Raw genomic sequence first — 57,671 nt, forward strand, 5'->3', positions numbered from 1 at the left:
TTCGCAGTGCAGTCAGCAATGACGAGTGCAGTCAGCAACGACGACACAACGAAGCGTCAGACCGGACCTAACCACCCTGACGAGCGCAAACCAGGTGATCGATTTAGGGAGAAAAATGAGTAGCTCGATAACCTCAAGCTTCAAGGAGAAGCTGGGATTCCACGACTATGTGTTCTATGGCTTCGGCGATATGGCCATCAACTTCACGTTCGGCTCGCTGGGCATGTTCGTGGTGTACTTCTACACCGATGTCGTCGGCATTTCCGCCGCCGCGGTCGGCACGCTGATGCTGATCTCGCGTTCCTTCGATGGCATCATCGACGTCTGCGTCGGCTCGCTGGTCGACAAGACCCACACCAAGTGGGGTAAGGCCCGTCCGTGGCTGCTGTTCGGCGCCATTCCGTTCGGCATCCTGACCGTCACGCTGTTCGCGGTGCCTCACAACGCTTCCGATACCACGAAGATCATCTACATCTTCATTTCCTACAACCTCCTGATGATCGCGTTCTCGTCGATGGCCATCCCGTACGGCACCCTGAACTCGCTGGTCACTCAGGATCAGGAGCAGCGTGAGAAGCTCAACCTCTCCCGTATGTTCCTCGCCCAGATCGGTATTCTGATCATCACCAACGCCACCATGCCGCTGGTCAACGCCTTCGGCGGCGGCCAGACGGGCTGGGTGCTCGCCTACACCGTGCTGTCGATCGTCGCCTGCGCCCTGTTCTGGACCGTGTTCGGCACCCAGAAGGAGCGCGTGCAGGTCGCCAAGGGCACCAAGAAGAACAGCCGCTACCCGCTGAAGGTCGAGGTCAAGGCCTGGCTGAAGAACAAGTACTGGTTCATGGCCTTCGGCTTCCTGGCGTTCTTCCACGTCGCCTACTCGCTGACCCAGGGCTCGCTGGTCTACTACGCCAAGTACTACCTGCACCAGCCTGACGCCGTCGGCGTGCTGACCCTCGCCTACCTGCTGCCCGCCATGGTCGGCATCCTCGCCTGCACCAAGCTGTTCCCGAAGTTCGGCAAGACCAAGGTCGTCATCGTCTGCCTGGTCGTGACCATCATCGCCTACATCCTGCCGCTGTTCGGCAAGGAAAGCTACAGCTTCATCGTGTTCACCCAGATCGTGAAGGGCATCGTCTACGGCCCGATTCTGGGCTCCATCTGGGCCTTCTTCCCCGACACCATCGAGTACGGCTACTGGAAGACCAAGATCCGCGTTGAGGGTCTGCTCTACTCCGGTGGTTCGCTCGGCCAGAAGATCGGTCTGGGCATCGGAACTGCAATGGTCGGCTGGGTGCTCGCCGCTGGCGGCTACGACGGTGAGAAGGCCGTGCAGTCCGCCGGTGCCATGAACGCCATCGACATGATCTACGTCTGGCTGCCGATCATCTTCTTCGCCGTCTGCATCGTGCTGATGGCCATGTACCGCATCGACAAGATCTTCCCGAAGGTCATGTCCGATCTGGCCGAATGGAAGGTCAACGGCGCTCCGAAGCCGGATCCGGAATTCCAGAAGCTGCTGGACGAGGCCGATGCCAAGGCCGACACCAAGTGACTTCCGGTCACTGACCTGATCTGATTTCAGACATCAGATAATTCAGATACGGAAAGGCCGGGTTCCTCCCGAAAGGGCAGGGACCCGGCCTTTCCGTATGTCCGTATCCCGATGGTCGATTCCGCCGATTCCGCCGGCCGTTCCGCAGGTCGATTCCGCCGGCCGTTCCGCCGGTCAGTGTCAACCGGACGATCAATCTGGTCAGCCGATCGGCGTCCGCCTTCCGTACGTCCGGTTGACCTGATCCGGACTACTTCTGCGTGCGCTCGTAGACCCCGCCGGAGCCGGCCCCCTGCGACACGTTGACCAGCAGCCAGTCCTTCGGGCCGCTCGTCGACTCGCCACGGATTTGGAGCGCCCACTGCACACTCGTATCGAACGAGTCGAGCGAGGTCCCGGCCGGGTAGGCGATGAACTCATCGCACAGTTTCAGCCCGGATTCGCCCTCGTCGGTGACCTTGAGCGCGGAGGCGTCGCAGTCCAGCTCGATCGAACCGTCCGACTTCCGCTCGGCCGAGGAGAACCGGCCGCTGAACGGATACTGCTTGCGAGGCGCGTCGGCCACGGAATCCCCGCCGCTCAGATCGGCGGCATACGTCGTGCCGCTGAACGTGCCGTCGGATTTCAGCGTCATCAGCGAATACATGCTGCCGTCGGCCGACGGCGAGTATGAGTACTGCGATCCGGCCAGTTCGGCGAACAGCTTCGTGGATTCGGCATCGTCCTGATCATCGGAATCATCGTCGGCCCCGGATGTCGCCGAATCACCCGACTCCGACGTACCCGACGCCCCCGCCACGTTCGCGTCGGCCAGCGAATCCCAGTCGAGCGCGTAATAGTCCTCGTCGAGGTAGTACACCGTGCTGTTCGACGGCGCGGGCTTCATCTTCAGACTCGTGCCGGAGGAGTTCGGCACCCGCGGGTCGGCCGGCAGGAACGGATTGGAGTCGGCATTGCTCGTGTAGGCGATCTCGGTCTGAGACTTGTCGTACAGCGACTTGTCACGCATCACGATGAACGGGCGATCCGTGTTCACGGCCTGCTGCTTCTTGGCCTTGGCGAGCGCGGAGGCGTCGAAGTAGCCGGAATCCTCCACGGCCTTGAGATCCGCATTCACCGGCACATAGAGGAAGAAGTCGTTCATCTTGCGCGTCAGTCCGGTGGGCTTGGACAGCATCGTCGGGTCGAAAACCCGCTGCCCGTTGACGCAGGAGACGCCGCCACTGTCGCCGACGGCCGCATCACCGCAGTAGACATCACCTTCGGCGGAAGCCAGCGGGAACAGTTCGAACGCGCCGGTCTTGCCGTTGATCAGCAGGCCGTCGTCGACCATGCCAGGCGCTTCTCCGAGTGCCTGGAAATCACGCGAGGCGGTGAGCATGTCGGAGCGCACGCTGTCGTCGATGCCACTGTCTTCAGTGTCGACCAGACCACCGAGGGTCTTATGCCCGCTCGATTCGGGGAACACGCTGTACAGATATCCGTCATCCTGCGACGTGGCGAGCACGAAGCAGTCGTTGGACAGGACCGGACCGGTGGAGCCGTCGGAGCTTCCGGAACCGGCGGACGAGTCGGCACCGTCGGCGGCGCTATCGGCGGCCTTGCAGAACCGGCCGTCAAGGAACGACGGCTTGTTGACGACGAGCTTATGACCCTCCAGCGTCTGGGTGAACATCGTCTTTGTCTGGCTCGCATCGACGCCGTAGTACAGGGTCACGTTGCCATCGGCCGGTTTCGTCGATCCGAACGCGGGGTCGGCGTCGATGATCTTGCCCAGATGGGCCCTGGAGGAGAACTTCGGCTTCAGCGTGACGGTGTATCCCTTGGCCGACAGCGTCTCCCCGGCCTTGTTCTTGTCCATGCCGAAGAGGTCGTAGCCCACGCCGTCGCCTTCGACGGCCACACCCACTTCGATGGTGTTGTCGTAGTCGTCGGTCAATGCGCTGCCGTCCGACGGCAACGTGGCGACGACCGTGCCGGGCTTCTGCTTCGAAGTGTCGGTAACGATCACCTGCTTGTACTTCACCTTGGCGCCCATGGATTTGAGCGTGGCGGACACCTTGGCCGCCTGCTGGCCGACCGTCCCCTTGGGCACGCCGGGGCCCATGGATTCGGTGACGGTCACCGTCTGGGTGGGTTTGATGCTTTCGCCGTATCGCACGCCGTCGAAGCCGACGAACGTGCCGGAGGCCTTGCCGGAGTAGACCTTGGTGATCGTGGTATCGATGCCGCGGTCGTTGAGCTGTTTCGCCACGTCGGCCGCGGTGATCTTCTTGCCGGACCGCGGCGTGATCTCGTTGATCTCCTGGGCGGTCGGGATGGTCTTCCGGCCCCAGACGCCAGCACGGTAGGTGGCGAACAGTCCGCTGCCGATCACCAATGCCGCAGCCACGATCGCCGCGATGATGATCGCCAGTTTCCGGTTCGGCTTGCCGGACGTATGGGATTCCGGCTGGCCGGACTGGCCGGGCTGATCGGATCGGCCGGGTTGATCGGGCTGGCCGGACTGGCCGGGTTGGTTGGACTGGCCGGATTGATCTGACCGATCAGTACCGTTCTGATCATCCGTACCGGACTGATCATCCGGATCGGAGATGGCGGCAATCGTGTCGGATAGTGATTCATCAGACCGTGATTCATCGGATGATTCGGATTCCGACCGATGTTTCGAATCAACGTCGGCAGTGACCTCACTCGGGCCGGATTCATCTGTACCGGCCCCGACCGTATCGGACTCGACCGTATCGGACTCTCCCGTGCCAGTTCCGGCCGTACCGGATTCATCCGTGCGGTTCTCGGTCACACCGGTTTCTGACGTGCCAGTTTCGTCCACACCGTTTCCGGCCACATCAGTTTCGTCCACACCAGTACCGGCCACGTCGGTCCCGACCGCACCGGATTCTCCCGTACGATCTCCCGTACGATCATCACCGTTGTCGACATCATGCAGCGGATGTCCACACTGATCGCAGAACCGATTCGTATCGTCGTTTTCCGCGCCGCATTGCTGACAGAGCATAGCCGCCTCCCCTTTCAGGATTCTCTCTATGTTCTGTCAGCGTACGACACCCCCTTAAACAATCCGACTATCAGGTCGGAGAAATGCCATGTTCACGGTTCTTGGCAAATCCAAGCTTGAACGACCCCAAAACGGCCTCTTCAAGCTTGGATTTGCCAAAAACCAAAGAATTGCCGATCACTCAACCGCCGCGCGGAGGGCGTCGGCGCGGTCGGTGCGCTCCCAGGTGAAGTCCTTGTCGTCGCGGCCGAAGTGGCCGTAGGCGGCGGTTTTGCGGTAGATGGGGCGCTGCAGGTCCAGATCGCGGATGATCGAATACGGGCGCAGGTCGAAGACTCGGTTGACGGCCTCCACGATCTTCTCGCGGTCCACGGTCTGGGTGCCGAAGGTCTCCACGTCCACGGAGATCGGCTTGGCCTGCAGGGCGAAGTAGCCGATAGTGACCTGGGCCCGGTAGGCCAGACCGGCGGCGACGATGTTCTTCGCCACCCAGCGGGCGGCGTAGGCGGCGGACCGATCCACCTTGGACGGATCCTTGCCGGAGAACGCGCCGCCACCGTGCGCGGCGAGGCCGCCGTAGGTGTCGACGATGATCTTTCGGCCGGTCAGACCGCTATCGGCCTTGGGACCGCCGTTGTGGAACGGACCGTTGTTGATCGTCACCGTGGCGTCGTCGTGCCGCACGTCGATGGCGTCCAGCACCGGGGCGACGACGTGCTCGCGCACCGCCGATCGCACCGCTTCGAGGGAGAGCTTCGGCGAATGCTGGGTAGAGATCAGCACGTTGGTAATGGCCTGCGGACGGAAATCGTCGTCGTATTCCAGCGAGACGATGACCTTGCCGTCCGGTCGCAGCTCGGGCACGATGCCGTTCTTGCGCACGTAGGCCAGTCGTTCCGCCAGACGGCTCGCCGTGTAGATCGGCAGCGGCTGCAGCGACGGATTGTCGTTGATCGCGTAGCCGACCACGATGCCCTGATCCTGCGCCGGGGCGTTGAGGAGATCCTCCTCAGCCTTGCCGGTGTTGACGTCGTAGTTGCCGAGGTTCTCGTCGAATTCGCGGGGTCGGATGTTGTTGATGATGCCGCAGCCGTCGGGGTTGATGCCGCTTTCGGCGTCGGTGTAGCCGATGTCCCTCAGCGCCTGCCGGGTGATCTCGACGTGATCAAGCACGGTCGGCGCGGAGATCTCGCCCTCCACCACGACCAATCCGTCCTTCGCCGTGGCCTCGGCGGCCACCGCCGAACGGCCGTCGACCTGAAGATAGGCGTCGAGGAGGGAATCGGAGATGATGTCGCAGGCCTTGTCGGGATGGCCTTCGGTCACCGATTCGGAAGTGAGGACTCGTGTCATGTGAAACTCCTAGAAGTAAAGAAATTAACGGAAATACGTAAATGCTGATAGTGAATAGTGAAAAGTGGGTAGAAAACGACAGCCAGCGAAAAGTGGGTCGCGAACGACAGCCACCGGGTCGCAAACGCTAACCACCGGATCGAAAACGAAGAATGACAGAATGGCGGAAAAGGAGTCCCCGCCACGACCGCTACTTCAGTGCGACCACCGCGATGTAATTGCCCTTCTTGTAGCCTTCGATGGGATCCTCCACCGCCTGTTCCTGATAGGGCGGGTTCGCCAGCACGGTCTGGAAGAACCGGAACTCACGGAATCCGAGGCTCCTGAGCAGATCGACGTACCATTCGGTCAGATGCCAGTAGGGCTTGTATTCGTCGCGGCCGGTGCGGTAGAACGTGGTGCCTTCAAGCAGATCCTGAAAATCGTCGTCCTTGATCTCGGGATACCGCTGCGTCAGGTACAGCACCGCCCCCAGCGCGCTTTCCTTCGGCACGTCGGTGAACACCAGCTTGCCGTGGGCGCTCAGTGCCTCGTAGTTCCTCCGCCACGTATCCTTGAGCTCGTCGTCGTTGAGGAATCCGAAGCTGGAGCCGTTGTAGACGATGGTGTCGTAGGCATCGGGCTCGTAGTCCACTTCCTGCGCGCCGGCCACTTCGACCTCGAATCCCCTCTTTCTGGCGAGCGCGGCGAATCCTTCGGACGGCTCGACGCCCTTGACGATGTTGATGCCGTACTCGTCCCGCAGCTTCTCCTCGGCGATCCCCGATCCCATGCCGATGGACAGGACCCGACCGGGATCGGTGACGGTCAGCGCGGTGTGCAGCAGCCTGAACCGTGACTGCGTGATGTTCGGACTGCGTTTCGCACTGTCATCCAGCAGATTCTCATTGCCGGCGAAGTAATCCACGACCGTGGATTTGGGCATGTTGATCCCCCTTTATGCATAATGCTGATGCCATTTCGGCAAACCGTCTCGCAGACCAACAACGGCAAAAACCAAAAACCGATGAACGCCATGCGAACCACCATGACCTGGGAATGTCATACCGTGGATTTCCTCTCCGATGGCGACCCCCATCGCCATCAGCCGGAGAATTGCTATCATCATAGCTGTCCGGTCAACGCCGATACGCCGCATTCCCACGTTTGCCCACCTGATTCTGCTTATCGGCACGCATAGCCAGAACCTATAACCGTGACGTTGCCATTCCCCTCCGCGTCCCACTAGCATTGATCTGCGTATTTTCGATGGTTTCAGGGGACCATCATTGCAGGGGGATAATCATGGCAAGCATTCCGGAGGCAACACCTCGACATACCGCGGCCAGACATACCGCATCCAGACATACCGCGGCCACGGACCGGCACCGCACCGCCGGTCACGAACCCGCCAGTCAGAAACCCGACCGGTCGATCCACGACCGGTCGATCCACGACCAGCTGTGGGCCTTCAATGCCGAACGTCTTCAGGCCCATCTGATGGCCGGCAACATCACCACCGCGGACATCGTCAGGGCCAGTCTGGAACGCATCGGCGAGGTGAACCCCGGACTCAACGCCATCATCGACGTCTACGAGGACGAGGCGATCGCCGCGGCCACGGAGGTGCAGCGCAGCCGCCGTCGCCATCGTCGGCTTCGGGGCGTTCCCGTCACCATCAAAGACAACATCGAGTCCAAGGGCCATATCATGAGCGATGGCTCGGTCACACTGAAGAACAACCGCTGTACCCAGGACGCGCCGCTGGTCTCCCGACTGAGGGACGGCGGCGCCCTGATTATGGGCCGGACGAACTGCCCGCCGTTCTGCTGGCAGCTGTTCGGCAGCAACGAACTCTATGGATCCACCCTCAACCCGGTCAACCACCGGTACACTCCGGGCGGATCAAGCGCCGGCGCCGCGGCATCGGTGGCCTCCGGCATGGTGCCGATCGCCCACGGCAACGACGTCGCCGGTTCCATCCGGTACCCCGCGTACGCCAACGCCATCGTCGGGATCAAACCCACGACCGGTCTGATCCCCGGATCCGATACGCCGCAGGACCGTCCGTTCGCCTTCCAGATGTTCGCCTCGCAGGGGCTGCTGGCCCGGACCGTGACGGATGCGCGTCTGGGGTTCGACGCGATGCGCGGCTATGCCGCCGGCGACCCCGCGAGCATTGCGTGCGAGATGGAATACGATGCCCAGCCGCACCGCGTCGGCGTCTATCTCGGCGACGAGATCAGCGTGACCACGCCCAGCGTGCGCAATGCGGTACTGCATGCGGCGCGCGGATTCGAGGAGATGGGCTGGACCGTGGAGTACATCGAAACCGATGCGTTCCGACAGCTGTTCCGTCTGGAGATCCTACTGCTGTTCGGCCAGTTCCTCCACTCCGGCGCCGACGAGATCGCAGCCGGCGGCGAGATCCTGCGCAGGGGTCTGGCCGGCGCGCACGGTACCTTGGAGACCCTGTATGGGGACGGCTACCGCCTTACGCTGGACGATTACATCGCCGGTCTGGCCGAACGCGGATCGGCCATCCGCAAGCTCAGGAAGCTTCAGGACCGCTATCCGATCATCATCACGCCGGCCAGCGCCGAAACGCCGTTCCTGCTGGACGAGGACCAGACCGCGTCACGGGAGCGGGCGATCGACATGACGTTCTCGGTCTGGCCCATGTACGCCCCTCCCATCGCCGGGCTGCCGGGAATGGTGCTGCCCACCGACGTGGAGTATGACGGCATCCATCTCGGCGTCCAGCTGCTCGCCCGGGTCTATGACGAGAACACGCTGTTCAGGGCCGGCCGCGATCTGGAACGGTATTTTGCGCTGGACCACGACCCGGTGGATCCACGGTAGGAGGGAACCCTGCCGCGGCAGGAGGAAGCCCGGCCTCGGAGGCGTGAGCCGGCCGCGACAGGAGCCCGGCTCACGCCTCCGCGAACGTCGCGGCAAACGCCTGCTCGAGATCGGCGATCAGATCTCTGGGGTTTTCCAGCCCCAGAGACAGCCGGATGGTGTTCCCCGGCAGCTGGATGTTCTCGAGCGCCTTGTCGTCCAATTCGATGTGCGTGGTGCGCACGGGATTGATGATCAGCGATTTCGCATCCCCGATATTGGCCTGATAGCTGAACAGCCTGACAGCGTCGATGAAGCGCCGGATCGCCGGATCGCCGCCTTCGAGCCCGAAGCTAAGTATGGAGCCCGCCCCGCGGGGAAGGTACTTGCGCGCCAGATCCTCGTATCCACTGCCCGGCAGTGTTGGATAGTCCACCCACTCCACATGGTCGTGCGACTGCAGGAACCGCGCCACGGCTTCGGCGTTCGACACCTGCTTGTCGACCCGCTCGGTCAGGGTCTCCAATCCGTTGAGGATCAGGAACGCATCGAACGGACCGAGGGTCGCTCCCAGATATGACAGGTACACCGCCTTCGCCCGCGAGGTGAACGGCGCCTGCGGGGCGATGTCCAGAATGCTGCGCGGCACGTCATTGAGATCGCGCAGCACCCATGCCGGTTCGGAGAACTGCGGGTACCGGTCGGTTCGGTAATTGAATCTGCCGCTTTCCAGAATGGCTCCGGCGATCGCCGTGCCATGGCCACTGATGGCCTTGGTGGCCGAATACACGACGACGTCGGCGCCATAGTCGAACGGGTTGAGCAGGTACGGCGTCGCCACCGTATTGTCCACGATGAGGATGATGCCATGCCGGTGCGCGACCTCGGCGAGCGCTTCGATATCGGCGATCACGGTCTGCGGGTTCGAGATGGATTCCACGAAGATGGCTCTGGTGCGATCGCCGATGGCGCGGTCGTAGGCCTCCGGATCGTCGGCGTCGTCCACGATGTCGAACGATATGCCCAGATGGGGCAGCACATGGGTGATGGTGTCCAGACTGCCGCCGTACAGACGGTAGTTGGTCAGGATGCTGCCGCCGCGGTCGGCCGCGTTCAGCAGCGCATAGCTCACCGCCGCCATGCCCGACGAAAGCACGAGCGCCGAGGGGGTGCCGTGGAGGGCTCCCAGACGGTCCTGGAGTACGGAGACGGTGGGATTGGAGAGCCGGGAGTAGATCGGACCGTCCTGTTCGTAGCGGAACATGGCGTCCGCGGCATCCGCGCCGTCGAGCACGTAGGATGCGGTTTCGTAGATGGGGACGCTGCTGGCGTGCAGGTGCTGCGCCGGATCGTAGCCGGCGCGCACGCTCAGGGTGTCGAAATCCCACTGATTGCCGGGTGACTGATTGCCGGGGAATGTATTGCCGGATGCCTGATTATCAGGTGACTGTTCGGTGGACAATGGTTCAAGCCTTTCTGTTTGCAATGCCGTTCGTATGGGCCGCCCGTCCGGGTCAGGCGCTGCGGCGACGGGCCGCGAAATGATTGCCGAGCGTCTGGATGATCTGCACGATGACGATGAGGATCAGCACGGTGATCAGCACGGTGACGGTGTCGAACTGCTGGTAGCCGTACGTATACGCCAGATCGCCGATACCGCCGCCGCCGATGGTGCCGGCCATCGCCGTGGCGCCGATCAGACCGATGCAGGCCGTGGTCAGTGCCAGGATGATCGACCCCTTGGCCTCCGGCAGCAGGAAGTACCAGATGGTCTGGGCCGTACTCGCCCCAAGGGTCTCGGCCGCTTCGATGATGCCGTCGTCCACGTCGAGCAACGCGCTTTCGATCAGTCGGGAGATGAACGGCGCGACGAAGATCGTCAGCGGGACCAGCGCCGCCTGGGTGCCGATGGTCGTCTGTGCGATCAGTCTGGTCAGCGGTGTGATAGAGACCATCAGGATGACGAAGGGCACCGATCGGATGATGTTGATCACGACGTTGAGGATGCCGTACACCCAGCGGTTGGGATGCAGTCCCTGCGGCCGGGTGATCACCAGGATCACGGCCAGCGGTATGCCGATGAGCGCGCCGATGAACAGGGAGACCCCCACCATGATGACGGTTTCCTGAAACGCGACGATGTACTGATCCACGGTGACTGTGGAGTCGAACAGGTTGAAATTGCTAGTCATGAAGCACCTCGGCCTCCAGTTTCGGATCGTTCCGCACGAGTTCGCCGATCCTGCCCGACAACGCCGACGATCCTCCCGATCCTCCGGAAAAGCCGAGGACGATCTTGCCGACGGTGACGTTGCGCAGCGGAACCTCGTTGGCGTACAGCAGGGAGACGTTGCCGTCATACGCCTTGCGGATGTCGGCCAGCAGGGTCTTGGCGCCGTCGTCGGTGTAGGAGAACTGCACGACCGTGCCCTCGTCGCCCTGATCGATCCGGTTGCGAAGATCCTCGTTCAGGGTGTTCGGCACGACGGTGTTGACGAATTTTCTGGTCAGCGGCTGGACGGGGTGGGCGAACACCCGGCCCACCGGACCCTGTTCGATCAGCCGGCCGTGCTCGACCACCGCCACGTAGTTGCAGGCCTTGGCGATCACGCTCATCTGATGCGTGATGAGCATGATCGTGATGCCGTATTCGTGGTTGATACGTTGCAGCAGCTTGAGGATCTGCACGGTGGTCAGCGGGTCGAGGGCACTGGTGGCCTCGTCACACAGCAGGATCTTCGGGTTCGTCACCAGCGCCCTGGCGATGCCCACCCGCTGACGCTGACCGCCCGACAGCTGGGACGGGTAGACGTTGTGCTTGTCCTCAAGGCCCACCAGTTCCAGCATCTGCGACACCTTGCGGGCGATCTCGTCCTTCGGAGTATGGGACAGGACCAGCGGGATGGCGACGTTTTCGGCGATGGTCTTCGAGCTGAGCAGATTGTAGTGCTGGAAGATCATGCCGATCTGCCGGCGAAGCAGGCGCAGCTCCCTGCCTTTCAGGGACGCGGGCTCCTGCCCCAGCACGTTGACGTGGCCTTCGGTCGGCAGTTCCAGTCCGTTCACCATGCGCAGCAGCGTGCTCTTCCCGGCGCCGCTCGAGCCGATCACGCCGAAGATCTCCCCGTCGGGAACGGTGAGCGACACGTCGCTAAGCGCCTGGAACGACTGGCCTTTGCCGGTCGGATACGACTTGCCGACGTGCTCGTAGACGATGGCGCTCATGCGTTGTCCTCCGGCACGTACCAGTAGCTGCGGCTGGGATCGGTTTCGAGGAAATGCTTGAATTCCTTGGAATGGTAGGCGTTGGCGACGGCCTTGACCCACGCTTCGTCGCGGCTGGTGTCCTTGATCACGATGCGATTGAGGAACTCGGGGCGGAAGTGTTCCTTCGCCACGAGAAGCTTCTGGTCCACCTTGGCGTTGTACGCGGGCTGGCCGCAGATCACGCCCCAGTCGGCGTCGGGCAGGTTGCGCGGGACGCTGGCGCGGTCGACGAGTTTGATGTTCAGGTTGTGCGGGTTCTTGACGATGTCGTTCGGCGTGAGTTTCGCGATGTCGGTCTTGGGGTTCAGGGAGATCCAGCCGATGTCCGAAAGCAGCACCAGCGCCCTCGACAGGTTGCTGGAGTCCTGCGGCACGAGGACGAGATCGCCGGATTTCACGTTCTTCAGGGAATGCTGCTTGTCCGAATACAGGCCGGTGGAAAGCGACGGCAAAACGCCCGCATCCACCAGGTGGGCGTCCTTCGCCTTGTTGAAGGCCTGCATGTAGGCGCGATGCTGGGTGACGGTCAGGTCGACAAGACCGCGTTCCGTGGCGTCGTCGGCGGCCTGAGGATCGTTGAAGTTCTTGTACTGCACGGTGTAGCCCTCCTTTTCGAGGATCGGCTGCACGCCTTTCTTGAACAGTTCCGCATAGGGGCCGGGAGTGGCGCCGAGCGTGATCGTCTTGTCGGATTGCGAATTCGCGGAACCGCCGCAGGCCGCCAGCGATGCCACAAGCCCTACGATGGCCGCAATCGCGGCAACGCCCCGTTGCCAATGTCCCAGTCTCATTGTTGTATTCCCCCTTCGTGGCCGATTGGCCGCGTGCATGTAGACGGCGGCGTGACGGCGGCCTCCCCCAACAGAGCCGTCGTCATCCGCTTAGTTCCGGGACTATACAGCAGCGATCATGGCGTCCCCAAACCGGCCGCCATAGCTATTTCTTAGACGACACCATAACTTCGTCGCCTCCGAAACGGCCCCCATACGCAGAATCGATCACCTCGTATAGTGCCGGCTTATACGGCGATCCGGCAAATCGTTGCGGTTCTCCCGTTTGCGATCCGCCACCCCCGACCCGCAATCACGGTTTCGCATTTTTCGCACCACGGTCGCGATTGACCCCGGCCCGGGATGCGCCCTACCATGTCCGCCAACATCGTCATCCCGGCCGTTGCCGGCCACCGCCGGCCATCGCAAAGGACTCGGCAAAGAACACTCAGCAAAGGACTCACATGCCAGCACCAATCATCTCCGACCTGTTCGCCTCGCTGGACGACAAGGCGCCGTTCTCCTCCGGTTCGGACACCGCGGATTCCAAGGAACCCTCCATCGATTTCGTCGCCGGCATCCCCGACTACTCGCTGCTGCCCCGCAAGGATTTCGGTCAGGCCGCGCAGGAACTCATGGACAGCGACGATTCGTTCGAGGCGCTCCGATACTCCGCGTATGAGGGCATCCCGTCCCTGCGCCGCGCCGTCGCCAGGTGGCGGCACACGGATGTGAGCAACGTGTTCATCACCAACGGCGCCACCCAGGGCATCTTCCTGTCCATGAGCGCCCTGCTGAATCCGGGCGACACCATTCTCGTGGAAAATCCCACGTTCCCCTTCGCGCTGAAGACCTTCCGCCTGTTCGGACTACAGGTGGAGACCGTGCCGCTCACCGGCGAAGGGGTGGATCTCGATGCTCTGGAGAGCAAGCTGCAATCCGGACGGCAGGCCGGGAAGCGCTACAAGGCGCTGTACACCATTCCCGACTTCCACAATCCCGCCAGCGTCTCGCTGCCCGGCGAGCGCAAGCGGGCGTTGATCGAGCTGGCGGAACGGTACGACTTCGCCATCATCGCCGACAGCCCCTATCGGGATCTGTGGTTCGATCATCAGCCCGGCGAGTTTCCTCAGGAGCAGCGTACGGCCGAGCATGACGGCCGTCTGCTGGAGGTAGGCACGTTTTCGAAGACCCTCGGCCCGGGCTGGCGCGTGGGCTGGATCATCACCGACCGGGTGCGGGTGAAGCAACTGACCTCGTTCCGCCGGCGTCTCGACGCCCACCCCTCCGGCGTGGCGCAGTCGATCATCGCCCATCTGCTCGACCGGCCGGACGACTGGTTCGCCCGTCAGGTCGACTACGAGCGCGCGGCGTATCGGAGGAAGTCCGAACTGCTGTATTCGGCGCTGCAGGACGGCGTCGGCGATTTCGCGCGGATCATCAAGCCGGAGGGTGGGTATTTCCAGTGGCTGGTCTTCGACGAGCGGCATGATCCGGCGAATCCCGATCGCGCAAAGGCATTGGCTGCGGCGAACGTCCATCTGGTGCCGGGAGACGTGTTCTACCCTCACGATCACGGGTCCCACGCGGCCCGTCTGGCGTTCAGCCATCTGCCGGAGGCGGATCTGGTCGAGGGCACCCGGAGGCTTGCCGAGGCGTTGCGGTGACGTATCACATCGGGAAGGCGACGAATCCCAGCATAGGAACCACATCACAGCAATCACATCAGTAACCACATCACAGAAACGGAGTCATTCATGGCACGGACATTATTGTCGGCGGACGCGAAGCAGCAGTGGATCGACGAAGCCGGCGTCTACGGACTGGGCAAATCCTATTCGGCCGACGGCTATGACGGCGGCACGAGCCTGCTGCCGTATTTCTACCGCGGCACGGCCCGACGTCTCGTCGGCGAGCACGACGATCTGCTCGTCGATACCGTCGCCCGCGAACCGGAGTCGGTGATCCGGTTCAGCGAGGAATTCGAGCTGGTCTCGCTGCTGCGTCGGAACGGCGATCACTGGGAGATCAACGGCTACACGTTCGGCAACGACATCAGCGATCTCGGTCTGGTCAAGGAGAACGGTGCGCTGGTGCAGCTGTCCAAGCGCATCGATGCCTCGATCGCCCGGGACTGGTGGGCTGCCGATGCGCTGCCGTCGAGCATCCCGATCCATGTCGATCTGCTCGACGGGGAAACCGTTCAGGCCCAATATGACGCCGCCCTCGGCACCGACTACCTGAAGTTCACCGTCGACGAGCTGTTGTCGTTCGCCGATCAGTGGAAGGGTACGGAGGCCTACGACCGTCTGATCGTCTACACCGGGGCGCCGAGGGGATTCGCGTGGCATGACCGTCGGCTGGCGCTTGGCCAGACCCTGCGTCTCACCATCGACGGCGAAACCATCCTGTCCAACACCCTGACCGCCCGAAACTGACGGCCCTCTTACGGCCCTGTTCACGGTTTTTGGTCATTCCAAGCTTGAACGACCCCAAAACGGCCTCTTCAAGCTTGGATTTGCCAAAAACCAGAGAATCCATCACCCCAGTACCTTGCGGAGCCGGTCGATGGCGAATCGGGCGCCTTCGGTCTGCGATCCGTCGGTGAAGTACTGCGCGTGGGCGGATTCCGTGCCACCCTGCTGGCAGACGAGGTCCCGTGCCGCGCAGAAGTCGGCGATCCGATCGACGTACGCGGCGAGATCGTCGTCGCCGCGCGGCAGGAACGAGCCGTCGAGCGCCTTGTCGAAGGTGCCGCGGTTGTAGGAGGCCTTGCCGTTGAAACGCGGGTCGCCGTACATCACCACCGCCGCGATGTTCCTCGCGGCCCGGTCGGTCAGTTCGTCGGTATTGGCGGCGACGGACGCGCCGGTCGACGTGCCGGCGGCACCGACCAGATCACTGGATGCGAACCGATCCGCCGGTGCGACCAGCACGTCACCGGTCACGATCGCCCCCTGCGAGAATCCGAGCAATACGGTTTGCTGCGACGGGCACTGCTGCGCCTGACCGTTGAGCATGGCGACCAGTCTGGCCACGCCCGCATTCACGCTGGACACATCGAATTTCGCCGGATAGTCCAGCGACGTGATCTGCGTCTTGCCGGCAAACGCCGCGGCGATCTTCGCGGCCACCGGATTGAGCAGACCGCTGTTGGCGTCTTCCCCGGTTCCGCGGGCCATGATCACGCGGATCGTCTGTCCCGTGCAGCCGGAATCGCCCCAGTCGCGGGAGGATTTGGTCTCAGACGGTGCAGTCGACGGGGATGATGAAACCGAGGAGCCTGCCGATCCCGATCGGCCTTCGGATTCCGCGGAATCGTTCGGAGATCCGCACGCCCCCAGAGACACGATCATCGCCGCGACCGTCATGGCGGCACATACCGCCGCTGCCACTCGTCTCATCGGAGCCCCCTACGTTTCCGTCTGGTCAGTCTGGCCGATCGTTGACCGGTCCGGCCGATTCGACCAGTCTGGCCGATCGTTGACCAGCCTGTCCGATCGTCGGATCCGATCAATCGTTCAGATACCGTTCGCGCAGCAGATCGGCGATCGCGGGCGTTCCGGCCAGCACGGCGGTTTCCATCCTGTGACCGAGATCGTTGCCCTGCCAGTCGCTTACCGTGCCACCCGCCTCGGTGACGAGCAGACGGCCGGCCGCGTAATCCCAAAGCTTGATGCTGCCTTCGAAGTAGCCGTCGGCCCGACCGCACGCCACATACGCCAAGTCGAGCGCCGCGGAACCGGTGCGGCGGATGTCGGCGGAGTCGACGAACACCCGGCGCATGATGTCGAAGTTCCGTTCGGCCAGTTCGTGGTGATACGGCGACGTGCCCACGTTGATCAGCGACCGGCTCATGTCGGCCTCGTCGGTCACATGGATCGGCTTGCCGTTGAGGAACGCGCCCCTGCCGGCTTCGGCGGTGAACATCTCCTCGCTCCACGGCTGGTAGAGCACCGCCTTCAGGGTTTCGCCGCCGCGCAGGAGGCCGAGGGAGATCGCGCTGTGATGATAGTCGTGGATCAGGTTGGTGGTGCCGTCGATCGGGTCGAGCACCCAGTAGAGCCCGTCGAAGTCGACGTCCTGCTCGCCGTTCTCCTCGCCGAGGAACTGGATGTCCGGGTAGCGGTCGGCCAGTCGGGACTTGACGAACGACTGCACGTTGGTATCCACTTCGGTGACGAAATCGGCCACGCCCTTCACCGTGATATGCGTGCGCGCCTCGCCGCCGGCCTTGCCCATGACGAACCGGGTCGCGGCCGCGCGGACGATGGTCACCAGATCCGCGATGTTCACCGACGTCAGCGGATCGTCGGGGTCGGTGGGGGCGGCGGGTATGCCGGTCATCGTCGCGGCTGAGCTGACCAGCGGGGCCATCGTCGTGGTGACCAATCCGGTCGTGGTCGCGGTGGCCAGACCGGCCAGCGTGGTGGCGGCCGGAGGGATCACGGCGGGCTGCGCCGGGCGGGCGGCCGCGGTGGATGCGACCAGAGCCGCCAAGGTGCTGGATCCGTTCGGATCGACGTGCGGCGCAGCGTGCGGACCATTGTGCGAGTTACTGTGCGAACCGTTGTGCGAGTCGCTGTACGGACCGTTGTTCGGATCCCGATGCGGATCGGCGTGCGAGCCGTTACGGAGATCGTTGTGTCGGTCGTTGCTCAGAGCACTATCGAAATCACCCATGCGCCCCATTCTCCCATCACCTCTGACCTACCGGCGCCCTTGTGACGACTCCTCACCTTCTGGTAAGCCCTATTTCACCGATCGCCTATCGGGTCTGGTACCGGTTTCGTCACTCGGCGCGCCCGGTCACACCTTGAACGCACCCAGTCACACCCAACAATTGGCTTACGGATCAAACTGCTCACCCCCATAGGCTGATCTCATTGAGCCTCGCTTCGGCTGTGCCTTTTCCGTGCCCTATTTGCGGTCCGAAGTGCCCCCGCAACAAAAAAGACCGCTGGCATTCCAACGGTCCTGAACCATATTCTGGAGCGGATGACGGGAGTCGAACCCGCCTCTACAGCTTGGGAAGCTGTCGTTCTACCGATGAACTACATCCGCATGTGTGCGACATTGAGACTCTCAGTCGAAGCACCGCCTCGAACCACTGCGCCCGTGCGTCACACACAGATCATCACTGTAGCACGATGACGGCATTTTTGGGCGATGAACCGTCGCCGGTCACCTCATCAGTCAGCGTTCCGCTGCCAGCTTCCCCCTCAAGGGGAAGCCCGCGCAGGCACGGTCACAAGCCACCCTACCCTGTCTTCTCCTTAGGCCGAGCCGTCAAGCAAACGGCAGCGCCGCAACCCTACCGCAGACCCCTACCGCAGCGCCACGCGGCCACCGGGTGCGACGCCGGCTTCCTGCAGCTCGCGGCTCATCTGCATGAGTCGGGCGATGCGCTCGGAGGTCGGCGGATGCGTGGAGAACAGGCGGGTCACGCCTTCGGCGCTGAACGGGTTGGCGATCATCAGCGCGGAGACGTTCTGCGTGCCCGGGGTCTGCTGCATCGGCGCCATCTGCACGCCGGCCTCGATCTTGTTCAGCGCGGAGGCGAGCGCCAGCGGGTCGCCGGTGAGGCGACTGCCGTCCTCGTCGGCGTCGAATTCTCGGGTGCGCGAAATGGCCATCTGGATCAGGGAGGCGCCGATCGGCGCGAGGATCATGCTCAGCAGCATGCCGATCGAGCCCAGTGCGCCGCGGTTGTCTTCGTCGTCACGGCCGCCGCCGAACCACATCAGCGAGTAGCCGAGATACGTGATCACCGTGCTCATGGCCGAGGCGATCGCCCCGGTGAGGATGTCGCGGTTGTAGACGTGCATGAGCTCGTGGCCGAGCACACCGCGGATCTCACGCTCGTTGAGCAGCTGCAGAATGCCTTCCGTGCAGCATACGGCGGCGTGGCGCTCGTTGCGTCCGGTGGCGAAGGCGTTGGGGCTCATGGTGGGTGCGATGTAGATGCGCGGCATGGGCTTGCCGGCGCGAGCGGAAAGTTCACGGACGATGCGGTAGAGCGCGGGTGCCTGCTGCTCGGTCACATGCTGGGCGCGCATGGATGCGATGGCGAGCTTGTCGGAGAACCAGTACGACACGAATGTGGTGCCCAACCCGATGAGAATATAGATGCCGAGCGTCTGGCTGCTACCCCCGGTAAGCCACCAGATCAGCATGATGATCGCCCACATCAGGGCGAACAACAGCGTGGTCTTCAGCCCATTGAAGTGGCCGCGCACATGAATTTCCCGTTCCATAACGCTCAACGTATCTGCCATATCTGGAGATTTGCTGGATATTCGCGGAAACACGCCGAGGGCAATATCCGGCATGAGACGCGAAAGTCCGCACGAGGACGATCACCCCCGTACGGACTTCTCACACCGACCGGATCGTCCGGCCAATCAGATCAACCGATCAGACCGGCCGATCAGACCACCCGACCGGCTCCGATCCGCATCACTCGCCGTGGGCGAGCGCACGCATCTGCTCGGGCTCTACGACCTTCACATGTTCACGACCGCGCTTGGCGCCCTCGGCGCGCTCGTAGGCGTCGACTCGCTTCCAGCCGGCGAAATCGATCGGCTTGATGCCCTTCTCGGTCAGCAGACGGTCGATCGATTCGGGATCGGCGTCGGGGGCGAGCAGACCGTGCTCCGGGGTGGCGGCGAAGTCCTCGAGCATATTGTTCACGATGAACAGCGCGTCGGACTTGGTCGAGCCGATCAGACCGACCGGACCGCGCTTGGCCCAGCCGGTGGAGTACAGACGCGGACGGACCTCGCCGCCCTCCACGGCGGTGAGGATGCGGCCGTCCTTGTTGGCGAGGGTGGTGCGCTTCTCGTCGTACGCGATGCCGGGCGCGGAGGCCGGCTTGTAGCCGATCGCGTGGTACACGGCCTCGACCGGGTAGTCCTCGAATTCGCCGGTACGGTGCATCTTGCCGTCGGCGCCGGTTTCGGTGCGCTCGACGCGGATCGCGGTCACCTTGCCGTCCTCGCCGAGGATCTCGGTGGGGGCGGAGTTGAAGTGGACGTAGTACTTGCGGTCGGCCGGGTTGCCCTCGTAGTCGACGTCGCCGTCGTCCTCCATGTCCTCGGCCATCTCGCGGATCGTGAACAGCTCCTCGACCATCTGTCGGGTGAGCTTGTCCTTGCCGGCCACCTCGATGGTCTCGTCGTCGAGGTCGAAATCGTCCTCGTTGATGATCAACTGCACGCCGGGCAGCTTCTCCATCTCACGCAGCTCCTGCACCGAGAACTTGGCCTGGGCCACGCCTCGGCGGATGAACAGGTGCAGCACCTTGGCCTTGTTGGCCTTGATGCCGTCGTAGACGTTGTCGGGGATGTCGGTCTTCGCGGCGAGGTCGTCGGCGTTGCGCATGAGTTCGCGGGCCACGTCCATGGCCACGTTGCCGCCGCCGATCACGGCCACGTTCTCGGCGGTCAGCGGCCAGGTACGGGCGCCGGTGGGGTAGCCGTCGTACCATTCGACGAACTTCGCGGCACCGTACACGCCGTCGAGGTCCGCGCCGGGCAGGTTCAGCGGCTTGTCCTTGACGGCGCCGGTGGCGAACAGCACGGCGTCGTAGCGTTCCAGCAGCTCGTCGAGGGTGACGTCCTTGCCGAACTCCACGTCGCAGTACAGGTGGATGTTCGGGTTGTCGAGTGTCTTCTCCAGAGCGCCGGCGATGAACTTGATCGACGGGTGGTCGGGGGCCACGCCGTAGCGGACCAGGCCGAAGGGAACGGGCAGCTTCTCGAACAGATCGATGCGGGCTTCGGCGGGCAGGCCGAGCTCCCCGGCGCGCTTGGCGAGCTGCTTGAGCAGGATGTCGGAAGAGTATACGCCTGCGGGTCCGGAGCCGATGACGGCGATGCGCAGCGGACGCAGGGATTCGTTGGAGGTATTCGTTTCAGTCACGCCTTACAGGGTAACGCATTTACCCCGTACGGAACAGAGTGATTCACGATGATCTGACAAACCTCACAGTCCCGGACTCGCCCCGCGATAGCCCGCACAACTTCGCCCCCGCCGGCGGGGGCTGTCCGTCGCAGACGGACTGGGGGTGGTCAAACACCCGCAACCGACCGTATCCCCACGACCGCCCCCAGACCAGAGGTAAACGATCGGTTAACGCAGTTGACCATTGACCGTCATATCATGTTCCCCGATCGCGCGTGCAACGATTCGCATACCACGATTGCAATGATTCGCATGCGCAAACCATCGATATACCGACATCAACCGATGCCGATATCAACCGATATAAGGACATGTCATGACTGAGAAGGAAGAGGTGACGACGGCCGAGGAGACGACCGCCGCCAAGACCCACGTCACGCGGGACAAAAGTGACGCCGGGTATGCCAAGGATCTGAAACCCCGCCACATCCAGATGATCGCCATCGGCGGCTCCATCGGCACCGGACTGTTCCTCGGCGCCGGCGGCCGTCTTTCGCAGGGCGGCGCGGGCCTGACGATCGCCTACGCGATCTGCGGCATCTTCGCGTTCCTGATGGTGCGTGCGCTCGGCGAACTGGCCATCCGCCGCCCGTCCTCCGGCGCGTTCGTCTCCTACGCCCGCGAGTTCCTCGGCGAGAAGGGCGCCTACGTGACCGGCTGGCTGTTCTTCCTCGACTGGTCTACCACCGTCATGGCCGACATCACCGCCGTGGCCGTGTACTTCCACTACTGGCAGGCGTTCCAGGTGGTGCCGCAGTGGGTGCTGGCCCTCGGTGCGCTAGCGCTGGTGTTCGTGCTCAACATGATGAGCGTGAAGATGTTCGGCGAGGCCGAGTTCTGGTTCGCCGCGATCAAAGTGTTCACCATCATCGCGTTCATGGTCATCGCCATCTGGGCCATCGTCACGGGCGCCCCGGTGGGCGACACGCACGCCGGTCTGGCGAACATCACCGAGCACGGCGGCTTCTTCCCGATGGGCATCGCCCCGGTGTTCGCGCTGACGCTGGGCGTGGTCTTCGCGTTCGGCGGCACCGAGATGGTCGGCGTCGCGGCCGGCGAAGCCAAGGAGGCCAAGCAGGTCCTGCCCAAGGCCATCAACTCGATGATCATCCGCATCTTCGTGTTCTACGTCGGCTCCGTGATCCTCATGTCGCTGGTGCTGCCGTACACCGCCTACTCGTCGAACGAATCCCCGTTCGTCACGTTCTTCTCCGGCATCGGCATCCCGCACGCCGGCGACGTGATCCAAGTGGTCGTGCTCACCGCCGCCCTGTCGTCGCTGAACGCCGGCCTGTACGCCACGGGCCGTACGCTGCGCTCGATGGCCGTGGCCGGTTCGGGCCCGAAGTTCGCCGCCCGCATGAACAAGCATCACATCCCGTACGGCGGCATCATCATTACGTCCGCCCTCGGCCTGATCGGCGTGGTGCTCAACGCCGTGCTGCCGGCCGACGCGTTCGAGATCATCATGAACCTGGCCGGCATCGGCATCGCCGGCACCTGGGCCTCGATCCTGGTCACTCACCTCGCGTTCCTCAAGAAGGTCAAGGCCGGCGAGGAGACCCGCCCGGAGTACCGGATGCCCGGCGCCCCGTATACGAACTACGTGTCGCTGCTGTTCTTCGCGATCGTCGTGATCTCGAATCTGACGAGCGCGTCCGGCCGCTGGACGCTCGCGCTGTTCGTGGTGGTGGTCATCGCGATGATCGCCGGCTGGTACTACGTGCGCGGACGGATCAACGGCAATCTCATGGACGAGATGCTCGACGCCAACGAGGACTGACGGACTACCGAAGGACTACACGGAAGGACTGAGACGATGCGCATTCATATCACCTATACCGGCGGCACGATCGGCATGGTCGATTCCCCGCACGGTCTGGTGCCCGGCGCCGACATGCGCGGCTGGCTGTATGGGCTGATCGACGGCACGCAGATCTCGGCCGATCAGGTGTCGTTCACGCAGCTTGATCCGCTGATCGACTCGTCGTGCGCCACGCCGGAGAACTGGCAGGCCATCGTCGACGATCTGCGGTCCCACCGCGACGACGCCGACGCGTTCATCATCCTGCACGGCACCGATACGATGAGCTATTCCTCGGCGGCCGTCTCGTACGCGCTGACGGATTTCGGCAAGCCCGTAGTGTTCACCGGATCGCAGTATCCGCTCGGCATGGTGGAGACCGACGCCACTGCAAACGTGACCGGCGCACTCAACGCCGTGCTGAGCGGCCGGGCGCAGGGCGTTTCGCTGTTCTTCGGTCATCATCTGATCGCCGGCAACCGGGTGAGCAAGGTGTCGTCGTGGGCCTTCGAAGGGTTCGCGGCCCCGTCGGTCGGGCTGCTCGCGCAAACGGGCGCGCCCTGGCATTGGGAGCCGTATGAGAGCCGCGGCGTCGGCTGGGCGGATCCGAAGCCGTACACGCGACATGACGTGGCCGTGATCGACATGGCCCCCGGCATCACCGCGGCACGACTGGAGGCGATGTTCACGCCGAGGCCGGAAGCCGTGCTGATCCGCGCATACGGCGTGGGCAACGTGCCGAGCGACGAGCCGGGCCTGACCGACGTGATCGCCGGGGTGCTCGGCGAGGGCATTCCCGTGGTCGTGGCGTCGCAGTGCCAGCAGGCGCGCGTGCTGCTCGGCCACTATGAGACCGGCGACGCGATCGCCCGCGCGGGTGCGATCGGCACGGGCGACATGACGCTCGAGGCCGCGTACGCGAAGATCGTGTTCCTGCTTTCGCAGGGTCTGACCGGCCATGATTTCGCCGACTGGTACATCAGGCCCATCGCCGGCGAAATCACCGCCTGACGCCGCTGCGCCTATTCCCGGTCGAGCAAGGCCGTGAGCGCCCACAGGATGCTGACCACGTCGATCGCCTCCTGCATGAACGCGCCCACGACCACCGGAATCAGGTCGAACGCCGCCGCCAGCATGCCGATCAGCGCCAGACCAAGGCCGAGGCACACCGCCTGCAGCATCACGCGCTTGGTGCGGCGGGCGATGGCGATGGCGTTCGGCACGGCGGCCAGATCGTCGTTCATGATCACCACCTGAGCGGACTGCGAGGCGGCGGTGCTGGTGCCGTCGGTGATCGCCATGCCGATGTCGGCCGCGGCGAGCACGGGGGCGTCGTTCACGCCGTCGCCGACCATCATGGTCACGGACCGCACCGTGGATTCGCCGACGAACCGCTGCAGGGCCCGGTCCCACCACGGCTGCGATTGCGGCTGTTCCGCGGCGGCGTCCCGCACGGCGGTCACCTTGTCTTCCGGAAACAGTTCGGCCCTGACGTCGTCGATGCCGACCTCGTCGGCGATGGCGTGGGCCGCGGCGGCCTTATCGCCGGTGAGCATGGAGAGTCGGTTCACGCCCAGCGAGCGCAGACGGTCCAGCGAGACCTTGGCGTTGGCGCGCGGCACGTCCTTCAGGACGATGCGCGCGACGAGACGACCGTCCACGGCCACGTAGGCGGCCATTTCGTCGGGGGCGAGATCGGCGAAGTGGTCGGCAGGGAAGAGCATGTCGCGCATGGCGTGACGGCAGGCGCGGGCGGCGAACGCACCCCGATCGGATCGATCGGATCGGCCGGATCGATTGCCGGCAGAGTGCCGATCAGATCGGATTACCTTGCGGAATCCGTCGTGGTTCTCGGTACGGGCGGTTTCAATACGGCCGGTTTCAATACGGCCGGTTTCGGACCGGGCTGTTTCGGACCGGTCGATTCCGGTATGTGCGTGCGCCACGGATCGGAATCCGCGATCTCCCTGTGCCGATCCGGCGACCGCTGATTCACCAGCCGATGGTCCGGCGGCCGGCCTTACCGATGCGGACGACAGAGCGGGGAACTGTTCGGCGACCGCACCCATGCCGATCATGCCGTCGGTGACGAAACCGAACCGTCCCACGCGCACGCTGTGCCCGTTGACCTCCCCGCTGACGCCGTTGCCGGCGTCCTCCTCGATGTGCCTGACCACCGGATACGCCCGTCCGTGACCGGAACGGCCGTTTTCCGGGCAGAGCCGCTGCCCGTCGGCATAGCGCGCATGCAACCGGTCGATCGCCTCGGTACCGGCCTTGGCGATGCCCTTGGCGAGAATATGCACCGAATAGCTTTCCACCACACCGGCGAACATGAGGATATGATCCCCGTTAAGCACGGCGGGATGGGACGGCGTATCGCCCCTCGATGATTCCTGCGGCACGGCCACCACGCCGACCGGCTTATCCACGCGCACGACCTGCGGCTTCTTGACGGTCAGCGTGCCGGTTTTGTCGAAGAAGACGTGCGAGACCCGGCCGAGATGTTCCAGCACTTCCTGCGCCTTGATGAGGATGCCGGCCTTGGCGAGCCGTCCGGTGCCGGCCATGTAGGCCACGGGCGCGGCGATGAGCAGCGGGCAAGGCGTGGCGAGCACCAGCACCTGGGCGAACCGCGTCGGCACGCCGGAGACGATCCACGCGGTGCAGGCGATGATGAACGAGACCACGGTGAACGGCACCGCCAGCAGATCGGCGGTCTTGACCACGGTGGCGCGGGAGTTCTGGGCGGATCGCACGAGTTCGAGGATCCGCTGGTACTGCGAATCCCTGGAAAGCTCGGTGGCGCGCATGGTGATCATGGTGGATCCGTTCACCGCGCCGGACATCACGCGGGCGCCGGCGAACACCTCCCGGGGTACGGGCTCGCCGTTGATATTCGAAAGATCCAGGGTGGCCGATCTGCTGAGCAGCTCGCCGTCGACGGGCACGGTCTCCCCCGGCAGCACCTGCAGGACGTCGCCGGGGCGCACCCGGTCGACCGGTACCGTGCGCAAGCGAGAGTCGGCACTGCCGTCGTGGGCACTGCCGTCGTGGCCCACGCCGGGCAGATTCACCACATGCGCGACCTGCGGGGCTGCCTCCATCAACGCGGTGAGATTGCCCTCGGCCTTGGCCTGCGCGTATTCCTCGATGGCCTCGCCGGAGCTGATCATCAGCACCACGGCCCAGCTGGCCCAGTACTCCTGCACGGCCACGGTGGAGAGGATCGCCACGACGGCGAGCACGTCCACGCCCACATGACCGTGACGGATATCGTCGATCATGCCGCGCAACGTATCGATCACGGTGTAGGTCACCAATACGATGACGATCCATTGACCTACGCTCGGGTCCACCACCCAGAACGGCTGCGTCCACGGCCGCCAGTCCCACAGTCCGGCCACGGCGAACGCGGCGACGATGGTGATGGGCAGTAGCGGAACCCGTCTGCAAAGATTGCTGATATTGCTGATGACACTGGTCATCGGACACTCCTTTACGCTGGTACGGGCCGACTTCGGTGTCACCTATGACCATGGATGGGAACCGTGGGAACCTACGTGGTCACAAGGCCGGTCGGATTTGCAATCACGCCTTGTTAACCCACTGCGCTTCGTCCACGCGAATCGCAATACACGGCGTAAAGATTCAATATTCAGTTGTGATCGATAGCCACCATAGCAGCCGCCATTCGACAATCCGAGGTCCAGATTCGACGAACACACGTGTTTTGTGGTTTTCGTCAGGCCAATCAGCCCGAATATTCGGAAAAACAGGGGAATATCTGCCTTATTGGTGCCGTGTTGCCCGAGCAAAGCCACAAAACTCGCTTGCTTGATCGTTCCGGCAACAAAAAAGGCTGCGACCCCCTCGCGAAGAGCGAGGTCGCAGCCTTATCGTCGATCAGGTGTCTCACAGTCGGGTCGGGTCTCCGTCAGGCCCGGGCCCGACCGTCGATCACCAGCCGAACAGATCGCCGTAGCCGTTGTCGGAGCCGGATCCGTTGTCGGAGTTGCCGGAACCGCTGTCGCCGTTGCCGTTCTGGCTGTTGCCGTTGCCGTTGTTGTTCTGCGAGAACGGGCTGGTGGATTCGGAGCGGTTGGAGCCGTTGACCGCGCTTTCCTCCTTGTTCATCGTCACGCTCAGCTCGATGGTCTTGCCGCTGCGGACGATGGTGAGCTTGGCGGTCTCGCCCATGGCGGTGGCGCGTACGAAGCCGAGCAGCGAGGCGTTGGAGCCCACGGCCTTGCCGTTGTAGCCGACGATCACGTCGCCGGCCTTGACGCCGGCCTTGTCGGCCGGGCCGCCGGAGACCACGCTCTGCACCGCGGAGCCGGCACGGGTCACGCCGTCGGCGGTGGCGGTGGAGGTCTTCACGGTCACGCCGAGGGCCACATGCTGCACCTTGCCGTTCTTGATGATCTCGTTGGTCACGCGCTTGACGAGGTTCGAGGGGATGGCGAAGCCGATGCCGATCGAGCCGCTGGAAGAGCTGGAGCTGCTGGACGAGCTGGACGTGGCGATCGAGGAGTTGATGCCGATGATCTGGCCGGCCGCGTTGAAGGTCGGACCGCCGGAGTTGCCGGGGTTGATCGCGGCGTCGAGCTGCACGGCGTTGGTGACGATCTCGTTGTTGTCGTCGTCCATCACGGTCACCGGGCGGTTCAGCGCGGAGACGATGCCGGTGGTGGCGGTGTTCTCGTAGCCGAGCGGGTTGCCGATGGCCATGACGTTTTCGCCGACGGCCAGTTCGTCGGAGTCGGCGAATTCGGCGACGGTCAGGTCGCTCGGCGGGTTCTGCAGCTTGATCACGGCGAGATCGGTGGTCACGTCGGTGCCCACGACCTTGGCCTCATACAGGTTGCCATTGGACAGCGTGACCATGATCTGCGAGGCGCCGGAGACGACGTGGTTGTTGGTCACGATGTCGCCGTCCTTGCTGATGATCGCGCCGGAGCCCTTGGCGATGCCGGTCTGGCCGTTCGACGTCACCTGCGTCTGGATGGCGACCACGGCGCCGGAGACGTTCTTGGCCACGGTCTGCCAGTCGGGGGCCTTGCCGGATTCCACCTGCGCGGTGCCGCTGCCCGAGGAGTTGGAGCTCAGCGAGGAGAGCGAGCTGGAGGTGGGGACCTGCACCCAGCCGGCGGTGAGGGCCGCGAATCCGATGCCGAGGCTCAGCGCCACGGCCACCACGGCCGCGATGACGGCGGTAACGACCGACGTGATGCGGGACTTGGTCGCGCCGCCGTTCGGGTCGCCGGGGTTGGCGGGGCCGTTGGGTCCGCCGAAGCCGCCGGGGTTGTTGGGAGTATTGGGATTGCCGGGAGCGCCCGGGCCGGCCGGGCTCTGGCCGTACTGCGGATTGCCGCCGTTGCCGTTGCGGTTCTGCGGGGTCTGGAACGGGTTGTACGGGGTGTTGCCCTGAGCATTGCCCTGCGCGTTGCCCTGCTGACGGCCGTTGTTGCCGTTGTTACCAGCGTTGTTGTTCGTATCGTCTCCGAAGCTGATGCCGAAGAAATCGCGGATCGGCTGGCGACGGCCGTTCTGACCGTCGGACTGTCCCGGCTGGTTCGGCTGAGCCTGATTCTGTGCGGCCTGCTCGCGCTTGGTCTCCTCGGGGATCGGCCCGTATGCGCCATACAGCGGTGCGGGACGGTACGGGGAATCGGGGTTAGTCGGCTGAGAAGGCTGACCGGGGTTGCCGGCGGCACCGGTCTGGGGTGCGTTCGGAACCTGAGATCCGGTATTGCCGGTCGGTCGCGGAGTCTGATTGAGGAACGGGTTCAGCGGCAGCGACGGTCCGGGCTGCTGGGCGGAGGAGGGGGCCGACTGGGCCGGAGCCGAGGCCTGCGGCTGGCCCGGCTGAGTCGCTGCGTTGGCCGCAGCGTTGGCCGCGGGGGCGGTCGGCAGCGCCTGCGTGGGCTGGGCGTCCTGCTGGGCCACCGGACGGATCGCCTCGGTAGGCTGCTCGCTCAGCGGCCGCTGCACTGCGGTACGTTCGGTATCGGGATTGACGTTGGTGTTGTTGACGTTGGTGTTGCCTGCGTTGCCGGCATTGGCCGTCGATTCGGTCTCCCCCTGTGATTCGGACCGGCCCGGCTGCCACTGTCCGCCGTTACGCGGATCCCATGCATTGGGATTGCTGCTGTTCTCAGCCATTACTGCTCCTTCATCGTTCGCGGGGCCTGCGGTTCGGTTGCGTTCCCCATCATCCCACGCGCGCGAAACACCCGGCGTTACCGCGCGGGGATTTCGCTGCTGTTCTATTCGGCTACCTAAGAGTAAAGACTGCACCTCTGGAAGTTTCCTGAACGTTCGTTGAAAGATAAGAACGAATCTTCTTCCGGCTTGCTCAAATCTTGCCAGCGCCGATCCCCGGGGTTCGCATAAAGTGGTGATCATGACTGACGTATCGAACACCCCGACTTCCTCCACGGCCCCGGCCGCACTGGTATCCGCGGGCTCACCGGAGGCCGCCGCACTGGTCGCCCACCCCCGCGGCGCACAGCCCGACCAGCCCGGAGACCGTTCCGCCTTCGGCTTCGAAGTGGTGCGACGGCTCGATCCCACCGCGGACGGCCTGGGCCGCGACGGCGTCCGCCACGGTCGCGCCGGCATTCTGCACACCCCCCACGGCGACATCCAGACCCCCGCCTTCGTGCCCGTGGCCACCCAGGCCACCATGAAGGCCATGCTGCCCGAGCAGCTGGTCGATCTCGGCGCCCAGTGCACGCTGGCCAACGCGTTCCACCTGTTCGAACGTCCGGGTGAGGACATTCTCGACGAGGCCGGCGGACTCGCCAAGTTCATGAACTGGAACGGCCCCACGTTCACCGATTCCGGCGGATTCCAGGTCATGTCGCTCGGCGTCGGCTTCAAGAAGACGCTGGCCATGGACGTCACCGGGCTCAAATCCGACGACATCATCGCCAAGGGCAAGGAGCGTCTCGCCTTCGTGGATGAGGATGGCGTGACGTTCAAATCCCCCCTCAACGGCGACATCCACCGGTTCTCGGCCGAGATCTCGATGGGCATCCAGCACAAGCTCGGCGCGGACATCATGTTCTCCTTCGACGAGCTGACCACGCTGATGAACACGCGGTCGTATCAGGAGGAGTCGGTGGAGCGCACGTACCGCTGGGCCAAGCGCTGCGTGGCCGAGCATCAGCGGCTGACCGCCGAACGCACGGGCAAGCCGTATCAGGCGTTGTTCGGCGTGGTGCAGGGCGCGAACTACGAGGATCTGCGACGCCATGCCGCCCAGCAGATCGCCTCGCTGGACTTCGACGGCGTGGGCATCGGCGGCGCGATCGAGAAGCGCCTGCTCGGCAACACCTGCGCGTGGATCTGCGACGAAATGCCGGAGCTCCGGCCGCGACACGTGCTGGGCATCGCCGCGGTTGACGACATCTTCGCCGGCGTGGAGAACGGTGGCGACACGTTCGACTGCGTGGCCCCAGCGCGTACCGCCCGCAACGGCGCGATCTACACGCGGGACGGCCGCTGGAACGTGCTGCGCACCGCGCTCAAGCACGATTTCCGCCCGCTCGAGGAGGGTTGCGACTGCTACACCTGCACGCATTATTCGCGCGCCTACCTGCATCATCTGCTCAAGTCGCGGGAGATGAGCGGATGCACGCTGGCCACGATCCACAACGAACGGTTCTTCGTGAAGCTGCTCGACGACATCCGCGCCTCGATCGTCGGCGGCTACTTCGACGAGTTCCGCGACGAAACCCTAACCCGCTTCTACGCCAACGGCTCACGTGGCTGAGCCCGTAAAGAAAACGCCAGAGGCGTTTTTAGGGCTCAGGTGAGCCGACAGGCGAACCAGAAAAACGCTGTCCCCGCAAGGGGGCACTCCACACTTGCCGGATCTCACTGCAATTCCGCCCTTACACGCCTAGCCCTACCATGGCAGTAGCATATGCCGCATTTGGGGAAGAAGGAGAAGTCCGATATGGATCTGCTCGAAGCGATGGAGAACCGCCACGCCATTCGCATGTACACCGACGAGCCGGTCGACGCCGAAACGCTGGCCGCGCTGCAGGCCGAAATCGATGCCTGCAATGCCGAAAGCGGCCTGCATTTCCAGATGGCCCACGATCTGGATGACGCGTTCCTCGGCCTGAAGACGCATTATGGCCGATTCAAGGGCGTGCACAATGCGATCGCCCTGATCGGCGCGCCCGTGCCGCCGTCCGAGGACGCGACGGCCGGCTGGGTCAAGGAAGGAACCGCCGACGAAGCGGCCACCGACCCCGGCGAGATCGCGCTGCAGGAGAAGGTCGGCTATTACGGGGAGCGTCTGGCGCTGAAGATCGTGCAGTTGGGTCTGCAGACCTCATGGTCGGTGCTCGATAACGCCGATGCTGCGCCCGATGCCTGGTGGCAGCTTGGCCCCGACGAGAAGATCGTGTGGGTGCTGGCGTTCGGTCATGGAGCGCGTCCCGGCGGCAAGCATCGCACCAAGCCGATCGAGGAGCTCAGCCGTACTCCCGAAGGTACGGAGATGCCGGATTGGTTCCGCCGGGGCATGGAGGCGGCCATGCTTGCGCCGACGTCGCTGAGCCAGCAGCCGTTCCTGTTCACGTTGCATGAGGACGGCATGGTGAGCGCGGCGGCGACCGAGGGCCTGTTCGCTCACGTCGGCCTCGGCTGCGCGAAGTACCACTTCGAGGCCGTTTCCGGACATCATGTCGGCTGACGCCGAATCGCGGCGATACGTCGTCTGATTCGTCGATATCGGCGAAAATGCGAGTTGTGTGGCTTGCTTCGGTAAACCGGCCATCAGGATCGGCTATTTTCCGCCATATTCCGTCGGCCAGTAGCCGCGTTGGCTCAAACCAAGCCTCACAACTCGCATTTTTCTTCGCGACACGCCGAAGACGCACCCGATTTGGCAGATTTCAAAACCCAGTGCTAAATTAATCACTTGTCTGCGAGCGTGGCGGAATGGTAGACGCGCTGTCTTCAGGTGGCAGTGAGTGTATGCTCGTGGGGGTTCAACTCCCCCCGCTCGCACGATTGAGAACAACCCCGGAACGTTGAAACACCAACGGTCCGAGGTTGTTTCGTATCGCCACCACCCCATTTTGGTGACAAAAATGGTGACAACATCTTTACAAATCACCTTTACAAATCATCTGATTCAACGGTCTAGAACATGATCGAACGCGCTCAGCGGTCTTCCGTTCTGAACACACCTGTAATACACTCTGAATACAGAAAGAACATGGGAGTAACGCATGCGTATTCACGTCTTGGGAAGGATCCACGAACGGCATCCCCAATTGGTCGAGGAGGACGTCGTCACGGCGTTCCGCAGCGTGATGGCCGACGCGGAGCGGACCGATGGCGCGTGGATGGCCGTGGGCCTTGACGGCCGAGGCCGCAACGTCGAGATGCTGTACCGGGTGAACGGCGAGGACGTGGTGATCTATCATGCGTTCACTCCTCCCACGAAGAAATTCCTGAAAGAGATCAGCCAGCTAAGGAGCAAACGATGAGCATGAGCAAGCATGACGAAGAGCTGCTGGCCCTAGTCGGCATGACGGGCGAGCAGGCCGAACGAGACGCTGAGCGAGCCGAGGACGAGTCGATACCCGACCCGCTCACGGGCCGCGTGTTCTACGGACTGCACCTCGCCCCGAGCGAGGAGGAGACCGTCACCGTGAGCCTGCGACTGCCGAAGTCGATGGCCGACCGGCTCTCAGCCGAAGCCAGAAGCTACCACATCAGCCGCAGCGAATACATGCGTCGCAAACTCGCCAACGCCTGACAAATCAGGACCCCGCTCGCACGATTGAGAACAACCCCGGAACGTTGGAATGCCAACGATCCGGGGTTATTTCGTATGTGACAGTCCCCTGAAAATATGACGAAAATATGACGCTCTAAATTCGGGCTATAAGCTCACCGCCCGAATCTTCGGAGCCCCCACCACCACCCGATATAGACTGTCAGCATGAGTGACGAGAATCTGAATACGACCGACGCGCCCGCACCGAGCCCCAAACCAATCCCAAACCCCAAACCGCCTACTTCGCCGGCGGCTGCTTCTGGGGGCTGGAACGCTACTTCGGCAACGTGGACGGCGTCACGGCCACCACGGTCGGCTACGCCCAGTCGCACACCCCGAATCCCACGTACGAGCAGGTCTGCTCCGGCACGACCGACGCCGCGGAAACCGTGAAGGTGGACTTCGACCCGAACCGCGTGACCCTGCGCACGCTGAGCCTGCTGTTCCTGGAGGTCATCGACCCGTTCTCCGTGGACCGTCAGGGCAACGACACCGGCCGTCAGTACCGCACCGGCATGTTCTACACCGACGACGCCCAGCGCGACACCTACATCGCGGCGATCGAGCAGCTCATCGACCGCGAGCCGCGCCGCCCTGCCGTGCTGATCGAACCGTTGCGCAACTTCTACCCCGCCGAGCCGTACCATCAGGACTATCTCGACAAGAATCCCGGCGGATACTGCCACATCCCGATCAGCAAGATCGCCAACGTGCGCAACCGTCAGCGGTACGTCGATCGCATCTGGGATCTGACGCTGGAACAGTTCGCGGTCACGCAGCACGCAGCCACCGAACGCCCGTTCGTCAACGAATACGACCACACCTTCGAGCCGGGCATCTACGTGGATGTCGTCAGCGGCGAACCGCTGTTCCTGTCCACCGACAAGTTCGATTCCGGCTGCGGATGGCCGGCCTTTTCGAAGCCGATCCGCCCCGATCTCGTCACCGAGCATGAGGACGATCGCGTTCCCGGCCGCCCGCGCATCGAGATCCGTACCGCGGACACGCAGATCCATCTCGGCCACGTCTTCGATGACGGTCCGGCCGAACTGGGCGGACACCGATACTGCATGAATTCCGCGGCCCTGCGATTCGTCCCGCTCGACCGGATGGTCGCGGAGGGCTATGGGGAGTACGTTCCGCTGCTTGATCGGTGATCGCGGATCACCCGGACGCGCATACGTCAATCACCCGACTGCGCATACGAAACGTACGAAATACGAAAATGGACCGATCCCGATACGGGACGGTCCATTCGTATATAAAGATCAGTCGATCACCGTTCCGGACGGGTCGATCACCGACTCACCCGACGGCTCACCGACTCACCCGACGATTCACTCGGCGACGAACTTCAGGAAGGCGTCGGCCTGAGCGGCCAGCTTCTCGCGATCGGCGTCGGTCAGACCCAGTTCGCCGGTGCCCCAGGCCTCGGGAGCCAGGGCCACGCCGACCTGATCGTCAAGCAGCTCGGCCTTGTTGAAGCCCAGCACCTCGGTGAGCTTGGCGCGGGTGCCAGCACCGGCGGACTGGCCGGCGACGGAGCTCAGCGCGATCTTCTTGCCGGCGAGCACGGAAGCGGATTCGGCCGGGAACGGCTCCAGCGGGCGGGACAGCCAGTCGAGCAGGTTCTTCAGCAGACCCGGGTAGCTGTAGTTGTACTCCGGGGAGAAGATCCACACGCCATCGGCGAGCACGACCTCGCGGCGCACGGCGGAGACGGCGTCGGGAGCCGGGTATTCGCCGTCCTGATCGAAGAACGGAACGGCGGTGTAGTCCAGGAACTTCACTTCGGCGCGGTCGCCGACGAGCTTCTTGGCCTCTTCGGCGAGCTGGTGGTTGAAACCGTTCTTGTGCAGGGAGCCCACGATGAACAGCAGCTGGGTCATGATTCCTCCAAAGTCTTTGCGGACATTATCGTACCGATGCCATTGTCGCGCGCGCCCGCAGACATGGTTTGCCCTCAGAGAAGGAGCGGCAAGGATCGTTGGAATTGCAACGAATATACGACGGTAGCTGTATCATTCGGATAGCACAGTTCGGCCGGCAACGACGACCGGAACCATACGGAGACGACAGTATCGCAGGGAGGTCCGATGACGTTCAGCATAGACCACGCTAGTCCGATTCCGGCATTCGACCAGATCTCCATGCAGATCGACGGGCTGATCCGCTCCGGACTGCTGGAACCGGGAACGGAACTGCCGTCTATCCGCAGACTGTCGCAGGATCTGAACGTTTCGACCGGTACGGTGCGTCACGCCTACGCGGAGCTGGAGTCCCGGGGACTGATCATCACCAGCCCCGGCAGGGCGGCACGGGTCGCACCGAAGTCGAAGATGTCGTGTGACGTGCTCGCCGCGATCCAATGTCTGGTCGAGGCCGCCCGCAAGAAGAACGTCGATCTCAACGCCACCCAAAGCGTCCTCACCACCATGTGGAGCATGCGATGACGGGGACGGCCGCAGCTCCGAACTACGATCGTACGGTGGTCGCCTGCTTCAACGGATACGTCACGCAGGCGGTGGTGAACAACTTCCTGCCGCTGCTGTTCGTCACGCTCAGCACCTCGCTGCACATGACGCTCACCGAACTGTCCAGTCTGATCACGGTGAACTTCGTCACTCAGCTCGTCGTGGACGTATTCGCCGGCAAATACGTGGACCGCATCGGCTACAAACGCTGCATCATCGCCGCGCACATCTGCGCCGCGGTCGGGCTGATCGCGCTGGGCGTCCTGCCGCAGCACGTTCCCCATCCGTACGCCGCATTGCTCGCGTCGATCTTCCTGTACGCCATCGGCGGCGGACTGATCGAAGTGATGGTCTCGCCGATCGTGGAGGCCTGCCCCACCCGTCACAAGGCCCAGGCCATGAGTCTGCTGCACTCGTTCTACTGCTGGGGACAGCTTGCCACCGTCGGCGTCTCCACGCTGTTCTTCGCCGTCCTCGGCATAGGCGCATGGCCGTATCTCGCCTGCCTGTGGGCGCTGATCCCCCTTGCCGGCATCATCATGTTCGCCAAGTCGCCGATGCCCGAGATCGTTCCCGAGGGCGTGGAGCGTATGAGCTCGGGAACCCTGCTGCGCCGACCGCTGTTCTACCTACTGTTCGTGATGATGCTGTGCGCCGGGGCCGCCGAACAGGGCATGGCGCAGTGGGCGTCCGCCTTCGCCGAAACCGGTCTCGGCGTGAGCAAGACCATCGGCGATCTCGCCGGCCCCGCGGCCTTCGCGCTCACCATGGCGCTCTCCCGCACGCTGTATGGCGTCATCGGCCGCAAAATCAACCTCCGCGCGTGCATCGCCGGCAGCGCAGTGCTGTGCGTGACGATGTACCTGCTCGCCGCACTCTCCCCCATGCCGGTGCTCGGTCTCGTCGGCTGCGCACTCACCGGATTCACCGTGGGCATCATGTGGCCGGGCACGTTCTCGCTGGCCGCGGAACGCATGCCCGGCGGCGGCACGTTGATGTTCGCGCTGTTCGCCGTGGCGGGCGATCTCGGCTGTTCGGCGGGCCCGGCGGTCGTCGGACTGGTCGCCGCGGCCAACGCCGGTAGCCTGCATGCCGGACTGCTCGCCGGCACCGTCTTCGCCGTCGGCCTGCTGGTCTGCACCGCGGTTCTGGGGCGTTCCCGCCCACAGTGACCGCGCCCGCCCACAGTGACCGTTCTCGTTCACGCGGACCCACATACGCTCGCATGAGCCAGACTCACTCACGCGGGACGGGCGGCCCACGTGAGCAACCACGACCCTTGCGACTGCCGACAACGTGGTCGAGAGCCGAATCGGACGCCGCTTACGGCTAGACTTGTGGTTCAGCAACGTTGTTCGTGCGACGGCAGCGCACGCAGCGCACGAAGGAGACCCGCGTAAGGAGAGACACCCATGCTGCTTAGTGATCACGACATCCTCGCCGCCCAGGAGAGCGGCAACATCTCGTTGACGCCGTGGACGCCGGAAATGGTACAGCCGGCCTCGATCGACGTGCGTCTGGATCGCTTCTTCCGTGTCTTCAACAGTCACAAGTACACCTACGTGGATCCGGCCGAGAATCAGGGCGACCTCACCGAGCAGTTCGAGGTGCCGGCGGACGAGCCGTGGATCCTGCATCCGGGCGAATTCATCCTCGGCTCCACTTGGGAGTACGTGAAGCTCGATGCCTCGATCGCCGCCCGTCTGGAGGGCAAGAGCTCGCTGGGCCGTCTGGGCATCCTCACCCACTCCACCGCCGGATTCATCGACCCCGGTTTCGAAGGCCACATCACGCTGGAACTGTCCAACGTCAGCACCCTGCCGGTGAAGCTGTGGCCCGGCATGAAGATCGGCCAGATGTGCTTCTTCTCGCTGAGCTCCCCCGCCGATCACCCGTACGGTTCCGGCGAACTCGGCTCGCATTATCAGGGACAGCGCGGACCGACCCCGAGCCGCTCCTACATCAACTTCTACCGCGCCGACGTCAACGACTGAACCGGGCGGCCAAGAGTCAGCAAGGCGCTGGGCGGTTCCACCGATCGCCCAGCGCCTTGTTTATCCGTTCTACCTGTCTGTATCTTTCCGGGCCTTACCGGTCATTCCGTCTCATACGGCGAGTTCCGCCACACCAATTCGGGCTGCAACAGCTTGTGCCAGTTCTCGTCGTCGGTGATCGGCTTGCCGTCGAGCACGTCCCTCGTCATGCGCAGCAGTTCGCGGGCCACCACGTCCAGCGGCTGCTGGATCGAGGGGAACGAGAACGCCTTCGCGATCGCCGAATTGTCGAATCCGGTGACCCACACCGGCCGGGAAAGCATGGCGACGTTGGGATTGCCGTCGATCACCGCGTGCTTGACGATGTGGCTGATGCTGGACAGCGCGCCAACCGCGAGATTGTCGGACGGGCAGACGATCGCATCCAGCTCGGGGTGCCGCTCGTACAGCTCGGCCGCGGCCTCCTCGCCGGCGCGCATGGCCTCGACCGTGCCGATCGCCCACGAGCTCAGCGGGGTATCACCGTACCGCTCCTCGCCGGCAAAGTCCTTCTCGCCGGCAGACCTCTCCTCACCGGCAGAGCCCTCCTCGCGGGCAAGACCCTCCGCACCGACACCACCTTCCGCGGCAGAACCGGCGTCGGAACCACTTCCCACAAGGCCGCCGTTCCCGCCAAGCACCCGGCCATTGGCGATCAGCCCGGCTTCGACCAGCGCATCATGCCATCCGGCATACCGGTTGATCGCGGTACCGGTGCCGGAGTTCCAGCCGATGTATCCGATGTGCCGACGCCCGGCCTCGATCAGCCGCCGGGTCATCTCCTTGATCGCACTGTATCCGTCGACGTCCACCCACGGAATCTGCGAGGCCTCCTCCGCCGGCAAATTCCACGGCCGGCCGAACAGCACGAACGGCTGATGATGCTCGATCAGCCAGCGCGGGCGGCCATCCGCCACCTCCAGCTCATTGAGCACAATCGCGTCGACATCGGACTGCTCCATCAGGCTTTCGATATGCCGGATCTCGCTCGGCTCGTCAATACGGGGGTACAGCATGATCTGCTTGCCGTCGACATTGGCTTCGGCGGCGAGCAGATGCAGGAACTCGTCGAAGATCGGTGAGGGGGCTCGATGCTTGCCCGCCGAAATGCCGACCGCCACCACGTCGCTGCGCCCGGACCGCAGTCGCCGCGCCGAGGCATTGGGTTTGTATCCCAGCTCCTTGATGGCCTCCTGGATCTTGGCCCGCGTGGCGGCGGACACGATATTCGGCGAATTGATGGCGTTGGACACCGTCTGATGCGAGACCCCGGCCTTGCGCGCCACGTCGCGAATGCTGACCATATGATCGCCCCCTAGCCGGCCGGCCTCTACGCCGACCGCACGTCGATGCTCGTTTCGTTCGTTCGGATCACACATCATCGCCGCGCCGGACGCCGCACCGGGACGTCGCGCCAAGAACCGTGACAAACGCCCTGTGCGATATTGTGCGATTACCTTGTCTAAGACAATTATTCCACACAATATGAACGTTCTAGTTTCGTTGCCAACTGATGCCGTGCCCACCCGACACCACACGATACGACGCGATCATCATGCCATTGCCTGTTTTACGACCTATCTCCATTCTTAGGGCAGTTTTTCTTGGCTTGCAGACATCTATCTCCATTCCGCGGGGCGGTCAGACCACGCTACGCCAGGTAAGAGCGTTGCCATATCAACGCCGATACTTCGATTCTCGTCATCAAACGACCCTCAGAACGAAGATAGGTGTCTGCACACCCCTTAAATGTGCCCTCAGAACGGAGATAGCCCCCAACAGACAGCCCCAACATCATCGCTACCGACGTCGCTCCACCGCGCGCAGCACCATCTTGTAGAGCTCGCTGCCCACCAGCACCAGAGCCGCAAGCCCCAGGCATTCCAGCCACTGATGCGGGTCAAGCGGCGTGGTGCCGAACGCTGTGTTGAGCACCGGCACGTAGATCACCACCAGCTGCAATGCCACGGACAGCGCGATCGCACCCCACAGCCACCGGTTGGCGAACATGCCCCTGAAGGCGCTTTGCGTGGCCGATCGCGCGGCGAGCGCATTGAACAGCTGCGCGAACACCAGAATCGTGAAACCCATCGTGCGCGCCATGACGATCTGGTCGGCGTGCGTCACGCCCATCGCCGAATCGTCGGTGAGCAATCCGCCGGGCAGATACAGGTCCATGCCGATCAGCGTCACCGCGGCCATGAGCACGCCGATCACGATCACGTCGCCCCACATGCGGCCGTCGATCACACGGTCGGTGAGTTTGCGCGGCCCCCGACTCATCACGTTTTCGGTGGAGGGGTCCACGCCCATCGCCATGGCGGGCGCGGCGTCGGTGAGCAGGTTGATCCACAGCAGCTGGGTGGCGAGCAGCGGCACGGTCACGCTGTCCGCCCCCGGCTCGGAGATTCCTAGGAAGCCGGCGAGCAGGACGCCGCCGAACACGGTGAGCACTTCGCCCACGTTGGAGCTGAGCAGGTATCGCAGGAACTTGCGGATGTTATCGAAGATCGACCGGCCTTCGCGCACCGCGGCCACGATGGTGGCGAAGTTGTCGTCGGTCAGGATCATCTTGGCCGATTCCTTGGTCACTTCGGTGCCGGTGATGCCCATGGCCACGCCGATGTCCGCGGATTTCACGGCCGGGGCGTCGTTCACGCCGTCGCCGGTCATGGCCACGATCTGCCCCTGGGCCTGCAGCGCATCCACGATCCGCATCTTGTGTTCGGGGGCCACGCGCGCGTACACGGAGACCCCGCGCACGGCCTCGTCGAACTCCTGCGGGGTCATGTGGTCCAGATCGTCGCCGGTCAGTGCCCGCCCGGATTCGTCGATGACGCCGAGATCCTTGGCGATGCGCGCGGCGGTAAGGGGGTGGTCGCCGGTGATCATGACCGTGCGGATGCCGGCGGCGTGCGCCTCGGCCACGGCATCGCGCACCTCGGTTCGCGGCGGATCGATGATGCCGACCATGCCCGCCCAGATCAGATGCCGCTCGGTGGTCTCCGGATGATCGGCGACGTCCGCGAAACCGGCAGCATCCGCAACATCGGCAACGTCGTCAGTGACCGGACCGACGTCCTCGCCCAGCGGACGGTATGCCGATCCGAGCGTGCGATACGCCTCCCCGGAGAGCCGTTCCACATCGGCCAGGATCCGGGAACGGTCAGCGTCCGTCAGCGGACGGACCGTGCCGGCAACGTCGATGCGATCGCAGTATCCGAGCAGCACGTCGGGCGCTCCCTTGGCGAGGGCGACAGGCCGATCGCCGTTCTCGCGGTCGGCGGCGATCACCGTCATGCGTTTGCGTTCCGAGGTGAAGGGGATCTCGGCCACGCGCGAGTATCTCGACGTAGGATCGGTACGGCCGGCTCCCGGTTCAGTCCCGAACGCCTTGCGCGCCGCGACGATCAGCGAAACCTCGGTGGGGTCGCCGATGATCGCGGGGCCGGCACCCGATTGCTCGCCACCCAACGGACCGTCCGTCTGCCCACCGTCCGCCTGCCGATCATCCACCTGCCCGGCACCCAACTGCCCATCATTGGCCACGGCCCCGATCAGCAGGGTGCGCGCGGCCTCCGCACGGCGTACATCGTCGGCGGCCAACGGCGATCCGTCCACGTCGGTCATCTCGCCGACCGTCTCGTATCCGGTACCGGTCAGTGCCACCTCGCCGGAGGGGGTGACCACGCGCTGCACGGTCATTTCGTTGCGGGTGAGCGTGCCGGTCTTGTCGGAACAGATCACCGAGGCGGATCCCAGCGTTTCCACCGAGGAGAGCTTCTTGACGATGGCGTGGTGGCGGGCCATACGCTGCACGCCGAGCGCGAGCACGACGGTGAGGATGGCGGCCAATCCTTCGGGGACCGCGGCCACGGCAAGCGAGACGGCGAGCAGCAGCGACTCGATCACGTCCTGCGTGGAGTTGAATCCGTAGACCACGGCGAGCAGCACGAGTACCAGCACGGCGATGGCGCATACCGCGAGACCGAGCACCTTGGAGACGAAGGCGATCTCCTTCTGCAAGGGGGTGGGCTCTTCCTTCTGCCCGGCCAGCATGCCGGCGATTTTGCCGACCTGCGTGTTCATGCCGGTGGCGGTGACCACGAACCGGCCGGTACCCTGCGTGACCGACGTGCCGTTGAACACCATGTTGGTTCGGTCGGCGAGCGCCTTGGCCGCGGGCAGCGTGGCGACGTTCTTGGTCACGGGCACGGATTCGCCGGTGAGCGACGCCTCGGCCACATGCAGTGCCGCGGCGGCGAGCAGTCGGCCGTCGGCGGCGACGGTATCGCCCTCGGCCAGCAGCACGATGTCGCCGGAGACCACGTCGGCGGTGGGGATAGAGACGGATCGCCCGTCGCGCAGCACGGTGGCGTGGGCGGCGGCCATGCGGGAGAGCGCCGCGACGGCCTGTTCGGCCTTGGCCTCCTGCGCGTAGCCGAGGATCGCGTTCACGATGAGGATCAGGACGATCACGATGCAGTCGAACGGCAGTTTTTCGGCTTCGGCGGGGTTGTTGGCCCGTTCGATAAGCCATGCGATCAGCGAGATCGCCGTCGCGCCAAGCAGGAGATAGACCAGCGGATCGTTGAACTGGGCAAGGAATTTGCGCCATTTCGGGATTTCGGGGGCGCCGGCGAGCACATTCGGACCGGTTTCGGCGAGCCGTCGAGCCGCTTCGTCGGACGAAAGCCCTTCGGCGGGGTCGACGTGCATGGCTGCGGTGGCGGTTTGTGCGTCGACCAGCGACGGGTCGGCGATCTGGCCGTCAAGCGGGGTGGCGGTCTGGTCCTTGACCGGATCTGCAGTGACCTGACCGGCGGTGGCAGCATTGACCGGGTTGACAGTCGGATTGGCGGGACGCTTCATCGTATTCCCCTTGGTTCCGCCGCAGAGTAGTCAATCCCCCGGAACCACTGCGACGGCCACGACGACGGTCTGCCGATGACCATGACGACTGCGGCGATTCCACGGAATTGTGCGGATGCCGTTCCGCCGCGATGCCGCGACGGTTACTCGCATTCTATCGGGCCGATTCCGGCAACACGACTGACATTTTCGGACAACGTGTCGTTTTTCTTGGACCGAGGGCAACGGACCGGGGAAGATGGGAACGCCAGCCCCGGGAGACCCCGGAGACCTTACGCTGATTGGGATTTCGAGACGACAACCCTCCGAAACCTGTCCATTGCGCCCCGGCCGACGGAAGCCGATAATCGAATCACGGCGCCAACAACGGCGTTGACGCCGGCCAAATTATCTGGGAGCTATTGGGCACTCATACGGATGTAGGCGGCGTGTTCACGCAGGTATTCGCGCAGGTACGGGATGGCGAAATCCACCAGACCGTAGCCGACGTCTTTGATGACCTGCGCTTCGATCAGCCGTGTGCGATACATGTTCGCATATCCGATATTCTTGTTCATCCGTTTCGCGATCTCGGAGGTCGAGGACGGTCCATCATCCTGAGCCATGGCAAGCAGATACGTCTTGTCGACGGCCGACAGACCATCCATCTCCGGCCCGTGAACCGTGTCCCCCAATCGGGCCATCGCATCACGGATGCCTTCCCTGGCGTCATCAACGCTTACGGAAACCTCGGATTCGTCTCGATGCTTCCGATACGCAACCCTCCAGACGTGATACCCGACCAGTTGAATCATGAACGGGTAACCCGCCGTCGCCTCAACCGCAAGCTTCAGCGCCTCACCGGCAATGGCAATTCCCGAATCGTGGAAGGTCTCATCGAATGCGTCACGCACCTCCGTCAACGGCACATCGCCCAGCGGCTCCGCCTGAGCCCGCCGCAGAAACGTCAGCACCTCGTCATTCAGCCATTTTGAGGAAATCGTCGGCAGTCCGGCGAAGACGAATGCAATATCCCTCTCCTCACGGATCATATGTTGCACGGCAGTGGCGATGGCCACCATGCCCTCGCGCCGTGCGGCCTGAGCCTCATCCACGGTGATCAGCAAACCGGCGTGCTTTCGTTCCAGCACGTCCAGACGTCTGGCCATGGCATCGCGAAGCGTCAACGGCATCTGCTGCGAGGAGACCTTGGCCTCCCTGAGACTGACACCGCCCACACCGGACAGTTCCACCGACGGCTTCACCGAAAGACTGAACAGTCGCCGCGGAGGCTCAATACGCTCCAGCAATCGTTGCGCAAGCCCATCCGAAGCGGTTTCGTCGATCACATCCCACTTGCGAGCGCGAGCCATGCGACCGAATTCCGTAAGAATCACGGTTTTACCGACTCCACGGGCACCGGTCACCCGCATCAGCCTTCCGGGAGCCCCCGGCCCGTTCTCCAAGCCCTCTTCGAAATCATCCAGCACCGGACCACGACCCACCAGTAACGGCGGCATACGACCGGCCGTCGGTTTGAACGGATTGGTTCGCCGCATCTCGGACTTCTTGGCCATCCCGCACCTCCGTGTCTTCCGGAAATCATTCCCATTTCCCCATCAACACTATAAAGATTATAAAAGAATATAAAAACTTATAAAAGAATATAAAGAGTATAAAAGCGGTGACTTGAGGAGAGCGCGACGAGGATTCGTCGATGGATTGGAGCGCATTTTCCACAATATGCAGCCGAATCCATCGACTCCGAAGCCGGAGTACCGCAGAAACCGCATGATTTCAACGTTCTTGAAATCATGATTATCGGATTTCGATGGATTGGACTGCATAATTGGGGTTTTCGCGCTCCAATCCATCGGATTCGAGCGGATTTCGATGGATCGGGCTGCAAATCCCCGATTTCGCAGCCCAATCCATCAAACAGCACGGCACTCACCAAACAGCACGGCACTTCACCGATCTACCGACCGGCCCACCGAAATCCCTCACCACCATCGAAATCCCTCGCCATCCCCAGACATCCCGCAATGCGCCCGGCGGCAACGTCCCGACATCACCATCCCGGCAGCGCAACGACCCGCGGAACCCCTTGTGGGAGAATGGAACCTATGGCATTGAAGAAAGGACCGACCAAGGGGTCGGGAGGAAAGCATCGTAATAAGCTGCGCGGCCACGGCCCCACCCCCAAGGCCGAGGATCGCGTGTACCACAAGGCGTATCGGGCCAAGAAGGTGGCCGACCGCCGCAAGATGGCCGATCCGCGACTGGCCGCCAAGCGCCGCGCCGCGAAGTTCACGTCGGATTCCGACGATCTGGTGATCGGCCGCAACGCCGTGGTCGAGGCGCTGCGCGTGGGCGTCCCGGCCAAGGAACTGTATTTGGCCGCCCGCATCGAGCACGACGACCGCACCCGCGAGATCGTGCAGCTGGCCGCCAAGAGCGGTCTGCATCTGCTGGAGGCGGATCGTCTGGAGATGGATCGCATCGCCCGCAGCTCCAATCATCAGGGTGTGGTGCTCAAGGTGCAGCCGTTCCAGTATTCGTCGCTGGCCGATCTGGTGGATCGCGCCGACCGCAAGGCCAAGGCCATGTCCGGCGTCTCCGAGGCTGCACAGATCAAGGCCCGCCCGCTGTTCATCGCGCTTGACGGCGTCACTGACCCGCAGAATCTCGGCGCGGTGATCCGTTCCGCCGCCGCGTTCGGCGCCAACGGCGTGATCCTACCCGAGCGTCGTTCCGCCTCGGTGACCGCGGCCGCGTGGAAGGTCTCCGCCGGCGCCGCCGCCCACATGCCCGTGGCCCGCGTGGTGAACCTGACCAAGGCCATCGAAAGCCTGAAGGAGCGCGGCTACTACTCCGTCGGTCTGGACGGCGGCGGCGACTCCCTGGTCGGCGAGACCGGATTCGAAACCGATCCGCTGGTCGTGGTGCTCGGCTCCGAAGGCAAGGGCCTGAGCCGTCTGGTGCGTGAGGCCTGTGATTCGATCGCCGGCATTCCGATCAGCTCGATGGTCGAGTCGCTGAACGCCTCCGTGGCCGCCGGCATCAGTCTGTACGCCGTGGACCGCGCCCGCCGCGAGGCCGTGGCCGCCGCCTCCGCCAAGTAGTTCGCGAGACGCTCGGTACGCAATACCAAAATCGCAATACCAACATGCCCGGGGAGAGTTACCCACAGGTACTCAATCCGGGCATTGCCGTATTTCCCCCCCCCCATCAGAACGGCACCCCCCATCAGAACAGCAAACACGGTCGGGATGATCGGTGATGGTGCCGGACCGCCCATACCCGGACCGCCCATACTGGGTACAATAAGGACGCGGTGTTTGTGACCGTCATGCCGCCGTGGGGTTGCCCACATTCCCATGGTTTCATACCGTCCCAGTGTGGGAGTTCAGGAGTGATGGACTCGTGGTCGATGATAACGCGGAAAAGATCTCTTATCCTTATCGCGATGTGGATCTGATGAGCGGGCTCATAGAAACGACTGATGACGATGCCTGGATCATTCGCAGGTCAGTCGCTGACAATCCGAGCGCTTCTGCCGAATCGCTTACTTGGCTGGCTGACGAGGAGGATCAGGAGGTTCGTGAAACTGTCGCTTGGAATCCGAGCACGCCGGCTGACGTGCTCACGAGGCTTGCCGACGATGAGGAGATCGAGATCCGTAAGCGTGCCGCTGGGAATCCAAGTACGCCGATAGATATCCTTGTCCGTTTTGCCAGCGACGATGAGGCCGAGATCCGTAAGTACGTCGCCGGGAATCCGCACGCACCTGCCGACGTTCTGACAAGACTTGCCGACGACGTCGACGGTGATGTCCGTAAGGGTGTCGCTCTCAACCCGAGCACGCCGATTGCAGTGCTGGCTGCGCTGGCCGGGAATAACGATCCTGATGTGCGGGAGCGGGTCGCCCGTAACCCGAGCACACCGGCTGACGTTCTGGTGAGACTTGCCGACGATGACGATCCCGAGGTCCGTAGAAGGATCGCGAATAGCCGTAGCGCGCTGGCACGAATGCACGATGAGCACAGCGGGGATGAGCACAGCGGGACTGACTCATGTGAACTGGTCGAGGATGAACCCGAGGATGAACCGAAGAGCGCAATTGGTGCTATAGCGGATCTTTCATGGGACACTATCGACTGGGGTCGTACGAATGCCGCCGGCAACCCGAATACTCCCGTCGAGGTTCTAGCAAGACTGGCCGGGGATAAGGATCCTGATGTCCGTAGAGGAGTCGCCGGCAACCCGAATGCCCCCTCGGACGTCCTCGTCAACTTCGCAGGGGATGAGAACAAATATATCCGTACAGCGGTGGCGGGCAATCCACATACTCCTGCTGAAATCATCACCGATCTTGCCGGTGATAGTGATCGTGATGTCCGAGAGGAGGTCGCCCGCAACCCGAGCACGCCAGCTGAAGTGCTTGCCGCGCTTGCCGGGGATGATGACGAAGATATCCGCGGTGACGTCGCCGACAACCCGAGTACGCCGACTGACATTCTGGTGAAGCTGGCCGGGGATAAGGATGAGAGCGTTCGCTGGAATGTCGCTTGGAATCCGAATACTCCGGCTGAGACGCTTGCCGAACTGGCGAGCGATAATGATAGACGGCTATGGACTTTCCTTGCTGACAATCCGAATGCTCCGGAGGATATTCTGGCTAAGATCGCCGTGTATTTTGAAGCCCGTTTTCATGTGGCCAATAATCCGGGAGCGCCGTCTGGATTACTGGACAGAATCGCCCGCGAGGAAAAAGGACTATTCCCTCAATACGACCGACAATACGACTGAGGGAAATCCGGATACGCCGGCAACCGATCCTGACGAACCTGCCGGACGCGATGATCACTGAACCCAGGCCTAGGGGGTATGCTTGAAGAGCATTTACCATGTGCAAAGGCGCTGTTGACAAAAGAGGTTGCGAATGATTCACCATGTCACCGACAAAGCGTTCAAAGATCTGGCATTGACAAACATGCGGCTGCTGGAACGGCTCGCGCCGATGCAGTCGGACATCGAAGACCTTATCAAAAGGATATGTACAAAGAAAGGGACATTTGATGAGGTCCAGTATCGGAAAAAGCTCCAAGCACGTCAGCAGGTCATAGAAAAAACCACTTACGGAGATATGGCATCATGGGCTTACTGGGGTTCCACGTATCCGGATGTGGAGCCTCCTGCGGAATACGTGGAGGCCTGCAATCGTGATCGCGACGACTCAGATAAGCAAACGCTTGTCGAGCTCCAATACGACTTGTTGAAGGACCGTCTTAATGCCGATTTCATCATTGTTGGCGTCAATTGGGGTGGTGACGAACAGAAACTGTATGGCGGAAAAGGGCCTACCATGTTCCGTAACTACCATTCAAAAAGCGTCACTCCCTTCTATGGTCGAAAAGACAAGGAACGGTGGACTCGTCTGTTTGAACGCACTCCGCTAGAAGGCTCGTATATGACCGATGCATTCAAGGGCGTCGCGAGTACGACCTCGGCAAACTTGCCAGTTGGGCTCACAAGGACGCCAATAGGGTGACTGTCATGCGTGACATCCTCCGCGAGGAGAGGCACCTATTGGGAGCCAGTGATCATCCAGTCTGCTGGATCACTGTCGGCAAATCGTCCGTCGTGATGGGCGAGCCTTGGAATGGGAAGAGGGAAAGCGCATCCCCTGACGGACTCTACCTTCCGGACGACCGCATGGTGCATATCCCGTTCCCCCTGTTTATTACTCGGAAAGAAAGTTCCAGAGGAGGCATCCGCCCCAGTCATATCGATGCGTTGTCTGAAACGGTAACGACGTTTTGCATGGAACATGGAATCCCGTGTTCCGAGCGTCCATTCGACAACGTGTTCAGCAGTGAAAAGCGGAAGTAATCAACCGAACAATAGGGAGTTAGGTCCCATGCCATTCCATCATGGAACCTAACTCCTAACCATCTAGGTTGTCTGGATCTAGGTTATCCGCCCCGATCAGCTGGCCCAGACCGCGGCGTCGGGATCGTCGTCGGGATTGTAGCCAGCATCCTCCTCCGCCGGCACATCGTCGTAGGAGGAGACGTCGTCGACCACGCCCGCGTCGGCATCGGCGTTGATCGCGTCCATCACCTTGGCGTCGAGCTTGTACTCCGGCAGCACGTTGTCGATGTAGCTGCGCACGGCCTCGACCATCGGCACGTCATGCCCGACCTTCTCGGCCAGATACCAGCGGTGGGTGAGCACCTCGTGGAAGAACTGCGCCGGCTCGATCTGCGAACGGTATTCCTTCGGGATCATGCGCACGGTGGGCTCGAACGACTCGCGCATCCAGTCCGTGGCCACGATCTCCAGATCCTCGCCCTGCCGCCAGGTGGAGGCGCGGTAGGCGTCGAGATCGTTGAGCAGTCGGCGGGCCTGATTCTCCTGCACGTCCAGACCGGTGAGCCGCAGCAGCTTGCGCGAGGCGTAGCCGGCGTCCACCACGCGGGGGCGCACGCGTACGCGGTTGCCGTCCTCGTCGGTGTCCATCTCCAGCTCGTCCACGTCGAAGCCCAGCTCGTTGAGCTTGTTGACGCGCTTCTCGATCTTCCACATTTCGTCGGGGCTGAAGCTTTCCACGTCGGTGAGCGCGCTCCACAGCGAATGGTAGCGCTCCACCAGCCGGTTGCCGACCTCCACCTCGTCCACGTCGGAGGGCAGCAGGCGGCCGGAGCTCAGATCCATAAGCTCGCCGATGATGTTCACGCGGGCCAGATCGATGTCGTATTCGCGCTGGCCTTCGGTGAGCTGCGGGTAGAGTTCGCCGGTCTCGGCGTCCACCAGCACGGCGGCGAAGGAGTCGGCGTCGCGCAGAAACAGCACGTTCGACAGCGACACGTCACCCCAGTAGAAGCCGATCAGATGCAGTCGGACGAGCAGCACGGCGAGCGCGTCGATCAGACGGTCGGCGGTGTCGTCGCGCAGGTTGCGGGCGAACAGCGCGCGGTACGGCAGCGAGAACTTGAGGTGCTGGGTGACGAGGATCGCCTCGAGCGGATTGCCATCGCGATCATGGCGTCCGGTGACCACGGCGATCGGCTTCACCGACGGCACGTCGATCTTCTCCAGCTGCCGGAGCAGCTCGTATTCGCGCTCGGCCACCGACTGGGTGATCTCCTTGAGCGCGTAGACGTCGTGCCCCACGCGCACGAATCGCACGACGTGGCGGGAGATGCCTCGGGGCAGGTTGGCGAGCAGTTCGTCGGGCCACTGGGCGAGCGGTTTGTGCCACGGCAGCGTGAACATCTTCGGATTCGAGCTGGCCGCGGTGATCTTCAGGGCCTTCGGCTGGGCCGGACGATGACCGCCGACCGCGGCACCGGCGCCGATGCCGGACAGTCCCGCATTAATCGGCAGATCCGCGGATTTCACCGAAGTGGCCTGTACAAGTCTGGGATCCAATTCCACGTTTTCCATAGTCACCAACTTAGTAGATGGGAGAGAGCAGCGGCCGGACGGGCGTGACCGGACCGATAATCCGATCCGGCAATCCGGACCAATGATCCGGACCGACGATCCAATCCGATCGGTATGACGACGATCGGCATACGACGATCGGGGCATGAAGAAGCCCCACGACCAGCACTGGCCGCGGGGCTACTGTTCTGCGGTGAGGCAAATGAGAGAGGAAGAGAGGGGACCTGCCTCACCTATCGGAATCGGAGGAAATCCCACAAACCTTCGGTTCCGACGATTTTCAGTTCAGACGCAGCTCCGTGCTCGGGGCGAAGAGGTGCATCTTCTCGGGATCGATCTTGATCCGCACGGTGTCGCCGACTTTCGGCAGCAGACGCGGGTTGACTCGAACGGTGGTCATCTTGTCCTGATCGGACATCACGGCGCTGGCCTGCTCGGCGGCGGAGCCGTCGGTGACGATGTTGCCGTAGATGTAGCCGTCGGAGCCCAGATCCTCGACGTTGGCGACGTGCAGCTTGAAGGCGTTGGCGTCATCCGGGCCGGCGAGGGTGGCGTCCTCGGGACGGAAGCCGACGACGATCTTGCCGCCGTCCTCCGGGGTGAGCTTGGCCACGACCTCCTTGGGCAGATCGACGGTGTCGTCGCCGATCTTGGCCTGGCCGTTGACCACCGGGTGCACGTTGAGGTTCATCGACGGGGAGCCGATGAAGCCGGCGACGAACACGTTGGCCGGGCGATCGTACAGCTCGGTCGGGGCGCCGACCTGCTGCAGGATGCCGAGCTTGATGACGGCGATGCGGTCGCCCATCGTCAGGGCCTCGGTCTGGTCGTGGGTCACGTACAGGGTGGTGACGCCGAGCTGACGCTGCAGGGCGGCGATCTGCGTACGGGTCTGGACACGGAGCTTGGCGTCGAGGTTCGACAGCGGCTCATCCATGAGGAAGACCTTCGGCTTACGGACGATGGCGCGGCCCATGGCCACACGCTGACGCTGGCCACCGGAAAGGGCCTTCGGCTTGCGGTCGAGGAACTCGGTCAGATCAAGGATCTTCGCGGCCTCCTCCACGCGCTTGCGGATTTCCTCCTTCGGGGTGCCGGCGATCTTCAGGGCGAAGCCCATGTTGTCGGCCACCGACATGTGCGGGTACAGTGCGTAGTTCTGGAAGACCATGGCGATGTCACGGTCCTTCGGCTGCATGTTGGTGACGTCCTTATCACCGATGAGGATACGGCCCTTGTTCACTTCCTCGAGGCCGGCGAGCATACGAAGGGTGGTGGACTTGCCGCAGCCGGAGGGGCCGACGAGCACGAGGAACTCGCCATCCTTGATATCAAGATTCAGATTATCGACCGAGGGCTTGTCGTTGCCCGGGTAGATACGGGTGACATGGTCAAAAACCACTTCTGCCATGGTTAATCATTTCCTTTCACTGGCAGGTACGTGCCAGACGATCCGTTGTAAAAGGGGGTTTGTAATTGCTATTGAGTTATCACCGTCGTTGGATTGTTTTCCCTGCTTTGGGTCCACGTCACCACTAACTGCATTGTTGGCGATTGAAGATTCTCTTCGATGAGCCACTTCCCAACAGTACACTACGACACGCCGGCTGCACCACCCCCGTTGTTACCGCGAAACCGCTTACATTACAAGGGATGTTACTTTTCTGTTATTTTCCGACTTGACGCTGTGCAAAAACTTTCTCTCTTTCGCACAGCATCGCACATCACCGCATCGCCACATACCGCATTCCACATGCAGCCGGTGCGTACCGTCACGTCCCACGCACGCCCCCGCACGGCACAGACTCAGGACCTCACGGCCTCAGGATTCGTCCCACGCCTCCTCCCACGCCTTCATGTCGGCATGGCTCAGTCCGGCACCAGGCTGCGTGGCCTCCTTCAGCGCCTTGCGCCGCGCCCGCTCCTCCGCCTTCTCCTCGGCCCGCGCCTCGGCCTCGGCCTTGTTCTCCGTGGCCTTCTGCGCCCACACCGCGCGCAGTTGATGCCAGTACTCGCGCACGTCCTGGAAGCTGTCCTTCACATCGTCCAGCGCCTCGTCCATCGAACGGGTCAGCAGATCCAGCAGCTCGCGCGTGGCCTGCGGCATCTCCTCGTCGCTGCCTTCGACGTCGCGGGTCAGCCCTTCGATCCGCCGGCGCATCGCATCGGCGTCCTCCGGGTCGATCTTCAATCCGGTGATGATCGACTGACGGATCGTCTCGTAATCCAGATTGGCGAAAAAATTCAGCTGCTGCATCTTCATGAACGACTTCAGCTCGGGGTACCGCCGCTCCACATACTCCTCGCGGTCGTCGGCCGCCCGACGCCAGTCGCGGTTCAGTTTCGGGTCCAGCGTGGCGGTGATCGACCCCTGCCGCAGCCGGTAGTGGTACAACACCTTCGGGATGCGCACGATCCGCGTCGATTCGCCGATCACGTTGCAGATGCGGGCCATGTCCTCGATCTTGCGACCCACCGGGAACGAAAAATCATGGTCCTTGTACGTGGACGCCGGGGCAAGGAACGCCCAGAAATACCCGTCGATCTCCGACTTCACCTGCGCCTTGATCCCCTCCTGCGGAGTGAGGATCTGCACCTCGTCGAAATCGTTGTGCTTGTAGTCACTCAGCAGGGTCCGGCCGTTTTCGGAGATCGTGTCGAACTTGAACATCACCAAGTCCGCGTCGTACTGCGCCAAGGCGTTGAGGCAATCCTCAACGAGGTGCGGATCGATGGTGTCGTCGGAATCGGCGAAGTACACATACTCGCCGGTCGACTGGGCCAGACCGGCGTTGCGCGCATCGGAGAGCCCCCCGTTTGTCTTGTGGATCACCCGGATGCGGGAATCCCGCGCGGCCCACTCGTCGCACATCGCCGGGCAGCCGTCGGGAGAGCCGTCGTCGACCAGCAGGATCTCCAGATTCCGGTAGGTCTGGCCCGTCACGCTCGCCACGCACTCGTCCAGAAACTTCTCCACCTTGTACACCGGGACGATCACCGAAACGAGAGGATTCTCAGCCATATCAACCTCCACGAACACCGTATGCACCATACCGTATGACGGCCACCGCAGGGACCGGACGTCCGCACGCCGCCGGACGTCGCCCGACACGGCATGGCGGAACTCCCGCCATAGTACCCACAGCCGTCTAATACGCCGCTCATCATCACGGAACCCTCGAACCATCATCACGGAACTTGGCCGATCGGTTCGGCCAATAAATCGTGAACGGGTTGGCCAAAGTACCGCCAAACCCACCAACCGATCACGGCCAAACCACCAGCCGATCACCGGCCAATCACCGGAACCGTCACCGCAGAACCCGACCGTCCCGCGAAACTTGTGCAAGAAAGTCAGGAAACACCAACCGATCGGCAGGGTCAGGTGTCACAATGGGCGGCATGACTGATTTGAATGCGTTGAATCTGGAAGCGGGAAGTCTGGTCGGGGGGTATACGCTGATCTCCCGACTCGGCGGCGGCGCGATGGGATCCGTCTGGAGGGTGAAGGACGACGGCGGCACCGTATATGCCATGAAGATTCTGCGTGATTCACTGGTGGACGACGAGGAGACCGCGGAGGCGGACGACACCGCGGCCGGCCACGACGACGGATTCCAGGCAGGCGAGACCAGCAAGGCCACGGCCCGCGAGCGCCTGCGCCGCGAGGCCGCCGCACTGCGCCGCGTGAACCATCCGGGCGTGTGCCAGATCGTGGATATGGAGCTCGACGATTCGCTGGCGTTCATCGTCACCGAACTCATCGAAGGCAAGAACCTGCGCGAGGACGTGGCCGCGAACGGCCGGTATGTGGCCGGTGATCTGGAGCGACTGGCCCGCAAGCTGATCGACGCGGTGTCGGCGGTGCATCGGGCCGGCATCATCCACCGTGACATCAAGCCCACGAACGTGATGATCGCCCGAACCGGTCCGGTGCTGGTGGATTTCGGCATTGCGATGGGCGAGGGCGAAAGTCATGTGACCCGGACCGGTCTGGTGATGGGTACGCCGGGATTCATCGCCCCCGAGGTGATCGACGGCGCCGAGTCGGATGAGAACACCGACTGGTGGAGCGTGGCCGCGGTATTGGCGTTCGCCGCCACCGGACGACCGGTGTTCGGCACGAAGCCGATGATGGCGGTGCTGGAGCGCGCGGCCGCGGGACACGCGAATCTGGCCGGATTGCCGCCCCGGACCACGGCGATGTTCCGCCGCGCGCTCAGCCCGAACCGCGACGAGCGCTGCACGCCACTGGAATTGCTGCAGACGATCGAACTGGACGCGCTCACCCCCGAAATCTGGACGGCCGCGGCCTCATCGGCACTGAACACCGGGGCATTGAATGCCGGGCTGTCGGGATTATCGGGATTGTCCGGCGCGTCACAGCCCGGTACCGCACAGCCCGGCACGGTGACGCCGGCCGGCACGGCACAGCCGGCCAACCCGGCGCAGCCGATCAGCACAGCACAGCCGATCAGTACGCCGCCGCTGCCGCCGGTCTCGCCCGCAACGGCATCCCCCCAGACCGATTCCGGCAACGGCGGATCCGGCAGCAGCGCAGACCCCGCCGACTCCGTCTATACGCCGTCGTTCATCAATACGGCGCTCGACGAACCGATCACCGATGACCTCAATGATCGCACCGGTGCCGCTGATATTCTCGGCACCCCGCGCACCGCCGGCAGCGCCGATGCCCCCGATCCTCGTACCATCATCGGATCGCCGTCGCCGCGAACGGTGACCGGCTCGGCGACGCCCGGTGAAGGTTCTTCCGATGATGACGGCGACAAGGGGGCGGTGCTCCCTTTTGGCGCAGGCTCCGCCGACCCCGATAACCCCCGTACGCTCTGGAAGGAACTGGACGAGCGGGCGGACGCCCCGACCCAGCTGGTCAAGACCCCCGTCGTCACGCCGGAGGCCCTGCAGGCCACGCAGATCATCTCCCCGCGGGATGCCGCCGCTGCCGCTCTGGCCAACGCCTCGGCCACCATGGTGCTGAACACCGCACAGCCGACGATGGAGACCGCGGTCATGCCGGTCGACGCCACCCCGACCATGGCATTCACCCCGGATGCCGTCGAGGAGTCCCGAGCGGAAGCCACCTTGGCATTGAACAACGCAACACCGGCACAGATCGTGGATCAGGACGACGACTGGATCGGCGAGAACGGACTGATCAATGACGGCATGCCCCTCGGCACGCAGATCGTCACCAAGGCCAGCATCCCCACACCCGCACGATCGACCGAGCCCGCGACGCCGGCCGACGCCGCGCAGTCACCGGCCCCGACGGAACCGTCCGCCGAACCTTCCGCACCCGCGAATCAGTACCCGGCACCGGCCATCAGACCATTACGCGCCACCGTACCGATGACCCGCACGATACCGGCCCGCACTACACCGGCCCTCGCGACACCGCCTCACGCGGCGCGGACGGTCTCCTCGGCGTCGCAGGGCGCTGTATCACCGGCGAGCACCCCCGATTTCGACCCCGAGGCCACGATCGCCATGTCCGCGCCGGATCCCGAAGCGACGATGGCGATGCCGGCACCCACGTCACTGGCACCTGCGCAACCGGCATATCCCGAACCGCCGGCACGCCCGTTCGATCCAGAGGCTACGGAGCTCATGCCTCCGCTGCCGAATCCCGAAGACGCCAACGGCGCCGGCCCCTATGCACCACCGGTTCGCGAGAATCCACAGCCGTATACGGGCGAGGCCGCGGCGGTCAGCCCCGCCTCAATCAATCCCGTCGCGATCGATCCAGCCCCACAGTCCCCCTATGCCACACCCCAACCCGAAGCGGCTCCCGCCCAATACGGGGGTTTCTACGATCATGAGGGCGCCATGACCGCGTGGTACGTGCCCCGTGGCAAGGCGCTGCTGATGCTGCTGGCCATACCGCTGTGCCTGTTCGCCGCCACGGCCCCGTTCGGCGCGCTGATCGCGGCGGCATTCGCCCTGTGGGCGTTCACCGTCACCGGATTGTCCACGCAGTCGCAGCTCAGGCGCGAGACCAAGCGCGGCAGCGGTCGCAAGGGCACCGACAGCGCGTGGATCATCGGCTCGCTGCCCTGGCACATGGTGAAAGGACTGGCCCTGTCGGCCGGTCCGATCGCGCTGATGATCGTGATCCTCATGGCGCTGTCGTCGTTCCTCACTGTGGCACTGAACCTCATCAGCGCCGATTTCGTGATTCCGCTGTTCCGGTTCAGCATCCGCATTCCGGTGACGGCCGACGTGCCGCTGTCCGCGTCCGGCTTCATGCTGTTCCTCTCCATGGCCGCGGCCTGGACGGTCGCCGCACTCGGCCCCTATTCCCGGACCGCACGGCTCGGCGCCGGAGCCCTTCGCGGGACGTTCGGCGCCCCCAAACCCCCGTGGCAAACCCAGTCGTCGTCGGGCGGCAATCAGGATGAAAACGATTTCACCGATCCGGATGGCGAGACCGAGGACGCCGTGCTCTCGGCCCGTCGCCGCAACTGGACGCTCACGATCATCTGGGCCGTGCTGATCCTCACCGGCATCGTGCTGATCCTCACCAACAACAGCATCGACTGGTCGCCGCTCATCCTCTCCTGACGGAGGCCATTGGCCCGGTACAACCTGCCCCGGTCCAACCCATTCCGGCACAACCTGCCCCGGTCCAACCCATTCCGGTACAACCTGCCACGGCCCAACCCATTCCGGCCCAACCCATTCCGGCCCAACCCATTCCCCATACCAAACCGAGGCCGCTTCTCCCATCGCGAACACCGGCCGCGGTCAGGTCCCGTCATCACGGTTTATTTACCCTGCGTCGCTATACTGATCCGCAGTCGCCGACCATGCACGTCCGATACGCGCATACGGCAACCCCGTCGCGGACCCCGGAAGGGCGTCCTAGCGGGGACATTTCATCATCCAAGGCATCGAGGGGCATTCCGGGGAAGACCATGGCTGCAAACACGGGCAAGAGCAATAGCAACAAGAACACCACGCAGGCACAGCGCAAGCCGAAGCCCGCCACCCGCAAGGCCCGTCAGGCAGCCGCCGAAGCCGCCGCCAAGGCCCGCGCCGAGCAGGCGGCCAAGGACCGCCGCACGCAGACCATCATCGGCGTGGCCGTGGTCGTGATCATCGCGCTCGTGCTTGGCCTGATCGGCTTCAACATCTGGAAGTCGAACCACCCCACGCAGGACACCGGCGAATACAACAAGGCGTGGTCCGAGGTGCAGAAGGCCGAGCCGAAGCCCGCGCACAGCACCGAAAAGGGTGGATTCGTGCTTTCCAAAAACGGCCTCGACAAGCCGGTGAAGGGCGTGCCCACCGTGGCCGTCTACATGGACTTCATGTGCCCGGGCTGCGGCGCGATGGAACGCCAGCTCGGCACGACCTACCAGCAGATGGTGGACGCCGGACAGATCAACCTTGAGATCCACCCGATGGCCTTCATGGACCGCTACTCCACCGACGAGTACTCCACCCGCGCCGGCAACGCGGCCATCGAGATCGCCGAATCCGATTCGGATCCGAACCACCTGCTGAAGTTCATCGAGCTGATGTACGCCGAGGACTTCCAGCCCAACGAGTCCGACTACCAGCCCGTCTCCAACGACGACATCAAGGGCCGGGCCATCGCGGCCGGCGTGAGCGAAAGCGTCGCCGCCAAGGCCACCGACAAGGACTACCAGTACAAGAGCTGGCTCTCCGCCATGAGCACCTTCACCCCGCTGCGCTCCGAACTGTGGAACCGCAGCGGCCAGCTCAAGGGCCAGATGAGCACCCCGACGATCACCGTCAACGGTACGTACTGGGATCGCAACAAGCTGGGCACCACCGACATGCGCACCGGACTGCTCAAGGCCATCGGCCTCGACTCCTCCGCGGTCGGCAAGGAAGGCAAGCTGCCGTCGCTGGGCACCGGCACCGAGCTGACGTACTGATCGACTTTTCCGAACGTTTCGTTATACTTGCTTCGTTCGCGTTAACGGATCGCACGCTTCGCATGCATCGACGTTGACGAGGCAAGCCTCCTTAGCTCAGTTGGCCAGAGCAGCCGCCTTGTAAGCGGCAGGTCGTCAGTTCGAACCTGACAGGAGGCTCTTCTTTCGCTGGCTTTACTTTTCTTTCGTCGGATTTCCCTCGCCGTCCGGATCGCATCGTCGATGCTGTTGTGATCCGACACATTCCCAGAACACGCCGATACCGGCGGACCCCGCATTCGCGTTAGTATGGTGAATAAATCATGGCCTAACGGCCTTGCGTAAGTGGGGATAACAAAACTTGCCGCGAGTAAGGACTCAGGAGCTTCCCCCATCAATACAGCTTCTGAGAAGAAATGGGATGGAGCATCCCCCAACCCGCTCCGTCCCCTGAGAGGCGCCGGAATCATCCCCCTTCTAACCCGGCGCCTCTCCTTTTTTCGATACGGAATTCCCCCGCCATCGCCCTGGTATTTGGCAAATCCAAGCTTTTAGAGCCCGAATACGGCCTCTTCACGCTTGGATTGACCAAAAAC

37 protein-coding genes, 3 tRNA genes and 3 pseudogenes are annotated in these 57,671 nt (G+C 63.3%); 21 read left to right on the forward strand and 22 right to left on the reverse strand.

Features of this window, described 5'->3' with window-relative positions; genetic code table 11:
- Positions 1-115 precede the first annotated feature (115 nt).
- A complete protein-coding gene (locus CSQ87_RS03235) occupies positions 116-1,555 on the forward strand; it encodes an MFS transporter (RefSeq protein ID WP_100512418.1) in 1,440 nt (479 codons plus the stop codon).
- Positions 1,556-1,805: 250 nt separating this feature from the next.
- On the opposite strand, the gene CSQ87_RS03240 is transcribed toward CSQ87_RS03235, so the two are convergent.
- From CSQ87_RS03240 to CSQ87_RS03250, 4 genes and pseudogenes are all read right to left on the reverse strand, one after another.
- On the reverse strand, positions 1,806-4,388 hold the full coding sequence (locus CSQ87_RS03240) for a PASTA domain-containing protein (RefSeq protein ID WP_243388814.1): 2,583 nt from the start codon (positions 4,386-4,388) through the stop codon (positions 1,806-1,808).
- Positions 4,389-4,508: 120 nt separating this feature from the next.
- Positions 4,509-4,574 (reverse strand): annotated as a pseudogene (locus tag CSQ87_RS11275) (zinc-ribbon domain-containing protein); the annotation flags it as partial.
- A gap of 177 nt (positions 4,575-4,751) precedes the next feature.
- Positions 4,752-5,927 (reverse strand): methionine adenosyltransferase, encoded by a 1,176-nt coding sequence (gene metK, locus CSQ87_RS03245; RefSeq protein ID WP_100512420.1) that lies wholly within the window; start codon positions 5,925-5,927, stop codon positions 4,752-4,754.
- Between the two features lie 190 nt (positions 5,928-6,117).
- The gene (locus CSQ87_RS03250) at positions 6,118-6,852 is read right to left on the reverse strand and encodes a class I SAM-dependent methyltransferase (RefSeq protein WP_100512421.1); all 735 of its coding nucleotides are present in this window, start codon (positions 6,850-6,852) and stop codon (positions 6,118-6,120) included.
- A gap of 359 nt (positions 6,853-7,211) precedes the next feature.
- On the opposite strand from CSQ87_RS03250, the gene CSQ87_RS03255 reads away from it, so the two are divergent.
- Complete coding sequence (locus CSQ87_RS03255) at positions 7,212-8,768, forward strand: amidase family protein (RefSeq protein ID WP_165776719.1); 1,557 nt, start codon at positions 7,212-7,214, stop codon at positions 8,766-8,768.
- 70 nt (positions 8,769-8,838) lie between these two features.
- Here CSQ87_RS03255 and CSQ87_RS03260 read toward each other — a convergent pair whose 3' ends face one another.
- Genes CSQ87_RS03260 through CSQ87_RS03275 form a run of 4 tightly spaced genes read right to left on the reverse strand, consistent with a single transcriptional unit; the run spans position 8,839 to position 12,748 of the window.
- On the reverse strand, positions 8,839-10,209 hold the full coding sequence (locus tag CSQ87_RS03260) for an O-acetylhomoserine aminocarboxypropyltransferase/cysteine synthase family protein (RefSeq protein WP_100512423.1): 1,371 nt from the start codon (positions 10,207-10,209) through the stop codon (positions 8,839-8,841).
- A 52-nt stretch (positions 10,210-10,261) separates the two neighbouring features.
- The gene (locus tag CSQ87_RS03265) at positions 10,262-10,939 is read right to left on the reverse strand and encodes a methionine ABC transporter permease (protein ID WP_100512424.1); all 678 of its coding nucleotides are present in this window, start codon (positions 10,937-10,939) and stop codon (positions 10,262-10,264) included.
- On the reverse strand, positions 10,932-11,972 hold the full coding sequence (locus CSQ87_RS03270) for a methionine ABC transporter ATP-binding protein (RefSeq protein WP_100512425.1): 1,041 nt from the start codon (positions 11,970-11,972) through the stop codon (positions 10,932-10,934). Before CSQ87_RS03270 ends, CSQ87_RS03265 begins: the two co-directional genes overlap by 8 nt.
- Entirely contained in the window at positions 11,969-12,748 is a 780-nt protein-coding gene (locus CSQ87_RS03275) for a MetQ/NlpA family ABC transporter substrate-binding protein (protein WP_165776720.1), read from the reverse strand. Before CSQ87_RS03275 ends, CSQ87_RS03270 begins: the two co-directional genes overlap by 4 nt.
- 500 nt (positions 12,749-13,248) lie before the next feature.
- Here CSQ87_RS03275 and CSQ87_RS03280 point away from each other — a divergent pair, with 500 nt between their 5' ends.
- Positions 13,249-14,451: an aminotransferase-like domain-containing protein gene (locus CSQ87_RS03280; protein ID WP_165776721.1), complete on the forward strand. Its 1,203-nt coding sequence runs from the start codon at positions 13,249-13,251 to the stop codon at positions 14,449-14,451.
- 90 nt (positions 14,452-14,541) lie between these two features.
- Positions 14,542-15,222 (forward strand): FAA hydrolase family protein, encoded by a 681-nt coding sequence (locus tag CSQ87_RS03285; protein WP_133122335.1) that lies wholly within the window; start codon positions 14,542-14,544, stop codon positions 15,220-15,222.
- Positions 15,223-15,324: 102 nt separating this feature from the next.
- Here CSQ87_RS03285 and CSQ87_RS03290 read toward each other — a convergent pair whose 3' ends face one another.
- The 5 genes from CSQ87_RS03290 to CSQ87_RS03315 all read right to left on the reverse strand — a co-directional run bounded on the left by CSQ87_RS03290 (position 15,325) and on the right by CSQ87_RS03315 (position 20,707).
- Positions 15,325-16,188: a cutinase family protein gene (locus CSQ87_RS03290; RefSeq protein ID WP_100512428.1), complete on the reverse strand. Its 864-nt coding sequence runs from the start codon at positions 16,186-16,188 to the stop codon at positions 15,325-15,327.
- A gap of 109 nt (positions 16,189-16,297) precedes the next feature.
- Positions 16,298-17,467, reverse strand: coding sequence for an inositol monophosphatase family protein (locus CSQ87_RS03295; RefSeq protein ID WP_207761084.1), 1,170 nt, complete (start codon positions 17,465-17,467; stop codon positions 16,298-16,300).
- Positions 17,468-17,774: 307 nt separating this feature from the next.
- Positions 17,775-17,848: transfer RNA gene (locus CSQ87_RS03305), tRNA-Gly, on the reverse strand.
- 263 nt (positions 17,849-18,111) lie between these two features.
- Entirely contained in the window at positions 18,112-19,041 is a 930-nt protein-coding gene (htpX, locus tag CSQ87_RS03310; protein ID WP_100512430.1) for a zinc metalloprotease HtpX, read from the reverse strand.
- A gap of 202 nt (positions 19,042-19,243) precedes the next feature.
- Positions 19,244-20,707 carry an FAD-dependent oxidoreductase gene (locus CSQ87_RS03315; RefSeq protein WP_100512431.1) on the reverse strand — a complete coding sequence of 488 codons (1,464 nt, stop codon included), beginning with the start codon at positions 20,705-20,707 and terminating at the stop codon, positions 19,244-19,246.
- Between the two features lie 358 nt (positions 20,708-21,065).
- On the opposite strand from CSQ87_RS03315, the gene CSQ87_RS03320 reads away from it, so the two are divergent.
- On the forward strand, positions 21,066-22,532 hold the full coding sequence (locus CSQ87_RS03320; protein ID WP_207761085.1) for an amino acid permease: 1,467 nt from the start codon (positions 21,066-21,068) through the stop codon (positions 22,530-22,532).
- A gap of 36 nt (positions 22,533-22,568) precedes the next feature.
- Positions 22,569-23,564 (forward strand): asparaginase, encoded by a 996-nt coding sequence (locus CSQ87_RS03325; protein WP_100512432.1) that lies wholly within the window; start codon positions 22,569-22,571, stop codon positions 23,562-23,564.
- Positions 23,565-23,575: 11 nt separating this feature from the next.
- Here CSQ87_RS03325 and CSQ87_RS03330 read toward each other — a convergent pair whose 3' ends face one another.
- The gene (locus CSQ87_RS03330; RefSeq protein ID WP_165776722.1) at positions 23,576-26,041 is read right to left on the reverse strand and encodes an HAD-IC family P-type ATPase; all 2,466 of its coding nucleotides are present in this window, start codon (positions 26,039-26,041) and stop codon (positions 23,576-23,578) included.
- A 472-nt stretch (positions 26,042-26,513) separates the two neighbouring features.
- A complete protein-coding gene (locus tag CSQ87_RS03335) occupies positions 26,514-28,718 on the reverse strand; it encodes a S1C family serine protease (protein WP_100512433.1) in 2,205 nt (734 codons plus the stop codon).
- A gap of 241 nt (positions 28,719-28,959) precedes the next feature.
- Here CSQ87_RS03335 and tgt point away from each other — a divergent pair, with 241 nt between their 5' ends.
- The 6 genes and pseudogenes from tgt to msrA all read left to right on the forward strand — a co-directional run.
- Entirely contained in the window at positions 28,960-30,333 is a 1,374-nt protein-coding gene (gene tgt, locus CSQ87_RS03340; RefSeq protein ID WP_100512434.1) for a tRNA guanosine(34) transglycosylase Tgt, read from the forward strand.
- Positions 30,334-30,519: 186 nt separating this feature from the next.
- Positions 30,520-31,266, forward strand: a complete 747-nt coding sequence (locus CSQ87_RS03345) for a nitroreductase family protein (RefSeq protein ID WP_100512435.1) — start codon at positions 30,520-30,522, stop codon at positions 31,264-31,266.
- A 234-nt stretch (positions 31,267-31,500) separates the two neighbouring features.
- A tRNA-Leu gene (locus tag CSQ87_RS03350) sits at positions 31,501-31,583 on the forward strand.
- 269 nt (positions 31,584-31,852) lie between these two features.
- A complete protein-coding gene (locus tag CSQ87_RS03355) occupies positions 31,853-32,068 on the forward strand; it encodes a hypothetical protein (RefSeq protein WP_243388815.1) in 216 nt (71 codons plus the stop codon).
- Positions 32,065-32,340, forward strand: coding sequence for a ribbon-helix-helix protein, CopG family (locus CSQ87_RS03360; RefSeq protein ID WP_100512437.1), 276 nt, complete (start codon positions 32,065-32,067; stop codon positions 32,338-32,340). The genes CSQ87_RS03355 and CSQ87_RS03360 overlap by 4 nt, the downstream gene beginning before the upstream one ends.
- A 251-nt stretch (positions 32,341-32,591) precedes the next feature.
- Positions 32,592-33,518 (forward strand): annotated as a pseudogene (gene msrA / locus CSQ87_RS03365) (peptide-methionine (S)-S-oxide reductase MsrA); the annotation flags it as partial.
- A 180-nt stretch (positions 33,519-33,698) separates the two neighbouring features.
- On the opposite strand, the gene CSQ87_RS03370 reads toward msrA, so the two are convergent.
- Positions 33,699-34,250, reverse strand: a complete 552-nt coding sequence (locus CSQ87_RS03370; protein ID WP_100512439.1) for an NADPH-dependent FMN reductase — start codon at positions 34,248-34,250, stop codon at positions 33,699-33,701.
- A gap of 207 nt (positions 34,251-34,457) precedes the next feature.
- Between CSQ87_RS03370 and CSQ87_RS03375 the strand changes: the two genes are divergently transcribed.
- From CSQ87_RS03375 to dcd, 3 genes are all read left to right on the forward strand, one after another.
- Positions 34,458-34,814, forward strand: a complete 357-nt coding sequence (locus CSQ87_RS03375) for a GntR family transcriptional regulator (protein WP_100512440.1) — start codon at positions 34,458-34,460, stop codon at positions 34,812-34,814.
- Positions 34,811-36,007, forward strand: a complete 1,197-nt coding sequence (locus tag CSQ87_RS03380) for an MFS transporter (RefSeq protein ID WP_100512441.1) — start codon at positions 34,811-34,813, stop codon at positions 36,005-36,007. The genes CSQ87_RS03375 and CSQ87_RS03380 overlap by 4 nt, the downstream gene beginning before the upstream one ends.
- A 240-nt stretch (positions 36,008-36,247) precedes the next feature.
- Positions 36,248-36,829 carry a dCTP deaminase gene (gene dcd / locus CSQ87_RS03385; RefSeq protein ID WP_100512442.1) on the forward strand — a complete coding sequence of 194 codons (582 nt, stop codon included), beginning with the start codon at positions 36,248-36,250 and terminating at the stop codon, positions 36,827-36,829.
- 101 nt (positions 36,830-36,930) lie between these two features.
- On the opposite strand, the gene CSQ87_RS03390 is transcribed toward dcd, so the two are convergent.
- The 3 genes from CSQ87_RS03390 to CSQ87_RS03400 all read right to left on the reverse strand — a co-directional run bounded on the left by CSQ87_RS03390 (position 36,931) and on the right by CSQ87_RS03400 (position 43,296).
- Positions 36,931-38,172, reverse strand: a complete 1,242-nt coding sequence (locus CSQ87_RS03390; RefSeq protein ID WP_100512443.1) for a LacI family DNA-binding transcriptional regulator — start codon at positions 38,170-38,172, stop codon at positions 36,931-36,933.
- A gap of 496 nt (positions 38,173-38,668) precedes the next feature.
- Positions 38,669-41,740, reverse strand: coding sequence for a cation-translocating P-type ATPase (locus tag CSQ87_RS03395; protein ID WP_100512444.1), 3,072 nt, complete (start codon positions 41,738-41,740; stop codon positions 38,669-38,671).
- Between the two features lie 398 nt (positions 41,741-42,138).
- Positions 42,139-43,296: an ATP-binding protein gene (locus CSQ87_RS03400; protein ID WP_243388816.1), complete on the reverse strand. Its 1,158-nt coding sequence runs from the start codon at positions 43,294-43,296 to the stop codon at positions 42,139-42,141.
- Positions 43,297-43,845: 549 nt separating this feature from the next.
- Here CSQ87_RS03400 and rlmB point away from each other — a divergent pair.
- From rlmB to CSQ87_RS03415, 3 genes are all read left to right on the forward strand, one after another.
- Positions 43,846-44,844: a 23S rRNA (guanosine(2251)-2'-O)-methyltransferase RlmB gene (gene rlmB / locus CSQ87_RS03405; protein ID WP_100512445.1), complete on the forward strand. Its 999-nt coding sequence runs from the start codon at positions 43,846-43,848 to the stop codon at positions 44,842-44,844.
- A gap of 301 nt (positions 44,845-45,145) precedes the next feature.
- Complete coding sequence (locus CSQ87_RS03410) at positions 45,146-46,531, forward strand: variant leucine-rich repeat-containing protein (protein ID WP_133122336.1); 1,386 nt, start codon at positions 45,146-45,148, stop codon at positions 46,529-46,531.
- 133 nt (positions 46,532-46,664) lie between these two features.
- Positions 46,665-47,273, forward strand: a complete 609-nt coding sequence (locus tag CSQ87_RS03415) for a hypothetical protein (protein ID WP_100512447.1) — start codon at positions 46,665-46,667, stop codon at positions 47,271-47,273.
- A 437-nt stretch (positions 47,274-47,710) separates the two neighbouring features.
- Here the strand turns inward: CSQ87_RS03415 and CSQ87_RS03425 are convergent, their stop codons facing one another.
- The 3 genes from CSQ87_RS03425 to CSQ87_RS03435 all read right to left on the reverse strand — a co-directional run bounded on the left by CSQ87_RS03425 (position 47,711) and on the right by CSQ87_RS03435 (position 52,193).
- Positions 47,711-49,171 carry a DUF4032 domain-containing protein gene (locus CSQ87_RS03425; RefSeq protein WP_100512449.1) on the reverse strand — a complete coding sequence of 487 codons (1,461 nt, stop codon included), beginning with the start codon at positions 49,169-49,171 and terminating at the stop codon, positions 47,711-47,713.
- Positions 49,172-49,451: 280 nt separating this feature from the next.
- Complete coding sequence (locus tag CSQ87_RS03430) at positions 49,452-50,582, reverse strand: ABC transporter ATP-binding protein (protein ID WP_100512450.1); 1,131 nt, start codon at positions 50,580-50,582, stop codon at positions 49,452-49,454.
- A gap of 411 nt (positions 50,583-50,993) precedes the next feature.
- The gene (locus CSQ87_RS03435) at positions 50,994-52,193 is read right to left on the reverse strand and encodes a glycosyltransferase family 2 protein (protein WP_100512451.1); all 1,200 of its coding nucleotides are present in this window, start codon (positions 52,191-52,193) and stop codon (positions 50,994-50,996) included.
- A gap of 371 nt (positions 52,194-52,564) precedes the next feature.
- Between CSQ87_RS03435 and CSQ87_RS11110 the strand changes: the two are divergent.
- From CSQ87_RS11110 to CSQ87_RS03450, 3 genes and pseudogenes are all read left to right on the forward strand, one after another.
- Positions 52,565-53,468: pseudogene (locus tag CSQ87_RS11110) on the forward strand (serine/threonine-protein kinase); the annotation flags it as partial.
- A 2,638-nt stretch (positions 53,469-56,106) separates the two neighbouring features.
- A complete protein-coding gene (locus CSQ87_RS03445; RefSeq protein ID WP_100512452.1) occupies positions 56,107-57,096 on the forward strand; it encodes a DsbA family protein in 990 nt (329 codons plus the stop codon).
- 85 nt (positions 57,097-57,181) lie between these two features.
- Positions 57,182-57,255 (forward strand) — tRNA-Thr (locus CSQ87_RS03450).
- Positions 57,256-57,671: the final 416 nt, after the last annotated feature.

The organism is Bifidobacterium simiarum (genome assembly GCF_002802905.1).
Taxonomy (GTDB): Bacteria; Actinomycetota; Actinomycetes; order Actinomycetales; family Bifidobacteriaceae; genus Galliscardovia; species Galliscardovia simiarum.

Coding starts and splice junctions, on each gene's coding strand:
- CSQ87_RS03235 (WP_100512418.1), top strand. CDS start 116: ATGAGTAGCTCGATAACCTCAAGCTTCAAGGAGAAGCTGGGATTCCAC.
- metK (WP_100512420.1), bottom strand. CDS start 5,927: ATGACACGAGTCCTCACTTCCGAATCGGTGACCGAAGGCCATCCCGAC.
- CSQ87_RS03250 (WP_100512421.1), bottom strand. CDS start 6,852: ATGCCCAAATCCACGGTCGTGGATTACTTCGCCGGCAATGAGAATCTG.
- CSQ87_RS03255 (WP_165776719.1), top strand. CDS start 7,212: ATGGCAAGCATTCCGGAGGCAACACCTCGACATACCGCGGCCAGACAT.
- CSQ87_RS03265 (WP_100512424.1), bottom strand. CDS start 10,939: ATGACTAGCAATTTCAACCTGTTCGACTCCACAGTCACCGTGGATCAG.
- CSQ87_RS03270 (WP_100512425.1), bottom strand. CDS start 11,972: ATGAGCGCCATCGTCTACGAGCACGTCGGCAAGTCGTATCCGACCGGC.
- CSQ87_RS03280 (WP_165776721.1), top strand. CDS start 13,249: ATGCCAGCACCAATCATCTCCGACCTGTTCGCCTCGCTGGACGACAAG.
- CSQ87_RS03285 (WP_133122335.1), top strand. CDS start 14,542: ATGGCACGGACATTATTGTCGGCGGACGCGAAGCAGCAGTGGATCGAC.
- CSQ87_RS03290 (WP_100512428.1), bottom strand. CDS start 16,188: ATGAGACGAGTGGCAGCGGCGGTATGTGCCGCCATGACGGTCGCGGCG.
- CSQ87_RS03295 (WP_207761084.1), bottom strand. CDS start 17,467: ATGGGTGATTTCGATAGTGCTCTGAGCAACGACCGACACAACGATCTC.
- htpX (WP_100512430.1), bottom strand. CDS start 19,041: ATGGAACGGGAAATTCATGTGCGCGGCCACTTCAATGGGCTGAAGACC.
- CSQ87_RS03320 (WP_207761085.1), top strand. CDS start 21,066: ATGACTGAGAAGGAAGAGGTGACGACGGCCGAGGAGACGACCGCCGCC.
- CSQ87_RS03325 (WP_100512432.1), top strand. CDS start 22,569: ATGCGCATTCATATCACCTATACCGGCGGCACGATCGGCATGGTCGAT.
- CSQ87_RS03330 (WP_165776722.1), bottom strand. CDS start 26,041: ATGACCAGTGTCATCAGCAATATCAGCAATCTTTGCAGACGGGTTCCG.
- CSQ87_RS03335 (WP_100512433.1), bottom strand. CDS start 28,718: ATGGCTGAGAACAGCAGCAATCCCAATGCATGGGATCCGCGTAACGGC.
- tgt (WP_100512434.1), top strand. CDS start 28,960: ATGACTGACGTATCGAACACCCCGACTTCCTCCACGGCCCCGGCCGCA.
- CSQ87_RS03345 (WP_100512435.1), top strand. CDS start 30,520: ATGGATCTGCTCGAAGCGATGGAGAACCGCCACGCCATTCGCATGTAC.
- CSQ87_RS03360 (WP_100512437.1), top strand. CDS start 32,065: ATGAGCATGAGCAAGCATGACGAAGAGCTGCTGGCCCTAGTCGGCATG.
- CSQ87_RS03370 (WP_100512439.1), bottom strand. CDS start 34,250: ATGACCCAGCTGCTGTTCATCGTGGGCTCCCTGCACAAGAACGGTTTC.
- CSQ87_RS03375 (WP_100512440.1), top strand. CDS start 34,458: ATGACGTTCAGCATAGACCACGCTAGTCCGATTCCGGCATTCGACCAG.
- CSQ87_RS03380 (WP_100512441.1), top strand. CDS start 34,811: ATGACGGGGACGGCCGCAGCTCCGAACTACGATCGTACGGTGGTCGCC.
- dcd (WP_100512442.1), top strand. CDS start 36,248: ATGCTGCTTAGTGATCACGACATCCTCGCCGCCCAGGAGAGCGGCAAC.
- CSQ87_RS03390 (WP_100512443.1), bottom strand. CDS start 38,172: ATGGTCAGCATTCGCGACGTGGCGCGCAAGGCCGGGGTCTCGCATCAG.
- CSQ87_RS03395 (WP_100512444.1), bottom strand. CDS start 41,740: ATGAAGCGTCCCGCCAATCCGACTGTCAACCCGGTCAATGCTGCCACC.
- CSQ87_RS03400 (WP_243388816.1), bottom strand. CDS start 43,296: ATGGCCAAGAAGTCCGAGATGCGGCGAACCAATCCGTTCAAACCGACG.
- rlmB (WP_100512445.1), top strand. CDS start 43,846: ATGGCATTGAAGAAAGGACCGACCAAGGGGTCGGGAGGAAAGCATCGT.
- CSQ87_RS03415 (WP_100512447.1), top strand. CDS start 46,665: ATGATTCACCATGTCACCGACAAAGCGTTCAAAGATCTGGCATTGACA.
- CSQ87_RS03425 (WP_100512449.1), bottom strand. CDS start 49,171: ATGGAAAACGTGGAATTGGATCCCAGACTTGTACAGGCCACTTCGGTG.
- CSQ87_RS03430 (WP_100512450.1), bottom strand. CDS start 50,582: ATGGCAGAAGTGGTTTTTGACCATGTCACCCGTATCTACCCGGGCAAC.
- CSQ87_RS03435 (WP_100512451.1), bottom strand. CDS start 52,193: ATGGCTGAGAATCCTCTCGTTTCGGTGATCGTCCCGGTGTACAAGGTG.
- CSQ87_RS03445 (WP_100512452.1), top strand. CDS start 56,107: ATGGCTGCAAACACGGGCAAGAGCAATAGCAACAAGAACACCACGCAG.